This is a genomic window from Streptomyces caatingaensis (genome assembly GCF_001187435.1).
GTDB lineage: Bacteria > Actinomycetota > Actinomycetes > Streptomycetales > Streptomycetaceae > Streptomyces > Streptomyces caatingaensis.
The window spans coordinates 1,253,792-1,310,906 of record NZ_LFXA01000002.1 but is presented as its reverse complement, the minus strand read 5'-3'; the positions used below and the strand labels follow the sequence as shown (position 1 = coordinate 1,310,906).

The window sequence follows — 57,115 nt, the reverse complement described above, 5'->3', positions numbered from 1 at the left end:
ACAGCCGTCGGCTCCCCTCCGGATCTGCGCTCGGCGCGGAACGCACCGCGTCCCAGCCACGGTCCGCCGGGGGACTCGACACTACGTCCGTACCCGCCGAGAGCAACTCCCAGAACTCCTCGGGGGAACGGACACCACCCGGGAAGCGGCACGCCATGCCCACGAGGGCGATCGGCTCATCGGTTCCCACCCCGGAACGGACGACGGGCAGGAGGGCGGAAGACGCGCGGTCGTCGCTGCCGGACATCCGCTCGGACAGGTAGGCCGCGAGCACCGCGGGGCTGGGGTAGTCGAAGACGAGTGTCGTCGGCAGGCGCAGGCCGGTCAGGGCGTTCAGCCGGTTGCGCAGCTCGACCGCGGTCAGCGAGGTGAACCCTAGGTCGCGAAAGGCCCGGTCGGGGCGTACGCGGTCGGCGGAGTCGTGCCCCAGCGCGGCGGCGGCGTGGGAGCGCACCAGTGCCAGGAGCTCCGCGGACCGTGCGGACGGATCGAGGGCGGCGAGCCGGTCACGCATTCCGGACTGCGGTGATCTGCGTGCCGTGTCGAGGCGTGCGCGTACTTCGGGGATGCGTGTGAAGACGGGGTGGGTGCCGAAGTCAGCCGTGCTCTCGGTGAATTGCTGCCAGTCGATGTCCGCAATCGTCACGCACGTGTCGCCGTGCGCGAGGGCCTGGCCCAACGCCTCCAACGCCAACTCCGGATCCATCGCCCGCATCCCCCGACGACGCAACCGCCCCTCCACCTCCGCATCACCCGCCATACCACCGCCGGCCCAGGCACCCCACGCCACCGACAACCCCGGCAGCCCCACACTCCGCCGCCACGCCACCAACGCATCCACTTCGGCATTGGCCGCCGCATAACTCCCCTGCCCCGGCGACCCCCACGAACCCGCCGCCGACGAAAACACCACAAACGCCGAAAGACCCTCCACCCCCTTCACCACCTCATGCACATTCCACGCCCCCACCGCCTTCGCCCCCCGCACCACCCCCAACCGCTCACCCGACAACGCCCCCACCACCCCGTCATCCAACACACCCGCCGCATGCACCACCACACGCAACGGCAACCCCACCGGAACCAACCCCAACAACCCACCCACAGCCCCCCGATCAACCACATCACACCCAACAACCGACACCCCCACACCAGACTCCGCCAACTCGGCCCGCAGCGCGGCGGCTTCCTCCCCTTCCACACCTCGACGGCTTACGAGCATGAGGTGACGAGCCCCTCGACCGGCAAGCCACCTGGCGACCTGGAGGCCGAGACGACCCGTACCACCGGTGATCAGTGCGGTGCCGTCGCACCTCCACTCCCCCTCGCCGTCGGCTGTCCCGCCGAGGGGATCAGGCACCACACGCCGTACGAACACCCCCGAACCACGCACCGCACACTCCCGCTCACCACCCCCAACACCCCCACCAAACCCTCCACCACCCGCCCATCCCACCCCCCCGACACATCCACCAACCCACCCCACACCTCCGGCACCTCCAAACCCACCACACGACCCAAACCCCACACCTGACCCAACCCCGCACACACCACCCCATCCCCCACACCCACCGACACCGCACCACCCGTCACACACCACAACCCCACACCCACACCACCACCCCACCCCAACAACCCCTGCACCACACCCAACAACAACACCCCCGGCCAACCACCCACATCCCCCACACCCACCTCAACACCCCCACCCCCAACCAACAACACCACCCCACCCAACTCACCAACACCCTCAACAGCCGCACCAATCCGCCCAGTCAAATCACCCCCCTCAACCCCCTCCACATCAACCTCCATACACACCACCTCCGCACCCGCACCCCCCAACCCCTCCACCACCACACCCACATCCACCCCCACACACCCCACACCACACGGAACCACCACCAACCACACCCCCGACAACACACCCCCACCCAACCCCCGACCCACACCACCACCCGAAACCCGCTCCCACACCTCCCCATAACGCCACCCATCCACCACACCCCACACACGACACCGACGCCACCACACCCCCAACGCCGACACCACCGAACCCAACGACTCCCCCACCCCCACCCCCAACAACTCACCCACACCCACCGCATCCCCCCGCTCCACCGCATCCCACAGGACACGCTCCCAGGCACTCGCCCCGCTGCCGACGGGCCCGTCCTGCGACAGCGGACGTTGTCCGGCGTCGAGCCAGAACCGCTCCCGCTCGAAGGCGTACGTCGGGAGCTCGATCGCTCCGCGCACGGCGGTACCTCGGCCCAGAAGTCCCTCCCAGTCCACCTCGACACCCCAGGTGAACAGCCCTGCCATGGCACTCACGAAGGCTTCGGCGTCACCCCGGTCCCCCCGCAGGACCGGAAGGAGGGCGGCTTCCTCGCCCGCCTCTTCCACCTCCGTTTTCATCTCTTCCGCTTCCGCCCGTGCCAGCACGCCCTGCCCCAGGCCGCAGAGGGTGCCGTCAGGGCCGAGCTCGACGAAGGTCCGTACGCCCTGCTCGTAGAGCCAGGCGAGTCCGTCGCCGAAGCGCACGGCTTCGCGGACGTGCCGCACCCAGTAGGCGGGGGACGTGATCTCCGGGCCCGTCACCGGCCGCCCGGTGAGGTTCGACACCACGGGAATGCGGGGCTCGGCGTACCGCACGGCTTCGGCGACCCGGCGGAATCCGTCGAGCATATCGTCCATCAGCGGCGAGTGGAACGCGTGGCTCACCCGCAGGCGGCGGACCCGGCGGCCATGATCGTCCTTCCACCGCCGAGCGAGGTCCAGGACGACGGTCTCGTCCCCGGAGAGGACGACCGAGGCGGGACCGTTCACGGCAGCGATGCCGACCCGCTCGCCGACGGTGGAGGAGGCCAGGAGGAGGCGTGCTTCCTCCTCCGATGCCTCCAGGGCCACCATGGCCCCAGGGGAGGGGAGTTGTTGCATGAGCCGCCCGCGGGCGGAGACGAGCCGTACGGCGTCGGTGAGCGTGAGGACTCCCGCCACGTGGGCGGCCACCAGTTCGCCGACCGAGTGCCCGAGCAGGAAGTCAGGGGTCACGCCGCAGCTTTCCACCAGGCGGTAGAGGGCGACTTCGAGTGCGAAGAGCGCCGGTTGTGCGTACTCGGTCCGCTCCAGCACTTCGTCCGCACCGGGCCCCGGCGCGAGGAGCAGGGCGCGCAGGTCGTGTGATCCGGCGGGGTGTTGCGCGCTGTGTTCCGCGCAGACCTCGTCGAAGGCCGCGGCGTATACGGGGTAGGAGGCGTGCAATTGCCGTCCCATTCCCGCCCGTTGGGATCCCTGTCCGGTGAGGAGTACGGCGAGGCCCTTGCGCGGCGGGGTCGTGACCAGTCCTTCGACGAGTGTCGGTGCCGGGGCGCCCGCGGCCAAGGCGTCGAGGCCCTTGAGGAGCCTTTCGCGTTCCGGAGCCCTCTCGCGATCCTCCTGCCCTTCGCCGCATCCCTCCTCACCTGGGGACCTTTCGGCCAGGACGACTGCCCGGTGCTCGAAGACGGAGCGCTCGCGTGCCAGCGCTCGTGCCGCTTCCACCACGTCCAGCTCGTCGCCCGCGTCCGCCAGGAAGCGCCGTAGCCGGCGTGCCTGCCGGCGCAGTGCGCCCTCGGAGCGCGCGGACAGCACCCATGGCACGACCGGCGGGTCGGCCGGCCCGGCGGTCGCCGGGAGCGGTTCCGGTGCCGGTGCGGTGGGGGCCGCCGTGTCGTCCTCGGGCGCCTCCTCCAGGACGACGTGCGCGTTCGTCCCGCTCACGCCGAAGGAGGACACACCGGCGCGGCGGGGGCGGCCTTCGGTCCGTGGCCAGGGCGTTGCGTGGGTCAGCAGGCGTACGGCGCCGGCCGCCCAGTCCACGTGCGGCGACGGCTCGTCCACATGCAACGTCCGCGGCAACACCCCGTGCCGCATCGCCAGCACCATCTTGATCACACCCGCCACCCCGGCCGCAGCCTGCGTATGACCGATGTTCGACTTCACCGACCCCAACCACAACGGCCGCCCCTCCGCCCGCCCTTGCCCATACGTCGCCAACAACGCCTGCGCCTCGATCGGATCGCCCAGCACCGTCCCGGTGCCGTGGCCCTCGACGGCGTCGATGTCGCCGGGGGCCAGGGCGGCGCAGGCCAACGCCTGTCGGATCACGCGCTGTTGGGACGGACCGTTCGGCGCGGTCAGTCCGTTGCTCGCGCCGTCCTGGTTGACCGCGCTGCCCCGCACCACCGCCAGCACCCGGTGACCGTTGCGGCGCGCGTCCGACAGCCGCTCCAGCAGGAGGAGTCCCACGCCTTCGGACATGCCGGTGCCGTCGGCCGCGGCCGCGTACGCCTTGCACCGCCCGTCCGCGGCCAGCCCCCGCTGCCGGGAGAACTCCACGAACACGCCCGGTGTCGACATCACCGTCACCCCGCCGGCCAGCGCCAGCGAGCACTCCCCCGCCCGCAACGACTGACACGCCAGATGCAACGCCACCAACGACGACGAACACGCCGTGTCCACCGTCACCGCCGGCCCCTCGAAACCGAACGTGTACGACACCCGCCCCGAAAGGACGCTTCCGGCATTCCCGTTGCCGAGGTGTCCTTCCAGTTCCTCCGGGACATCGAGGAGACGTGCGGCGTAGTCCTGGTACATCACCCCGGCGAACACCCCGGTGTCGCTGCCGCGCAGGGACCGGGGTTCGATACCGGACCGTTCCAGCGCTTCCCAGGACACTTCCAGCATCAACCGCTGCTGCGGGTCCATCGCCAGCGCCTCACGCGGACCGATCCCGAAGAATTCCGCGTCGAATTCGCTCGCGTCGTAGAGGAATCCGCCTTCTCGGGTGGCCGAGGTCCCGGCGGTGTCGCCGAGGTCGCCGAAGAGCCTGTCGGTGTCCCAGCCCCGGTCCAGGGGGAAGCCCGACACCGCGTCCGCACCCGCGGCGAGGAGGTCCCAGTAGTCCTCGGGCGAGCCGACGCCGCCCGGGAGGCGGCAGGCCATTCCCACGACGGCGACGGGTTCTTGTTCTCCGGATTCCGCTTCCTCGAGCCGGCGGCGCACCTGAAGGAGATCGGCGGTGACCCGCTTGAGGTAGTCGCGCAGCTTTTCCTCGTTGGTCATCGGGGTGTCTCCTTGGCGCTCCGGGAGGAGCAAGGGTTGGGGCGGCCGCAGGTCAGCGAGGAGCCTACAAACGGGAATTCCGTGTGGGAACCCCTGGACACCCCATTGGAACGGCGATTCCGCGGCGCCGGAGAACAAGGGTTATCACGGCGCGTCCGGACCGTGATCGTGCCTTTCAACGGCCGGCGGCGTGCTTGCCGCACAAAGAGGAATCAGGAGGTGGTTCGTGATGAACGGACCTGACGTCGTGGGGAATTCACCGGGGAGAGGACGGCATTCCCGGGTGCGTACGAAGGGGGGCCGTGAGCGCCGAACGCACGAGGAGCGGTTTCGCGGACGGCTCGTTCTGGTCACAGGTGCCGGCCACGGCATCGGGCGCGCGACGGCCCATGCCTTCGCCATGGCGGGCGCGGAGGTGATCTGTGTGGACCGGGACGCGGACGCGGCGGCGAGCACCGCGCGCCGGGCCCTGGCGCTGGGGGCGCGCGCGGCGTGGGCCGAGGCCGTCGACGTCTCCGACGCGAGCGCCATGGAGCGGCTCGGTGACCGGGTCGCCGGTTCCCACGGGGCGGTGGACGTGCTGGTGAACAACGCCGGGGTCGGCATGTCGGGGCGGTTCCTCGACACGTCCCTGGACGACTGGCGGCGCACGCTGGACGTCAACGTGTGGGGTGTCGTGCATGGTTGCCGGGTCTTCGGGCGGCAGATGGCGGACCGCGGCCTCGGCGGGCACATCGTCACCGTCGCGTCGGCCGCGGCGTTCCAGCCGTCCCGCACCCTTCCGGTCTACGCGACGAGCAAGGCGGCCGTGCTCATGCTGACCGAGTGCCTGCGCGCGGAGTTCGGGGAGTACGGGGTCGGGGTGAGTGCGGTGTGCCCGGGGTTCGTGAGCACGTCGTTCACCACGTCGATGCACTTCGCTGGAGTGCCGGAGGAGGAACAGAGGCTGCTCCGGGAGCGGTTCAGCCGTGCTCCGGGCGGGGGTGTCCGTCCGCCCGAAAAGGTGGCACGTGCCATTCTGCGGGCGGTAGTCCGGGACAGGCCGGTGGTGGTGGTGACGCCGGAGGCGCACGTCGTGCGGCTGCTGAGCCGTTTCGCACCGGAGTTGAGCAGGAGGGTGGCCCGCCTGGGGCGTCGGCAACCCTCCGGCAGGGGTGATGCCGCTACATTCCCATGGCGGGCGCCAGGCACAGGCCGCCGCTAGCCTCGATGAGTTGGCCGGTTACCCAACGTGCGTCGTCCGAGGCGAGGTAGGACACCACGGCGGAGATGTCGTCCGGGCGGCCGAGCCGCCGGAGGGCCGTCATTCCGGAGAGGGCTTCCACGGCACCGGGCATCTCGTGCACCCAGCTGTTCATCTCGGTGTCGGTGACGCCGGGCGCGACGGTGTTCACCGTGATGCCTCGGGCGCCGAGCTGCTGGGCGAGGCGTGCCGCCATCATCTCCAGGGCGCCCTTGCTCATGGCGTAGGGGAGCAGCGGCCAGGCGATGCGCGTGGTGGCGGACGAGATGTTGATGATGCGTCCTCCGTCGGCCAGGAGGGGCAGGGCGCGCTGGGTGACGAAGAACGGTGCTCGGACGTTGATGGCGAAGAGTTCGTCGAACGTCTCCGGGGTGACGTGGGAGATACCGGCCACGAAGTCGTCCCTCGCCGCTACGGCAGGGTCGTCGCGGTCGGCCGTGATACCGGCGTTGTTCACCAGGACGTCGAGCGGTTCACCGTCGAGTGTGGCTTCCAGGGTAGTGAAGAGCGCGTCGACGGCGCGGTCCACCGTGAGGTCGGCGCCGAGGGCGAAGGCCCGGCCGCCGGCGGCCTTGATGGCGGTGACCGTCTCCTGTGCCGCGTCCCTGCGCTGCCGGTAGTGCACGACCACGCGGAAGCCGTCCGCGGCCAGACGCCGGGCGATGTCCTTGCCGATGCCGGCCGAGGCTCCGGTGACGAGCGCCGTTCGGCACCGTTGTTGCGTGTTGTCCGTCATGGGCTGGGCTCTCTTCTCCGACGGGTGGTTGGCCGGTGACCGCCCGGCCCCGCTCGCTTAGCGGCGGGCGGTGGGACGTCCGGATCTGGGAGCACCGTTTCAGACTGGATCGGGCGTGTGGAACCCCCGTCGGCCCGGGAAGGGCCGGGGGCCTTCCCCTGTCGGTGCGGTCGTCCGGCGTCGGCGCCATCCGGGCGGGGAACGATAGCCCGGGCGGCGAGCCGGTGGAACCGGCCGTCCGGGACCGGCCGTTGCGCGGGGCCGTAATTCTTCCCCGCTCGCCGTGTTTCCTGCCCGCCCGGAGCGCGCCCCCCGACGACTGTGTGGCCGGTCTTTTTCAGCAGCCCGACATCAGCCCAAGTCAGTCCGAATCAGTCCGAGATCAGCAGGCCGAGATCAGCCCGACATCGGTTCGAGAAAGCGAGTGCTCGATGACTCCTTGCGATTGTGGTGGCCACGGTCATGTACCGTCCGCGTCCGTGCCGCCGTCCGTGCCGCCCGCTGCCGCGGACGAACCGGCCGGCGCCGGTGGCGGAAGCGGGATGCCGGACGCGCCCGACGACGACAGAGCTCGGCCCGCCGGGGAGGGCGCGGCCGGCGTGCCGCGGACGCCTGCCGAGCGTGCCTTCAGCGCGGCGCGGCGGGCGAGGGCCGTGGCGGCGGCGACCCGCGCGGCCGCCGACGAGGTGGGTGCCGACCCGGCCGCGGCCGGGTCGGAGATCGCTTCCATCCTGGGGAGCGCGGCCGACGCCGCCAAAGCGGCGGCATCCCGCGCGTGGGCGGCCGCCGAGGCGGCACGGGCCGCGGTGTCGGAGTCCGCGGCCCGGGAGTGCGCGGTGCGGGCCGCGGAGGAGTCCGCCGCAGCGGCCCGGGCGGGTGCCCAGGCGGGGCCGGTCGCCACGGCTGCCGCGACCGCGCGGGCCGAGGTGGCCGAGCGGGAAGCCGAGCAGGCACGAATGATCGCCCTGCGCAGCCGGCAGGCGGCGGACGAGGCCCAGGCCCTCGCGGACACGGCCGCGGAGGCGGCGGGCCGCGCCCGTGACGCGGCGGCGGCCCCGGCCGGTACGGCGGGCGACGCGGTGGAGTCGCGGGCGGGTGAGGCGGAAGCCGGGGCCATGGGGCTCGCCGCCGGCACGCCGTGGCTTGCCCGCCATCTCGCCGCAGCGGGACGTACCGGTGAGCACGCCGGGAGCACGGACGGGCCGGGGAACGGTTCCGGGGATCCCGGTCCCTCCCGGCGGCCTCCTCGCCCAAGTCCCGCGCTCCTGGCCGGGCTTCGCGCCGCCGGGCGCGTGTCCGGTCCGTGAGGCCGGGGGAGGTCTTCCATGGCTGACGCGGAAGCCCTGTCCGTGGGGGAGCTGGGGCGTATCATCGATGCGTTGCGCCGGGAGTTCCATGAGGGCATGGCGGGGATCAACGCCCGGCTGGACCGGTTGGTCTCCTCCGATGTGCACACCTTGCAGATGGCCCACGCCGAGCAGTGCATCGCCTCCCTCGACCGGGATCTGCAGAAGGAGTGCGAGGCGCGCTCCACGCTTGAGCGCCAGTTCGAGAGCTATCGGCTCGCCGAGGCGGAGCGCCGGGAAAAGGAGCGGCAGACGCGGCTCTACCAGGCCGTTGTTCCTCTGCTCGTGGGGCTGGTGGCCGCCGCCGTGGCCGTCTGGGGAGTGGTCGTCAAGTAGCAACTGTCCACGGCCGCGTGGGCGGGTTGAGGAGGGGGATCCGGCCGCCCACCAGAGGTGGGGGGGGCGGCCGGACGCGGGCGGCGGGACGAGGGGTGGGGCCCCGCGCGCCCGCGGTCGGGGGGCGGTAACCGCCGCGGGTCCTTCCTGTTTCCCACGCTATCCGCCTTTCGCGGCACCGGGCACCCCTGTCCTCTTTCGCCGGCCGGCCGTCCCGACGGGAGGTGTCTGGGGATTCCCGGGCGGCCCGTTGCGGATGCCGTCCTTTCGGTCTTCTTCGACGCCTCCATCGACGCTTCCTTGGATGCCTCCTTCGAGGGTGTCGCCACCGTGACGGTCTTCCGTCCAACTGCCGTCCGTGGCATCGGCGTTCCACCGGAATGCTCCACGCCGCGCGACCGGTCGGCGCTGGGGCCCGCAGGGGTGGTGGCGTGGCGTGCGGTCGTTGGATTCTTCCGGCATTCCGCTCCTTTCCCTTTCCCCTTTCGCCGCCGAACGAAGAGGTTGTTTGCGTGAACACATATGGCCCACCGGATGCCGGCCGTACGGACAGTGGCCCCCGGTACGGTTTCCGCCGTTTCACCGCACCCGTGGCGGTGTGGTCCGCCCTCGGCGCGATCCTGCTCGCGTTCGAGGGGTACGTTCTGACGTCCTGGGTGGTGGACGGCGGATACCGCCTAGCGAACAGCGGAACAGCCGGAGGAGGCGGAGTCGAACGCGGCATCGACGTGGTGCTGCCTCTGGTGTCGGCCACCGGAACGCTCCTGCTGGGGGTGTTCTTCTTCCAGAAGTGCCGCGCGAGAGGGCGGCTGGACTTCGACGCCCTGCTCTTCGTCGCCCTGCTCCTGGCCTCCTGGCAGAGCCCCTTCCTCAATTGGGTGCACCCTGTTCTCACATCCAACACGAACGTCCTCGGGGCGGTCGGCTCATGGGGCCCCTACATGCCCGGCTGGCAGGGGAAGGGACCGCACCAGGAGGCGGAGCTGCCGCTCGTGACACTGAGCGTCTCGTTGACCGCCCTGCTGGCCACCATGGGCTGTTCGACGGTCATGCGGCTGATCGCGGCCCGCAGGCCGGCGATCGGCCGGTTCCCTCTCCTCCTGGCCGGCTTCCTGGTGGCCGTGCTCTTCGACGCGACGGAGCCGCTGATCACCTTCATCGGTGTCACAGTGTGGACCCGGGCCGTCCCGGAGGTGACGCTGTGGAGCGGCCACTGGTACCAGTTCCCGCTCTACCAGATGCTGGCTTCGGGGCTGTTCGTCGGTGCGCTCAGCACCCTGCGCCTGATGCGGAACGCCGATGAGGAGACGCGGGTCGAGCGCGGCGCGGGCGCGTTCCCCCCGGCCGTCCGGCCCGCGATGCGGCTGCTGGCGGTCCTCGGCGCCACGAACGCGGCCCTCTTCCTCTACACGGGAATTCACATTCTGGTCTCCCTCGCCGACGGGAGTCCGCCCACCGGCCTGCCCGCCTACTTCCGCCCGGCCTCCTTCTGAGGGCTCGCGCACGGCCCCGGCATAACCGCACCGCGCGGGAACGCTCAGCAGATTGCTCCGTCGAGCGGGCCCCGGTCAATAACCCGTGAATTCCTCCGGCACGCACGCCCTCCGTCCTGGGCCAGAATTCGGCGTCCTCTCCGCATAACCGCGCGACGCAGCACGGAGTTCATTGCCGGGAACCGGCCCGATAACGGTGTTTGGATGTGCCGCGGACGGCCGGCCCTCGGGTCCGCCGTCACCGGAATTCCCAGAAAAGCAACCAGGAGCACATCAGTGAATGTCATCTTCGAGTCCGCCGACAGCCTTCCCCGGAGCAGCGGGCCAACGGAGTACCGGCGGCTGGCGAAAAGCGGACTGCACGTGTCCGCGATCGGCGTGAACCTCGAGGAGGGGATGGTCTACAAAAAGGGCATCCGTGGAATGTCGGAGATCCTGGAGACCGCCGTGCACTGCGGGGTCAACCACTTCGATCTGGCGCCGCACTACGGCGCGTTCCGGGGCATGGTGGAGGAGAACTTCGGGCGGGCCCTGCACCGCCTCGGGAGTCTCCGCGAGGACCTGGTCGTCTCCACCCGCGCGGGAATGGGCACGCAACCGCGCATCATGCCGGGATTCGGTTCGCGCAAGTGCCTGATCACCTCCTTGGACGGCACACTGCGCCGCACCGGCCTCGACTGCGTCGACATCTTCTACGCGCATCGTCATGACACGTCCACCCCGATCGAGGAGACGGCCGGTGCGCTGGACGCCGTGGTGCGGCAGGGCAAGGCGCTGTACGTGGGCGTCTCCGGCTACGCGCCCGCCATGGTGCAGCGGATGGCGGCGCTCCTCGACGATCTGGGGACGCCCCTCACCGCCTGCCGTGTCACGTATTCGATGCTGCACCGCGGCCCGGAGTCCTATCTCCTGGACGTCCTGCGGTCGTCGAACATCGGATGCGTCGCCGAGGGCGCCCTGGACTACCACGTCGACCCCTGCTCGGACTATCCGCAGGAGGAGGTGGAGAAGTGGCAACGGCGCCTGAGCAACGCCTCGTTGAAGCGCGGCCAGTCGTCGCGGCAGTGCGCCGTCAGCTGGGTCCTGCGCCAGCCGGTGGTGGCGTCCGCCCTCGTCTCGCTCGCCGCCACCGAGGAACTCTCCGAGTTCTGCGCAGCCGTCCACCGGGCCTCCTTCACCGCGGAGGAACTCGCCTCCGTCGACGCCTGCTTCCCGGAGCTCTACGACTGCTGAACCGCACGCCCCGCCGGCGCCCCGTCCCTCCCGGCCCCCTCCCCCACCTCCTCGCTTCGCCACGAAGGATCGCTCATGTTTCGTCTCGTCGGACGGGTCGCCGTGCACCGTCCCTGGCTCGTGATCGCGGTCTGGCTCATCGCCGCCGCGGGGCTCACCCTGTGGGCACCGGACCACACGCCCAGTGCGTCCGCGTTCGCCTTCGTCCCCTCCCACTCAGAGTCGGCGCGGGCCGACCGGCTGCACCAGCGGGTCTTCCCCGCGCAACGCCGGCCCATGGCCATCGTCGTGTTCCGGCGCGCCGACGGCGGCAGGCTCACGAGGACCGATCTGCGTGACGTCGCCACGGTGACCGGCCACTTGCGCGACCGGAAGCGCCCCGGGGTCGCCACCGTGGAGGGCGGGCCGCATTCCGTCTCCCCCAATGGCAAGGTGGCCCTCGCCCACGTCTTCCCGGTGGCCGGCGACCCGCCGGGCGGTCAACTCCGCGCATCCGTAAGGGCCATGCGCGAGGACACGGCGGAACTCCTCCGCGGCAGCGAGGTCCGTGCGGGCATGACCGGTTCGGTGCCCGGCGACCTCGACAGCCGTGACTCCTCCTCCGAGCGGGACGCCCTCGTGATGAAGGCGACGCTGGTGCTCGTCGTCGTGTCCTTGCTGGTGGTCTTCCGCAGTCCGCTCATCGCCCTCCTGCCGGTGGCCGTCATCGCCGTCGCCTATGCGGTGGCCGTCGGGCTCATCGCCGTCATGTCGGCCGTCACCGGCATGGAGGCCGATGTCTTCGTATCGGCCATCCTCATCATCGTGCTCTTCGGAATCGGCACCGACTACGTCCTTTTCCTCCTCTTCCGGTACCGCGAGGAACTGCGGTCGGGAAAGCCCTCCCGAACGGCCCTGGTCGACGCCGTCGCCCGTGTCGGCGAGACCATCGCGTCGGCGGCGAGCGTCGTCATCGTCGCCTTCCTCGCCCTCCTGCTGGCCACCGTGGGGACGCTGCGCTCCATGGGTCCGCCGCTGGCCCTCGCCGTCGCCGTCACGCTCGTCGCCGCGCTCACCCTTGTCCCCGCCGTCTTCTCCGTGCTGGGCACCACGGTGTTCTGGCCGTCCAGGACGTGGTCCCACCGGCGCCCCGACCGGTCCGCCCAGCGCGTCGGGCGCCTGGTCTCCTTCCGTCCCGCCCTCCTCACGGGCGTGTGCACGGCCCTCCTCACCGTGATGGCCCTCAACGCTTCGGGATTCACAGCCAACTTCGCCACCACAGCCCTTCCGGACACCATCGAGTACATGCGGGCCCTCAAGGACATGGAGCGCGGATTCTCCGCAGGCCAGTCCGACCCGGTTCAGGTGTATCTGACCGCCGAGGGCCGTTCCCGGCCGTCCGCCGCCATACTCGCCGCGTACCGGAACCGCCTGGCCGGCATCCGGGGAGTCGGCGCCGTTTCCACTCCACTCCCCAGCCCGGACGGACGCATCGCGCTCTACGAGGTCTCGCTCGTCCACCGCCCGCTGGAAAGAGCAGCGGTGGAGTTGGCCGGCGGACCGCTGCGGGCCGGCGCCCACCGGTACGCACCCCGCGGCACCACGGTCCTCGTCGGCGGCAGGTCGGCCGAACTCGCCGACATGCGCACCGCCGTCGCCCATGACTACAAAGTCGTCTTCCCCGTCGCTGCCCTGGCGATCACGGTGATTCTGGCCCTCCTCCTGCGCAGCCTCGTCACCCCGCTCTACCTGATGCTCTCCGTCGCCCTGGGGTTCGTGGCCGCGCTCGGCACCGTTGTGTGGTTCTACCAAGATGTGCAAGGGCAGCCCGGCCTGTCCCTAGTCCTGCCCGCAGTGCTGTATCTGTTCGTCGTCACGCTCGGGACCGACTACAACATTCTGATGGTGACCCGCCTGCGGGAGGAGATGGCCAACGGCGTGCCACCGCGTCAGGCCGTCCGGGCCGCCGTCACCCGCTCCGTGCCCACCATCGCCGCCGCCGCGCTCATCCTCGCCGGCACCTTCGGCGTCCTGATGCTGACCGGCAGCCTCCTGCTGGAGCAGATGGGGATGGCGCTGGCCACCGGCATTCTCATCACCGCCTTCGCTCTGGCCACCCTGCTCGTGCCCGCGACCATGATCCTGCTGGGCCGCTGGGCCTGGTGGCCGGCCGGCACCCGCCCGGCCGTCCAGGACTCCGGGGACGGCTCGCAACCCGCGTGACCGGGTGCACGTGACCGTCCGGCTCCCGCAGAGAGGCGTGCGGGACTTGAACCCACGGCCGGAGGATTACAAGTCCCCTGCTCTACCAGCTGAGCTAACGCCTCATCAGTGCTCTGCGCCTGTACGGGAATCCCAGCACAGTCATCGCCGGGCGGGCAACGGGGAAACGCGCACCTTCCCCCCTTCCCAGTCCGCGCGCCGGGCGTAAGGGACCTGACCGGGGCGTCTCCAAAGTGGCTCCGCCGGCCGACGGGGGAGGGACATAGACCGTTCAGGTAGCCGCAACGGCCGGGATCCAGAAAGTGGTTATGGGCGACGGTGGGCGAGGAGCAGCGGAGCCGGCAGCCGGCTCAGGCTGTCACCGTCCAGGTCTCGACACCGGCGAGCAGGGACATCAGGTCGCCCCGCCCTCTCTGTTCGGCCGCCCGCACCAGTTGACCGGCCATCTCGGCATCGTAGACGGGACGTTCGATGGCGCGGAAGACCCCGATCGGTGAATGGCGCAGGGTGTGGGGGTCGGCGAGGCGGGAGAGGGCGAAGGCCGTCGTCGGGGAGGCGGCGTGGGCGTCGTGGACCAGGATGCGCGACTCGGTCTCCGGGGTGACGTCGACGACTTCCAGGTCGCCGGTGGCCGCGTTGCGGACGACGCCCTTGGAGAGGTCGGTGCCGAAGCGGATGGGCTGTCCGTGCTCCAGCCGGATCACCGCCTCCTGCGCCTGGTCGCGGTCCTTGAGTGCCTCGAAGGCGTTGTCGTTGTAGATGTTGCAGTTCTGGTAGATCTCCACGAGTGCCGTGCCGGGGTGGTCGGCGGCGGCCCGCAGGACCTGGGTGAGGTGCTTGCGGTCGGAGTCGATGGTGCGGGCCACGAAGGACGCCTCCGCGCCCAGCGCGAGCGAGACCGGGTTGAAGGGCGCGTCCAGCGATCCCATCGGCGTCGACTTCGTGATCTTGCCCAGCTCGCTGGTCGGACTGTACTGACCCTTCGTCAGCCCGTAGATCCGGTTGTTGAACAGCAGGATCTTCAGGTTGACGTTGCGGCGCAGGGCGTGGATGAGGTGGTTGCCGCCGATGGACAGGGCGTCGCCGTCGCCGGTGACCACCCAGACCGACAGGTCGCGGCGGGAGGTGGCCAGGCCGGTGGCGATGGCCGGGGCGCGGCCGTGGATGGAGTGCATCCCGTAGGTGTTCATGTAGTACGGGAAGCGGGAGGAGCAGCCGATGCCGGAGACGAAGACGATGTTCTCGCGGGCGACGCCGAGGTCGGGCATGAAGCCCTGGACGGCGGCGAGGATGGCGTAGTCGCCGCAGCCGGGGCACCAGCGCACTTCCTGGTCGGACTTGAAGTCCTTCATGGACTGGCGGGTGTCGGCCTTGGGCACCAGTTTGAGCGCCTCAGACATCGATGGCCTCCTCGATCACGGTGGCGAGCTGCTCGGCTTTGAACGGCATGCCGCTGACCTGGGTGTGGGAGTGGATGTCCACGAGGTACCGGGCGCGCAGCAGGGTGGCGAGCTGGCCGAGGTTCATTTCGGGTACGACGACGGTGTCGTAGCGCCGGAGTACCTCGCCCAGGTTGCGGGGGAAGGGGTTGAGGTGGCGCAGGTGGGCCTGGGCGACGTGGTGGCCTTGGTTGCGGACGCGCCGGACGGCGGCGGTGATGGGCCCGTAGGTGGAGCCCCAGCCGAGGATGAGGGTGCGGGCCTGGCCGGACGGGTCGTCGACCTCGGTGTCGGGGACGGTGATGTTGTCGATCTTGGCCTGGCGGGTGCGGACCATGTGGTCGTGGTTGGCCGGGTCGTAGGAGATGTTGCCGGTGCCGTCCTGTTTTTCGATGCCGCCGATGCGGTGTTCCAGGCCGGGGGTGCCGGGCACCGCCCACGGGCGGGCGAGGGTGTGGGGGTCGCGCTTGTAGGGCCAGAAGACCTCGGTGCCGTCGGCCAGCGTGTGGTTGGGGGTGGTGGCGAACTGGACGCGCAGGTCGGGCAGTTCGTCGGGCTCGGGGATGCGCCAGGGTTCGGAGCCGTTGGCGAGGTAGCCGTCGGAGAGCAGGAAGACCGGGGTGCGGTAGGCCAGCGCGATGCGCGCGGCGTCGAGGGCCGCCGCGAAACAGTCCGCGGGCGTCTTCGGCGCCACGACCGGCACCGGGGCCTCGCCGTTGCGACCGTACATCGCCTGGAGCAGGTCGGCCTGCTCGGTCTTGGTCGGCAGCCCGGTGGACGGGCCGCCGCGCTGGATGTCCACCACCAGCAACGGCAGCTCCAGCGACACCGCCAGCCCGATCGTCTCCGACTTCAGCGCCACGCCGGGCCCCGACGTCGTCGTCACCGCCAGCGCCCCGCCGAACGCCGCGCCCAGCGCCGCGCCGATCCCGGCGATCTCGTCCTCGGCCTGGAAGGTCCGCACGCCGAAGTTCTTGTGCTTCGACAGCTCGTGCAGGATGTCGGAGGCCGGAGTGATCGGGTACGAGCCGAGGTAGAGCGGCAGATCCGCCTGCTGCCCGGCGGCGATCAGCCCGTAGGCCAGGGCGAGGTTGCCGGAGATGTTGCGATAACTCCCCGGCGGGAAAGCGGCGGTGGCGGGGGCGACCTCGTAGGAGACCGCGAAGTCCTCAGTGGTCTCGCCGAAGTTCCACCCCGCCCGGAACGCCGCCACGTTCGCCTCGGCGATCTGCGGCTTGCCCGCGAACTTCCGCCGCAAGAACGCCTCGGTGTTCTCCGTCGGCCGGTGATACATCCACGACAGCAGCCCCAGCGCGAACATGTTCTTGCTGCGCTCGGCCTCCTTGCGCGGCAGCCCGAACTCCTTGAGCGCCTCCAGCGTCAGCGTCGTCAGCGGCACCGGGTGGACGCTGTAGGCGTCCAGCGAGCCGTCCTCCAGCGGGCTGGTGTCGTACCCGACCTTGGCCATCGGGCGCTTGGTGAACTCGTCGGTGTTCACGATGATCTCCGCGCCCCGCGGCAGATCGCCCAGGTTGGCCTTCAGCGCGGCCGGGTTCATCGCGACCAGCACGTTCGGCGCGTCACCCGGGGTGAGGATGTCGTGATCGGCGAAGTGCAGCTGGAACGACGAGACACCGGGCAGAGTGCCGGCGGGAGCCCGGATCTCCGCCGGGAAGTTCGGCAGCGTCGACAGGTCGTTGCCGAACGAGGCCGTCTCCGACGTGAAGCGGTCACCGGTGAGCTGCATCCCGTCCCCGGAGTCACCCGCGAAACGGATCACCACCCGGTCCAGCCGGCGCACCTCGTCATTCGGCAACGTAGGTGCGCCCGGCCCAACGGAACACGTGGAGTTCCACGTCGTCCTGGACGGTGGTCTCGTCCGTGGGGCGGAAGTGCTCGTAGCGGTTGCCCCGGAAGACCTTGATCGTGGAGCTCAGATCCTCGGTGTACCGGATCCTCTCGTCCTCCTCGAGTCCGCTGTGGGGACCACCGACGAGCACGGCGTTCGGAATGTGGTCAGGCATCGAAACACACTTCTCCGTTGTCGGGCACGGGAATGGGCAGGGCACGGCGGCCGGACGGGACACCGTGACGATGATGCGTTCCGTTTCATCTGAGCACGCGCGACGCCTGTGCGGACACCCCTGCCTTGCGGGGGCCCGACGTATGGATCTCAGGGGAATCCTGGGGGGGTGAACGTGGTGCCTGCCGTGTGGATATCGGCTGCCGATGCGGCCGGGCCGGCGGGACGGACCGGTGCGGGGGATCATCTCCGGGTGGGTCGTCCCCGTGCGCCCACCGTCCGCGGCCGGGCCGGGAGTTGGCACCACCGCGGGGGATCGTTCAGCGGCCCCGGCCGCGGCGGCCCCGTCGGACACGAGGCCATCCCCACAACCTGATCACCACTCCCCTGGCGTCCGTCCGATCGGGACGGCTCAGGGTCTTCGGGTGCCGTATATCCCTCCCGCTACGCCCTCGTCCGGCGTTTGTCGTTCGTCCATGAGGGCTGGGCAGACCAAAGGGTAATTTCCCGCGGCCTTGCTCTCGTTCCACGGCGGTCGATCGACCAGGGTTCGCGTCCGACTCGACGCCGTGGAGGCACCGGAGTTGTCCAGCGTGGGCTGCACCGCCGCCGGGGGTCTAGGGTCGCTTGGAGAAGTGCATGCGGTTGAAGTTCCTTGGCGGTTGCCGGGGCGGTGACTCCTGTCCGGAGGCGACGAACAACTCCTCGGTGAAGACCCCGAGCGCCGACGCGATCCGCCATGCCGTCTCTGGCCGGACTCCTCGTCTCCCATGTGCCACCAGCGAGATGAACGCCTGGGTGACGTGCGCCCGCTGGGCCAGTGTTCGCTGGGACAACCCCTTGAGCCGTACCAGTTCGTCGAAGCGTCCCTTATCCCTCAAGTGCATGACGTCCCTTGGTCAGGGCCCACGCTTCCACGTTCGGTGAGCCGTCGGCTTAGCGGAGCATAGTTATCGCCGTCTCCGCAATAGTTCTCGGCTATGCACGCGTGTCAGTTATGGGCCGTTCGCAGCGACGGGAGCCCGGGTGCGGGAGAGGCCAGCGGGCTGCCGCGTCGACGCTCGTGAACTCGGGTTATGGGACACGTCCTGACGTCCCGGGCAGGGCCGTTATGGCGTGCGCCCGGCCTTCGGTCGCGGGACCAGGGAAGTCGGCCCGACAGGAGCCCGGCAGGTCCCACCTTCGGGGCTGTGCGCAGCCGCGCCTTGGGGGCGGGGCATACGGCGTGCGGCCCATCGCTTTACCCGCCCACCCTTCTCCGTACCCGGAAAATGGAAGCGCCACTGAAATAAATCGTCAAGTGACGTTGACCGAGGATCAACCCATCGGGCTAATCGGTCATTCCGTGACGACCTCAACTACTGGGAACCATGGGCCTGCTGAGGATTCCGCGACGGAATTACTTTCTCCGCCGACAAAGAATTTTGCCCTGCCGTATCGTTTACTCTGATGCGCCCTGCATGGTGCGCCCTCGTGCCGCAACGGCAGTTGGGTGGCGTGTGTGATTCCAGATTGTTGATGGTGGGTGGGAAGGAGGCGCGCGTCCCGGTGAGTGAAATCCGCGGCGGGACGTGGGATTGCAGCGCCGACGAGGCGCCCGCCGGACAGGGAGGCCGGGGACCCGGCATGCGTGCGTGGGGGCCTTCCGTCCGCGCGGGTGAGCGGCACACCTTCCGCGGGCGGGACGCCGTCCCGCGTCGACGGCCCGACCCGACGGACGGCCCTGCGCACCGGCGGGGCACCGGCTCCCCCTCCCCGACTCACGCCAACTCGCCCGCTGCCCGCGGCAGTCGTCCGGCGGTCGGGCGTACCGGGCGCGATACCAGGCGGAAATGCCCCTGCGCGGCGCGAAAGCCCTAGCCGACCCCAGACCGGGCCTCCCGCCCCGGGAATGCGAACAGGGGTTATGCGAACCGCAAAGCGAAACTAGATTAAGGGCCATGAGCTTCTGGCCGACAGCGGCAGAAATTCCGCCCCCTCGCGCGACCGGTGGCATGCGAAATTTACATCGGGCGACCTCCTCTCCTGAGCGGCGTCCGGTGTACCGGCCGGCTTCCCTTCTCCCGATGCCCGCTCTTTTCCGGGCGTCCGGGGTTCCGAGCCGGGAAAAGGTGGTGCCGTACGGCTGACGCCACTCTGCCGCACGGCTGTGACGAGGGTACTCACACCCACCGTTTCCCTTCCGCGGGCGGCGGTTCCACTCCCCCTGCCCGCCCGCACCCGGCCGCCCGCAACGACCCCCACCGGCGGGCGGCCGGGCCCCACCCTCCCCCAACGCCCCTCGGGGCCGCAGAACTTGCACCACGCCCGCTCCCCGCCGCCGTGCCGATAACCCGCTCGGCGCCACGGCACGTCCGGGTCCCCCGAGGGGAGTAACCGCGACCGACAACCGTCGGCCTCGTCACGCCGCGGGAATTCCGGTCCGATTACGGCGCCGGGTGAATATCCGGTGACAACCGCGACACGGAACAGCGTGAACGCGTTTGCTGCACCGAGCGACAACCGTATAGACCTGGCCCCCACGAATTCGTGACCGGTGAATTCCGGTACGGCTGACGAGGAGACTTCCCATGTACGTCCGGGACGTGAGGCGGTTCCATCGCCTCCTGCGGCTGAGGGGCCTGTCACCGCGGGAACTCGCCCGGCGCATCGGCGTGCCGGAAGCCGTCGTGATCCTGATGTCCGTCGGACGGCGCGACGTGACGCTGACGACGGCCCGTCTCGTCGCGGACGCCCTCACCGTCCCCACCCGGCTGCTCTTCCGTGAAACGGCCCCCGGTGAAGCGGGCCGGCGCCTTGCCGGTGTCCAGTCGCACCGGCCGGATGACGGGAAGACGCCCGAGCAGGCGACAACGCCCCTCCTGCCGCGGCAGCGCACGCCGGGGCCTTGCCGGAACTGACCGGCCCGGCGGGAGCCCGCGCCGCCCGCCCTTTTCTGTCCCTGTCCGCCGCGAGAGTACGGAGCCACCATGACCAGTCCAGCGGAGAACGCCTTGCCAGACCTCGTCCTGCCGGCCAGCGGTGAGGGTCCACGGTGCCCGGTCCACGGGGAGCGCACCGCGGGAACCCCGGATGCAGTGGAAGCGGCCGTGAAGGAGTCCGCCGGCGCTATCCGGCGCTTGCTGGCCGAACTGAGCGAGGTCCTGGACAGGTGGTACGACGACACCCCTCGCCCCGTGCACCGGCACCGGGTGGCCGACCCCTGGACGCCCGGCGGCCCGGTGCCCCGGGAGGCGGGGGGACCAGGCTCCGCCGTCCACCCCTGCCCGGCTTCCCGTACCGACGGCGACGAGCGGGAAGCTGATCGTCCGGACGCCGGCAGAACCGAACGCCCTTGAGACTGGGTACCGTTCATGAGCAATGTCGAAGCGCCGGTCCCCCGTCTGTCCGAAACCGCCGTCCCGGGCCCGGAGTTCGCCTGCCAGGCCGACCCCGCTGTATTCATCGAACGCGAGGAGCACCTGACCGGTCTCCGTTCCACCACCGTCGGACAGTGGGCCGGAGCGGCGGGCGCGGTCCTGATCGAAGGAGGAGCTGGCTGCGGGAAGAGCGCCTTCCTCAACGCGGCCGTCCAGCAACTCACCGCTGCGGGCTCCCTCGTCCTCTGCGCGGGCGGTGCCGGTCCGGGCAGCGGCCCTCCGGACCTCCTGGGCCAACTGGTCCGCAATCGCTCCTTCCCCGACGACCTCCGCGCCGGCCTGGAGCGGACGCCCGACGGCCACCTTCCCGTCGTCCCGGCGGCAGGCCGCCCGGACGAGCGGCCCGACAGAACCGGCAGGCCGGCGCAGGCCCAGCACCTCTGCGCGGCGTTCCAGGCCATCGCACGCACCTCCCGCCTGGTGATCGCCATCGACGACCTGCATAGTGTGGACGACGCCACCCGGCAGTACCTGCTGCACGCAGTCCGCGACTCGGCGAGCGGCAACGTGCTGCTGATCTGCACCACCAACCCCTGCATCCGCAAGGACGCCCCGCTGCTGGACGCCGACTTCCTGAGCCTGCCGCGCTTCCACCGGATCGTCCTGAACCCCCTCACCCGGAACGGCCTCGCGGAGTACCTGGCCGCCTCCCTCGGGCATCCCGCCGACGACGACCTCGTCGATCACTGTCACACGATCACCGGCGGTAATCCCCTGCTGCTCCGCTCGCTCCTCGACGAGGTGCGTGAAGCGGCCGGTCAACGCACCGGCGCAGCACCGGCCCACCGCGCAGTGGGTCTTGTACAACCGGTTGTCGGAGGGCCTTTCCACCGGGCCGCACTGGCCTGCCTGGCCCGTGTGGGAGCCGTGTCCCGGGAGTCCGCCGCCGCCCTCGCTGTGCTAGGCGAGGCCGGTTCCCCCGGCCGGCTGGCCCACGTCGTGCGGCAGGACGTGGCGGCCGCGGCGTGGGACCTCCGGCTGCTCGGCCTGACCGGGCTCACGAACGACGCGGGCCGGCTGCGGCACCCGGTGATCGCGGCCGCGGCACTGGACACGCTGCCCCACGACCACCGCATGGCGCTGCACCTGCGTACGGCCAGGCTGCTGTACGACGAGGGGGCGCCGGCCCTGGAGATCGCCGGTCACCTCCTGGCGGTCGGGCACGGCGAGGACCGGTGGGCGGTCTCCGTCCTGTGCGACGCCGCCGAGGAGGCCCTCGCCGGGGACGACGCGAAGCGGGCGACCGCCTGCCTCGAACTCGCGGAACGCATGTCCGCCGGTGCCCGGCAGCGCCATCCGATCGGCATCCGGCTCGCCCAGGTCACCTGGCGCATCAACCACGCGGCCGCGTCGCAGCGCCTCGCCGAACTCGTCACGGACAGGGAGGAGGGACGGTTCGCCGCACCGCACACCGCGATGCTGGCCCGGCTCCTCATCGCCCGCGGCCGCCTCGGCGAGGCGGCGTCGGCGCTCGCGAGCCTGGCGGGGGGTGAGGAACCGGCGGACCGGGCCCCGGAAGACCCCTGCGACTTCTCAGCCCTCTGGGCGTCCGCCGAGTACCCCGTTCCCCTCGCCCGCGCCGCCCGTTTCGTACCGCAGGGGCAGGGCGACGTGGTGCAGGCCGCGGCAGGGGCGGTGCCGGAGCTGAAGGCCGCGGCGGCCGTGTGGGCCTGGCCGGGCGACGGGACGGGCGACTCGGCTGCCGAGGCGGCGGAACACGCCCTGCGGCACTCCCCGCTCACCGACACCACCCTGGTGCTGCTCACCAACGCCGTCCGGACGCTCGCCCGCGCGGGCCGCTGCGACACCGCCGTGTTCTGGTGCAACAAGCTCCTCGGTGAGACCGAGCGGCGGGACGCACCGGGCTGGCACGCCGAACTCACCGCGGTGCAGGCCGAGATCTCGCTGCTGCTCGGCATGCTGCACGACGCCGCGCACCAGGCGGAAGCCGCCCTGGCGTCCGTGCCGCAGGGAACCGAGAGCGTCTTCGTGGGCAGCCCCCTGGCCACGCTCATCATGGCCCATACCGCCATGGGCCGGTACGACGACGCCCTGGAGAAGGTCAACCACCCTGTGCCGGAAGCCCTGTTCCACAGTGTCTACGGACTCGGCTTCATGCGCGCCCGCGGCCACTTCCACCTGGCCACCAACCGGCTCCTGGCCGCCGTCAACGACTTCACCACCGTGGGCCGCCTCGCCGAGCGCTGGGGGCTGGACCGCCCCGAGATCCTCCCGTGGCGCAACGACGCGGCCCAGGCGTTCCTCCGGCTCGGCGACGGGGCGAAAGCGCGGCAACTGGTGAGGGAGCAGTTGGCGCAGTGCCGCTCCGGCAGCGCGCAGGTCCGCGGGGCCATGCTCCGGACGTGCGCCAGGACGGTCGGCGGCGCCGACCGGATCCGGCTGCTGGACGAAGCGGCCGAGGCCCTCCGCACGAGCGGTGACCGGCTCGAACTGGCCCGCGCCCTCGCCGATCTCGGCAGGACCCACGAGGCCGAGGGGGACACGGTGCGCGCCGGCACCCTCATCCGGAGGGCGTGGCGGCTGGCGGAGGAGTGCGGGGCGAAGGCCCTGTGCGACCAGATCATTCCGGGTGGTGGCGAGGGCGAGTTCGCGGGCAAGGCCCGGGGCAGGCTCAGCGAGTCCGAGATGCGTGTCGCCGTCCTCGCGGCACACGGCAACACCAACAGGGAGATAGCGGCCAAGCTCTACGTGACCGTCAGCACGGTCGAGCAGCATCTGACGAAGGTGTTCCGCAAGTTGGACATCACGCGGCGTCAGCAGCTCCGTGCGCGGCTCCAGGAGGAACTGCGGGGGCCCGTGGCGTGAAGCGCCGCTCTCGTCGGGCCGGCTCGGGTAGGGGCGAGCGGGCGGCCGGCCGGATCGTTCGCCGGCCGGTCGCCCCGGGGGTGTTCATGCGGTCGGCGAGGGGCGAGGCGGTGTGCCGGACGGCTCGGCCGTCCGGCACACCGCCTCGCCGGGGGGTCATTGGGGGGTGAAACGGCACGGCAGGCGCCGGATCCCGTCGATGGAGGAATTGGACTTGTACTCCGGCTCTCCCGCCTCGATGTCGGGCAGCCGGCGGAGCAGCGTGCCGAAGAGCGCCCGCAACTGTCCACGGGCGAGCTGGGCGGCGAGGCAGAAGTGGGCTCCACCGCCGCCGAACGTCAGATGGGGGTTGGGGTCACGGCTCAGGTCGAAGCGCCCCGGGTCCGGGAAGACCGAGCCGTCACGGTTGCCGGAGGCGTAGAACATCACCACTTTCTCGCCGGCTTTGACGGTCTGTCCGCCCAGTTCCGTGTCGATGGCCGCGGTGCGGCGGAACGTCATGACAGGCGTGGCGTAGCGGAGGATCTCCTCGACGGCGGATCCCATGCGGCCTTCCAGGTCCTCCATCAGCCAGTCTCTTTGTTCCGGTAGGTCCGTGAGGAGTTTGAGCCCGTGGTTGATGGTCTGCCGTGTGCTGTCGTAGCCCGCGATGCACAGCAGGACGAACAGGTCGACGATCTCGGTGTCGGTCAGCCGCTCTCCTTCGGATTCCGCCTGGACCAGTACCGTCATGATGTCGTCGGTCGGGTGGGCCCGTCGCCGGGCGGCCAGGTCCAGTGCCATGTCGCGCAGGAAGCGATTGCCTTCCACGGCTGCTTTCATGAGGGCGAACCCGTCCTCGGTCGTCGTGTCGGGTGTGGCCGCGACCAGGGCGATCGCCGCCGCGACGACGTCGTCCCGTCGGTCGCCGGAGATTCCGACGGTTTCGGAGATCACCCGCATCGGGAAGAGCGAGGAACACTTCTCGACGAAGTCCGCCCTCCCCTCGGAGCATGCGGCCAGTTCGTCGACGACCTCGCCGGCGAGCGCCTCCATGATCCCTTTCAGCCGGGCGACGCTCTTGAGGGTGAAGGCGCTGCTGATCAGCCGTCTCAGCTTGGTGTGCCGGGGGTGGTCCATGGCGAGGATCGACAGCGATCCGTCGAAGCCTCCTTCGGGGATGTCCTCGAACAGGACGCCTGCCCCGGCGATGAACACCTTGTTCTGACGGCTGACGGTGACGATGTCCTCGTGCCGGACAACGGCCCAGAATCCGTCCCCTTCGCGCGGCACGGAGACTCCTTCGACGGGCGGGTGCCAGGACACCGGTCGTTCTTCGCGGAGTACGGCGTAGGACTGCTCCCGCTGGGCTGCAGTCCGGGACCAGAAGGCTCGCGACGACAGGTCGACGGGATCGTATGGCCTCTCGCCCTCGGCGGTCGGGCAGCGGTCGCCAAGCATCAACCCTCCAGAACGTACCAGTGAGTGTGTGTGCAGCGGTGGGAGTGCGGCCGGACGTGAGCGGAGTCCGTCACCGGTCGTTCTGTCCGTCCGTTCTCGCCAGCCAGTGTGGGCGGTCGGTGATTTCGACGACTGCGGCGGCGATGCCCAGTCCCGGGCCGTATCCCATGAGCAGGACCCGGTCGCCCGGGCCGATCTCGTGGGTATGGAGAAGGTGGTCCAGGGAGAGCAACTGATCGCTTGCCATGACGTGTCCCACTCGGCAGCCGTATTCCCAAGTGGTCTGCTCCATGCGGAACCCCAGGGCAGTGGCCCCGGCGCGGACGTTCTTCACGCTGCCGTGCGGAAAAGCCACTCGCTTGATGTCCCCGATATCAATTCGGGCTTCGTCGAGGGCAGCGGCGAGCAGTTCGTTCTGCGCCTGCCTCGACTTCGACACCAACTCGGAATAGTCTCCTCCGCCGAGGCGGAACTCCTCCATCCTGGCGCCCAGGTCGAGTTTTTGCCCGGTGGGCAGCGTGGACGGATTCAGCGACTGGGTTCCTCTGTGCACCGCTTCTATCCCGGGCACCGTCATGGATGTGACGGACAGCAGCCGGGCGAATCCCGGACTGCTGGTGAGGATCGCGGCCGACGCTCCGTCCCCCAGGATGTATCCCGGGCTCGACCGCCAGCGGTCCACCAGGGGTGAACTCATGTTGTCGGTCGCGGTGATGAGAACCGCCTCGGCAGGGGTTCCTTCGAGATACGCCGCCGCCAGTTCGAGGGCGCCGAACACACCGTTGCAGCCCTGGCGCACCCCGACGGCGAGCAGGTCGCCTCCGACGACTTCTCTCATGAGGTAGGACTGCGGCAGCCAGCCGGCGGGCCCCGAGGGGAAGGAATCGACGTAGAACAGCGCCCCCAGTTCCGATGGATCTCCGGTCCAGCGTTCCAGTGCCTGGCGTGTGGCGCGGACGGCCATTTCCGGAGCCGGGGTGTCCTGGGCGACGGCCACCCCGATGAACCCCGATTCCTCCGCCACCGCGGCGTCCAGCAGCCCGTCCTCGATTGCCTGTTGCACGTCGGCGCAGTCGGGAAGGTCCACCCCGACCGCAGAGATATAGACGCCGGACGTTCGCATACGCGCTCCTCCACTCGAGTACGGCGGACATTTCTCGGCCGGCTTCGCCCGCACCAACTCGTAGCTTTTCCGGGGTATTTCCCTCGGCATGCGCACGATCCGTTGCTTTTCACGCTACCGGCCGGGAAGAGCGCTGTATAACCCCTGTTCGCCCCAGTTCCCGAAGGCCGCCGGTCGGTGTGCGAGAACATTCTTCTGGATGACCGGAGTTGAGAGAAGGTAAAGTGGTTCCGCAAACCACTCCGCGTGGTGCGGCAACCTTCCGGGAGCCTTTATGCCCCTGCTCAGTATTTCTTTCGACTCCACCGTTCTCGCGCGACTGGCCGACGCCGACGGCGACGAAACCGTCCACATCACGCTGACGCCGGGCACCGGGGCCGTGGTGGCGCCACCGCCCGTCGTTCCCCACGGCGCCCTCGCCGGTCTGATGCGGGCCGGGCTCCTGCACCCTGGTGCCGTGCTCACCTTCGACCGGTGCCGGGCCGACCGCTTCAGCCGCGCCGTCGTCACTCCCGACGGCCGGCTCGCCGAGGCCGCCACCGGCCGTCCCGTCGACGGCTGGACGCTGTGGCGCCTCTCCGACGGCCGGACGCTGGACGACCTCCGCCGCGGGAGGCGGGCCGTGTGAGGTGGTGGCGGGCCGGGGGTCCGCCTCGGCCCTCGGGGCGCAGCACGGCCCGCCCGGGCCATCAGCTCCGCGGAGTCGTCCGGGGGCCCGTGCCCTGCCCGCCCGGCAGGGTGCGCCCGAGGAGCGGGAGCAGACGGTCCCAATGACGCCGCAACCCAGCGGCGTTGAAGGCGTCGGTGTCGGTCATGGTGAAGCCGTGGACGGTGCCGGGGTAGATCTCGGAGGTGTGGTCGACGCCCGCGGTGTCCAGGACGCGGTTGAGGTCGTCGAGCGCCTCGGGCGTCAGGTCGGATTCCGCGTGGCCGAAGTGGGCCGCGGCGGTGAGGCGGCGCAGGCTGTCGGGGCCGTCGGCGCCGACGGGGGCGTGGAACGCGGCGACGGCGGCCACCCGGCCGGGGTGGGCGACGGCGGTGCGCGTCGCCAGGAGGCCGCCGAAGCAGTAGCCGGTCACCGCGACCGGTCCGGCGTCCACCTCGGGGCGGGAGGTGAGGAAGCCGAGGTACGCCTCGGCGTCGCGCAGGGTCCGTTCGGCGGTGTGCGCCTCGATCAGGGGCATCAACTGTGCGATGAGCGCGGGCCGGGCGTCTTCTCCGATGTGCGCGGGGAGTTCGACCACCGGCGTGGGGCCGTGCCGGTGGAAGACGTTGGGGACGAGGACGTAGTACCCGTGCCCGGCCAGTTCGCGGGCCATCTCCCGCAGCACGGGCCGGATGCCGAAGGCGTCCGGGTACATCAGCACCCCCGGGTGCCGCGCGCCGTCGTCGGGGAAGGCGGCGAACGCGTCGGCGCGGCCGTCAGCGGTGGGGATCAGCAGGGTCGTGTCGGGCATGAAGTCTCCTGTCGTGGTTGACGTTTCGGTTCTGTGGTCTGCGGTCAACACGACGGGGGGCGGGGCCCGTGCGGGAGCGCCGGGTTTCCGGCGTACGGCGCTCAGGGGAGCACCGGATCGCCGATCCGTGGGTGGCGCGAGGCCGTTCCGGTCGTCATCGGCGCACAGCGTAGTCCGCGGGTGGGGAGGTGCGCGTGAACGGTTCCGCGAGTCCGTCACCTCGCCCGGGCGCCGGACTGCCCCGGCGTACGTCCCTTCGCCCACGGCTCGTCCGGCGCCGTCGTTTTCGGACGTACCGCTGGTAGCCCTTGCGGTCGAGGGGAGCGCGCGTGGTGGGATATGGCGATGCGAACCCCCACACGCATGCATTCCCGTCCCCGCAACCCCTATGAGGAACTCGCGTCCCTGGCCGACCCCGACCCCCACGCGGCCGCCGACGCTCCGCCCGACACCGGATCCGGCACCGTGCCCGGATCCGGCACCGCGCCCGGCACTGCCGACGAGACCGGCGCCGCCGTCACCCAGGAGATACCGGCGCCCCCGATACCGGAGACACCGGAGGACATACCCGAGGATCTGCTCGCCCCCGGGACCACCGTTCTCCCCCTCGGCCCCGGACGCCCCGCGCCCGACGACGACACCCCGTGGTCCCCGCCCGACCACCGCCGTCCCCGGAACCGCCGCCGCGCCGGACGCGGCCGCCGCCGTCGCCGCAACCCGTTCGCGGGCCTCCCCCGCGCGGCGAAGCTGCTGTGCGCCCTCTCCGTGTGCGCCGGGTTCCTCGTCCTGGCCGACCGGTGCGCGGCGATGTACGCGGAGAAGAAGGCACGGCAGGCTTTGCAGGAGCAGCTCCATCTGGCGGCCGCTCCCCAAGTGGACATCCACGGTTTCCCGTTCCTCACACAGGTCCTGGACAAGCGCCTGGAGCGGGTGGACGTCACCGTCCCGCACGTGGCCGCCGACCGCGTGTCGCTCGCCAAGGTCCACGCCAGCGCGCGGGACATACGGTTGAAGGGCGACCTGCCGAGTGCCGTGAGCGGCGCGGTCGTCGGCGGCCTGGACGGCGAGATCACGCTCTCCTTCGCGGACATGAAGCGTGAACTCGCCGCGTCGGAGGTCACGTTCAGCCGCCGGGACGGCACCACGGTCGGCGCGGACGGCACGGTGACCGTCGCCGGGCAGCAGCTGCGCGTCCGGGCGCGGGCCCGGCTGCGGCTCGTCGGCGACCGCGGTCTGGCCACGGACGTGGAGGGCATCAGCCTCGACGTGCCCCGCGTCGCCGCCTACCGCTCCGGCAAGGGGCGGGGTCTGACGCTCCACCGGGAGACCGCCGAGCGCATCGCGCGGGACGCGGCGCGGGTGAAGGCGCTGTTGTCGGTGCCGGCCGTGGTGAAACGGCTCGGCGTGCCGGAGAGCGTGGTCGAGACGGCCCTGCGGGACGAGGAGAAGCTGCACGAGCTGGTGGGCACGCCCCGGTTCGTCGAACGGCTGACGCGGGTCAACCTCGTCGACGCGGTGGTGGAGCACCCCGCGCTGCTGTCGAGGATCGGTGTCGACCCGAAGCTGATCACCGGTCTGATGCACGTCCGCCCGCCGGAGCTCGCCGAGCCGCTGTCCTTCTCGTTCACGCTCCCCGATGAGGCGCGCGAACTGCACCTGCGGGACGTCCGGGTCGAGGAGGACGGCATCGTGGCCACGGTGTCGGGGACGGAACTGGCGGTGGGGAAGAAGGGGTAGCGCGCGCCCTCGGGCCGCCGGCGGAGGGGCGCTCGTCACGCGGCCGGGCGAGCCGGTGTGCGGGGCCGTGGGGCCGGCCGCCGCCTAGGCTCGGGTCATGCGCACCGCCGTCGCCCTGTTCACGTCCGATCTGCGTCTGTACGACAACCCGGTGCTCCGGGCCGCGGCCGGGGGTGCGGACCGTGTGGTGCCCCTCTTCGTGCTGGACGAGGGTGTCGGGAGGGCCGGTTTCGCCGTGCCGCGCCGGGCCGCGTTCCTGGCCGGCTGCCTCGCCGATCTGGACGAGGGGCTGCGGGCGCGGGGAGGACGGCTGGTGGTGCGCGAGGGGGAGGTGGTGGAGGAGGTGTGCCGGGTCGCCGGGCAGAGCGGCGCGGACGAGGTGCACGTGGCCGCGGGGGTCAGTGCGTACGCGCAGCGCCGTGAGGAGCGGCTGCGGGCCGCGCTCGGGCGGGAGCGGAGGCGGCTGACCGTGCACGAGGCGGTGACGACCGTCGTCCCTCCGGGCGGGCCGGTGCCCACGGGCAGGGATCACTTCGCGGTCTTCACGCCGTATTTCCGCCGCTGGTCGGCGTGGCCGGTGCGCCATGTGCTGGCGGCGCCCCGGCGGGTGGAGGTGCCCGACGAGGTGGCGGGCGCGCCCCTGCCCGTCGCAGACGCCGCGTACGCCGTGCCGAAGGGCGGTGAGGGCGAGGGCCGGCGGCGGCTCACCGCCTGGCTGCGCGGCGGGCTCGCGCGCTACGCCGAGCTGCGCGACGATCTCGCGGCCGACGCGACGTCACGGCTCTCGCCGTACCTTCACTTCGGGTGTCTGTCGCCGGTCGAGGTGGTCACCCGGGTCCGGGGGGCCGGCGGCCCGGGTGCGGAGGCGTTCGTGCGCCAGCTGGCCTGGCGGGACTTCCACCACCAGGTGCTGGCCGCGGTCCCCGGGGCGGCGGTGCGCGACTACCGTGCGCGGGAGGTGCGGTGGCGGTGCGACGCGGACGAGGCCGGCGCCTGGCGGGAGGGGCGCACCGGTTTCCCCGTGATCGACGCGGCCATGCGCCAGCTCGCCGGGGAGGGCTGGATGCACAACCGGGCGCGGCTGCTGACGGCGTCGTTCCTCACCAAGACGCTCCTCCACGACTGGCGGGAGGGCGCCCGGCACTTCCTCGGCCTGCTGGTGGACGGGGACGTGGCGGACAACCAGCTCAACTGGCAGTGGGCCGCCGGTACGGGGACGGACACGCGCCCCGGCCGCGTCCTCAACCCCCTTGTCCAGGCGCGTCGTTTCGATCCGGACGGCGCGTACGTGCGCCGCTGGGTGCCCGAACTCGCGGACGTTCCCGGCCGGTTGGTGCACGAGCCGTGGCGGCTGGGCGGGGCGGAGCGGGCGCGCCTGCGCTACCCGGAGCCGGTCGTGGACCTCGCGGCCGCGGCGGCCCGCTTCCGCGCGGCGCGCGGCCGGGGACAGTAGCGCGGAGCCGGACCCCGGGCGGCCCGCGACTGCGGTCGGGGCGTTCCGGGGTCCGGCATGTCCCGCTCGGGGACGGGCGGTCATCCCTTCCGTGCGGGCTCCTTCGCCGGTGCCGCCGGCTCGCCCGCGGCTGGGTGCGCGGCCGGGCGGGGGCGTGCCGGGCGTACGAGGGCGAGGACGAGCACGGCTCCGGCCACGGCGGCGCCGGCGGACCACAGGAAGACGTCCTGGAGGCCGGCCGCGAAGGCCCGGTGGACCAGGTCCTCGGCGGTCGCGCGGTGGGCCTGCGGGGCGGCCGCGACGAGGCGTTGGGCCTGGCCGCCGGCGAGGGCGGAGGCGGCGGCGTGCGCGTCGGGGACGGCGCCGGCCAGCTCGGTCCGGGCCGTGTGGGTGAAGACCGCGCCGAGGACGGCGATGAACAGGGTCATGCCGAGCTGGCGGAAGGTGTTGACGGCGCCGGCCGCCATCCCCATCCGCTGCGGCGGCACGCTGCCGGTGGCCGCCGACACCAGGACCGGGGTGGACAGTCCGACACCCGCTCCGGCCACGGCCAGGCCCGCGGCGAGGGACCAGCGGCCGGCGTCCGCGGACATGCCGTCGTACAGCAGGTACATGCCGGCGGCGACGAGGAGCAGTCCGGCGCCGATGGGCAGGCGCGGGGCGACGCGCTGGACGTGCCGGCCCGCGACGGCGGCGACGAGGAAGGAGAGGACGGCCATGGGCATCAGGGCGACGCCGCCGGCGACCGGGCCGAGGCCGAGGACGGACTGCAGCCAGAGGGAGACCAGGACCAGGCAGCCGAAGGCGCCGCCCTGGAAGAGCAGTGCGCCGCCCATGAGCCCGGCGAAGGCCGGCCGGCGCAGCAGGCCGAGGTCGAGCAGGGGCGGTCCGCCACGGCGCGCGAGACGCGTCTCGGCGAGGACGAAGGCCACGAGTGCGGCCGCCGCCACGGCGAAGGCCGTCAGGACGGTGGCCGAGGTCCAGCCGTCCTCGGTGCTGCGGATCAGCGCGTAGGTGACGGACGCGGCGGCGAGGGTGAAGGTGACCGCGCCGGCCGCGTCCATCCGGCCGCGCTTCCCGGCGGTCTCCCCGGCGGCGTCCGTGCGGTCGGCGCGTATCACCCGCAGGGTCAGCCAGATCGCCACGGCGGCGACCGGCAGGTTGACCAGGAAGATCGCCTGCCAGCCGATGTGTTCGGTCAGCAGGCCGCCGAGGACGGGTCCGGCGGCCGCGGCCGCGCCGTTGACGGCTCCCCAGACGCCGAACGCGGTGCCCCGGTCGCGGCCGTGGTAGGTGGCGCCGAGGAGCGCGGCGGAGGTCGCGAACATGGCCGCGCCGCCGGCCCCCTGGACGGCCCGCGCGGCCACCAGCACCCAGGCGTCGGGCGCCAGCCCGCAGCCGAGGGAGGCCAGGGCGAAGGCCGCGAGGCCCAGGACGTAGAGCCTGCGGTGGCCGAAGAGGTCGGCCGCCGAGCCCGCCGCCAGCAGCAGGGCGGCCAGCGACAGCGCGTAGGCGTCGACGACCCACTGGAGGGACGAGAACGAGGCGTCGAGGTCGTCGGCCATGCTCGGGAGGGCGACGTTCACGATCGTGACGTCCACGAGCAGGATGAAGGCGCCCAGGCTCACTGCCACCAAGGGCCACCATTTACGCATTGCGGTTGTCTCCCATCGGGTCTCCCCCGTCGGTCCGGGGCGCGCTTCGTCTCGCCGCGCCCTCTCCCCGGAAGCCTCCGGGTGGACGGACCCCGTCCCCAGCCGGCGGCCGTCCGGCGGCGGAATTCGACATCTCGTACCGTGGAGCGGTGAATCTCGACAACCGGCGGGTCGTCCTGCCCCCGCTCGACACCGAGCAGGACCAGCTCCTGGCGCACGCGCTGCAGATCGACGGGCGGGCGCCGTTCCGCCGGATCGCCGAGGTGCTGGGCGTGTCCGACCAGACCGTCGCGCGCCGCTACAGCCGGCTGCGGTCCGCGGGGACGCTGCGGGTGGTGGGCCTGACGGATCCGCTGCGGCTGGGCGAGGTGCCGTGGTTCGTGCGGGTGCGCTGCGCGCCCAGTGCGGCGGGGGCGATCGGGGAGGCGCTGGCCCGCCGGCCGGACACCGCGTGGGTCAGCCTCACCTCCGGCGGGACGGAGATCGCCTGTCTGGTCCGCCCGCGGACCACCGGCGGCGGGGACACGCTCCTGCTGGAGAAGCTGCCGAGGACGCCGCAGGTGGCGGAGGTGAGCGGGCACTGTGTCCTGCACGTCTTCTTCGGCCAGGACCTCAGCCTGCTCACCAAGTCGGGCCCGCTGACGGCCGCGCAGGTCGCCGCGCTGCGGCCCGCGAACGCGCCGGACAACCTGCTCAGCGACCCGGCGCCGGCGTATCCGCTCGACGAGGCGGACCACCGGCTGCTGGACGTGCTGGCGCGCGACGGCCGGGCGGCCGTCGGGGAGCTGGCGGCGGCCACGGGCCGGCCGCCGACGACGGTCCGGCGCCGGATGGCGGAGCTGCGGGAGGCGGGGGTCCTCTACTTCGACGTGGACTTCGCCCCGCGCGTTCTCCAGCGGAATTTCCGTGCCGCCCTGTGGCTGAATGTCGTGCCCTCGGACATCGAGGCGGTCGGGGGCACGCTCGCCTCCCACCCCGAGGTGTCCTTCGCGGCCGCCACGACCGGGGACTTCAACGTCTACGCCAGCGTCACCACGCCCGACGCCGGCGCCTTCTACCGCTACCTCACCGGGCCGGTCGCCGCCCTCCCGGGCATCCTCGGCACCAGCACCGCGCCGATCCACCGCGCGTTCAAGTGCGCGGGGCCGCTGGAGCGGCGGGACCGCTGAACGAAACGTCGCTTTCCGGCCGTTGGCAACCTGCATTGGTCTGTACAAGTGCCGAGGGAAATTGCCGAAACCCTCCCACCCCAGCACTCTTTTCGATTACCTTCCGTCGCAACGGACACGCCATTGGTAATCACCCTCGGCCGGAGAGGACTGTGTGACCGTGCCGTGCACCCGCCCGAATCCGCCGATCCCATGATGAGACGCGCCTTGAGGCAGTTCGCCGTGAGGAGACAGTCGATGACCTCAGCACCGCCCGAAGTCCTCGCAGAGTTACAGGAATTACGGATCAGGGTGCCCTACCTGACCGGCGCCATGGTCGCGAGCACGGACGGGCTGGTGATCGCCCACCTGCTCGCGAAGAACGCGGAGCCCGACGGCGTGGCCGCGCTGACCGCCGCGGCCCTGGGCGTGGGCGCGCGCCTGACGGAGGCCGTGGGCCACGGGGGCTTCCGCGAGCTGCTGGTCAACGGCGAGTTCGGGTACGTCGCCACCTACGCGGCCGGGGTCTCCAGCGTCCTGACCCTCCTGGCCACCGCCGACGCGAACGTCGGCCGCCTGAACCTGGAGGCCCGCCGGGCCTGTCCACGCCTCGCCGCGCTGATCGACGGCGCGCTGCAGCAGCGGCCCCGGGTCTAGTGGCGGCGTTTCCCGCCGCCGCGCCCCGCCGCCCGTTCACCTTCCACCCACAGACCGGAAGCAGGCATTCCCATGTCCAACACCGAGACCGCACTCAAGGAAGCGATGAGCTCGATCGAAGGGGCCATAGGCGTGGCGCTCGTCGACTACGGCAGCGGCATGGCCCTCGGCACGCTCGGCGGCTCCCAGACCATGGACCTGAACGTCGCCGCGGCCGCCAACACCGATGTGGTGCGGGCGAAGCTGCGCGCCATGGAGATGCTCGGCCTCCAGGACCGCATCGAGGACATCCTCATCACCCTCAACACGCAGTACCACTTGATCCGGCTGCTGACCGGACGGGGCGGCAACGGGCTCTTCCTGTACCTCGTGCTGGACACGCAGCGGGCCAATCTGGCAATGGCTCGCCACCAGTTGAGGCGCATCGAGTCCGAACTAGAGGTCTGAGACGGCCGCCCGGGCCGCCGCCACCGGCCGGCCCTCCTCGTCCGCCCGCTCCTCCAGGAACGCCGCGAGTTTCGCCGCGAACCCCTCCGGGTCCTCCCCGGGCGCCCCGTGCCCGGCGTCGATCTCCGCGTACCGCGCGCCCTCGATCCCGGCCAGGAGGGCCTGTTGCTGCGCCCCGTCGATCAACCGGTCCTGCGTGCTGGCCAGGACGAGGGTGGGGGCGGTGATGCGGCCCAGGAGCGGGCGCAGGTCCACGCCGAGATCGGTCTCCGTCTGCCGGGCGGCCGTCTCCGGCACGATCATCCCGGTGACGGCACGGACCAGCGCCTCGTGGGCGTCCTCGTCGGTGCGCTCCCAGTAGCGCGGTCCGAACGCCATGAGGGGCACCATGCGGGCGAACAGGTTCGTGCCGTGCGCGGCGTCGTGCTCCAGCAGCGCCAGCCAGTGGCGGAACTCGGCCGCCATGCGGGTGTCCGTGTGGGCCCATGCCGCGTGCAGCGCGAGCGATGCGACGCGGCCGGGCCGTGTGCCGGCTATGTGCGCGGCCACCACGGCGCCGAGGGAGTGCCCGGCCACGTGGAACCTCTCCAGACCCGCCTCGTCGGCCGCGGCGACCACGTGGTCGGCGAGGTCGGCCACGGTGCCGGCGGGGAGGGCCGGGAGGGCGGGGGCGAGGACGGTGAAGCGGTCGGTGAGCCGCTCGGTGAGCGGGGTCCATTGGGCGGGGTCGGCGCCGGTGCCGTGGATGAGGACGAGGGCGGGCATGGCTTCTTCCTTGGCGTCGTGTGGTTGCTGTCGCGAAGTGGTCCGGGGGCTCCGTCTCACCGCGGGAGGAGTTCCCGCAGCACCGCGTTGAACTCCGCCGGGCGTTCCTGGTGCGGCATGTGCCCGGCCCCGGGCAGCACTCTCAGCTCCGCGCCGGGGGCGTGCTCCGCGCACGCCCGCGAGATCTCCACGGGGATGTGGCTGAGCTCGCCGTGGACGTAGTGCACGGGCACCCGCAGCCCCGGCAGCTCCCCGCGCGGGTCGTACGTCGCCGCCTCCCGGTGGTGGGCGTCGATGTGGACGCCGGAGTCCAGGATCTGGCGGACCGTCCAGCGGGCGAGCTCGTCCGACGCGCCGGGCGCGAACCAGCCCGGCACCCACTCGGCCACCGTGCCGGCCCGGTCCGCCGCCAGGCGGCCGAGGAACTCCTCGGCGTCGAAGCCGAGCGTCAGCGAGTGCGCCGGCCCGTCCACGGACACGGCGCCTCCCACCAGCTCCGGGTGGCGCAGCGCCAGTTCGACGGCGAAGGTGGCGCCGACCGACGAGCCGACGACGACGGGCCGTTCGAGGCCGAGGAGTTCGACGAGCCCGGCGAGGTCGGCGACCACGGTCGCGGTGTCGTTGCCGCGCGCGGGCCGGTCCGACCGGCCGCAGCCGCGCCAGTCGACGGTGACGACCCGGTGGTCGTGGACGAAGCCGGCCGCCTGCGCGCCCCAGACCTGCCCGCTCGTCCCCCAGCCGTGGAGGAAGAGCAGCGGCCACCCCGCGCCCTCGTCCTCGTAGTACAGCCTGACGCCGTTGACGTCTGCGTATGCCATGACTTCCGTCCTCTCGGGGGGTGGCCGGTGATCTCCGGCGACGTGCCCAGTCCACCGCCTCGCCCGCCGTCGGCCAATGGCCGGATCGCGCCTACACTCATCACGGGAACTGATCAATGGGGTGGGTGTGGAGATCCGGCAGCTCGAGTACTTCCTGACCGTGGCGGAGGAACTGCACTTCGGGCGGGCCGCCGGGCGGCTGCACATCGTGCAGTCGGCGGTGAGCCAGCAGGTGCGCAGGCTGGAGCGGGAGCTGGGGGTGCCGCTGTTCGCGCGGACGACGCGCGCGGTGGCGCTGACGGAGGCCGGCCGGCGGCTGCTGCCGCACGCCCGGGAGGTGCTGGCGGCGCGGAACCGGGCGCGGGAGGCGGTCGAGGAGCTGCGTGCGGAGCGGGCGGTCACGCTGCGGCTGGGCACGAGCGACGGGCTCGGCGCCCGGCTGGACGGGATCCTGGCGGGTTTCGCCGGCCTGGCCCCGCACGCGCAGCTGGAGCTGGTCACCGCGGCCACCGAGGAGCGGCTGCGCCGGGTGCGCGGCGGCGAGCTGGACGCGGCGCTGCTGCGTGGCGAACGTCCTTTCCCGGGGGTGGAGTTGCTGCCGCTGTGGGAGGACGCGCTGATGGTGGCGCTGCCGGCCCGGCACGATCTGGCGGTGCGCGGCACGGTCGCGATGGCGGATCTGGCGGGCCTGCCCCTGCGCCTGGCGTCCCGTGCGCGCAACCCGGCCCTGTACGACCTGGTGATGCGCTCGTGCGAGGAGGCCGGTTTCGCGCCCGCCCTCGGGCCCGAGTTCACCACCGCGCAGGACACGCTGGCGTCCGTCGGCCACGGACGGCCGTCCTGGACGGTCTTCTACGCGCCCCACGCCGACCAACTGCCCGTGCCCGGCGTGGTCTTCCGTCCCCTGCGCGACCCGGCGCCGGTCATGCGGGCCTTCCTGGCGGTACGGCCGGACCCGCCGCGTGCCGAGCTGCGGGCGCTGATCGAGGCGTGTCACGCCGCGGGGGCGGAGCCGCCCGGGAATCCCGGATGATCTTGTTGGTGTTGTCCCCTGCCGGAACGTGTGACCGAGGGAAAGGCGCGACATGGCCGAGCAGTGGGTGGCGGGGTTCCGCAGCGCGGTGATCAGCCCGTACGAGGAGATCCTGTTCGTCGAGCCGCGGGGCTTCCGGGACCAGACGGTGCGTCAGGTGCTGCGGATGGCGGGCGGCGGCGAGGGGATCCGGGTGCGGCTGTCCAACCGCTACGGCCGTCTGCCGCTGACGGTGGCCGAGGCCCGGGTGGCCGTGCGCGGCCGCACGGACGGGACGGTGCTGCGGTTCGCGGGCGCACCCGGGGTGACGGTCCCGGCGGGCGCCGAGGTGGTGAGCGACGCGGCCGGGCTGTCCGTGGCGGCGGGGGACGCTCTCGTGCTGAGCCTCCACCTGCCGGCCGAGACGGGCCCGGCCACGTTCTCCCACATGCCCGCCGCGACGTCGTACGTGGCGGACGGCAATGTGACGGGGGAGGCGGAGCTCGCGGGGGCGCAGGAGGTGGAGGCGCGGTTCTACGTGACCGGGGTCGACGTGCTCGCCCCGGCCGGGACGGCGGTGGGCGTGGCCTTCGGCGACTCGTGGTTCGAGGGCGTCGGCACGACGCCCGATGCCGACCGGCGCTCCGTCGACGCGCTCAACCGGCGGCTGGAGCGCGGCTGGGTCGTCAACCAGGGCATCGCCGGCAACCGGCTGCTGACGGACGGGATCGGCGAGCACGCCCTGGCGCGCTTCGAGCGGGACGTGCTGTCCGTCCCCGGGGCCACCGCCGTCCTGGTGCACTTCGGGATCAACGACCTGGGTCTGCCGGGCATGACCGGCCTGCCGCCCGCCCCGGCCGACGACCTGATCATGGGGTTCACGGAGCTGGCGCGCCGTGCCCACTGGGCGGGACTGGCGGTCCACGCCGCGACGATCGGCCCGTTCGCGGGCGCCGTGTACCCGGGACACAGCACGCCCGAGGCGCTCGCGGCGCGCCGCCGGGTCAACGAGTGGATCCGTACGAGCGGTGTCTTCGAGTCGGTCTTCGACGTCGCGCGCGCCCTGGAGGATCCCGGGCGGCCCGGCCACCTCCGCGCGGACTTCGACTGCGGGGACGGCATGCACCCCAACGACGAGGGGGCCCGGGCCATGGCCGCCACGGTCGACCTGGCCGCGCTGGGGCTGTGACGGGGGCCGGGCGCCGGTGCGGTGGGCCCGCTCCCCCGCCCGTCGGGCGGCCGGGGCGAGGCCCGGCGCGCCGTGGCCCAGGGGTGGCGGGGCCCCTCGGGGGTTGGGGCCCCGCCGTGTGGCGCGCCTGGCAGCCGCGCCTGCGGCGTGCCGTTCGCCAGGGCACCGACGACGCCCGCCACCGCTTCCGACCCTACGGCCGGGCCGTCGCGGCCCGCTTCGGCCCGGGGACCGGGGCCTTCTCCGGCGGAGGTCCTGGTCCGCGCGGCCGAGGTGGGGCCGCCTCCGCTTCCGTGCCCGCCCCGGGCGCGCGGGCGCGACGGTGCGGCGGTGGCGGGGGCGGAGGCGGAGGCGGGGGCGGGGGCGGCAAATCCGGTGGGGGGCGCGGCCGTTCTCGCCTAGGCTGCGTCGCATGATCTCAAGGTCCCCGTCCGTGACGGACGTTCTCGCCTCCCACCGGCCCGCCGACGGGCGCGAGCGCGCCGACGTCGCCCGGCTGCGGGCGCTGCTCGCGTCGGCCGCCGATCCCTGGGACCGCTCGCTGCCGCTGCACCTCACCGCGTCCGCGGTGATCGTGGATCCGGTGGGCGGGCGGGTGCTGCTGCGGTGGCACCGGCGGCACGGGTCGTGGCTGCTGGTGGGCGGGCACGGGGATCCGGGGGAGAGTGATCCGCTGGGGGTGGCGCTGCGCGAGGGCCGGGAGGAGACGGGGCTGGAGGACCTGGCGCCGTGGCCGGCCGCGCGGCCGGCGCACGTGGTGGTCGTGCCGGTGCCGGCGGCGGGCGACGAGCCGGCGCACGAGCACGCCGACCTGCGGTTCGTCCTGGCGACGGGGGCGCCGGACACCGTGCGGCCGGAGCGCCCGGGGGCGGAACTGCGCTGGCTGGCGCCGGAGGAGGCCGTCCGGCTGGCCGCCGAGGAGAACGTGCGCGAGACGCTGTCCCGGCTGGACGGGGGCCCGTTCAGCCGGACTTGACGGTCTCCCGCCGCGGCGCGGCCGGTGCCGGGGAGGAGCCGGCGACGCGGCGCGGCGGGGTGCGGCGCATGGCGGCGACGGCGACGCCGAGGAGGACGACGAGTCCGCCGAGGCCGGCCATCGGGGCGGGGAGGACGCCGAAGAGCAGTGCGTCCAGGGCGAGGGCGGCGACCGGCACGGCGTACAGGACGAGCGAACTGGTCGACGCGGTCGCGGCCTTGAGGACGCGCGACCAGGTGCAGAAGGCCAGGACGGTGCAGCCGAGGCCGAGCCAGCCGACGGCGGCGAGCTGCTGCCAGCCGGCGCCGGCGGTCTGCCGGACCGCCCCGGGGACGGAGAACAGCAGCGGGAGCAGGCCGAAGAGGCTGCCGTAGAAGATGCAGTCCATGCCCGAGTAGCGCTGGAGCAGCGGCTTCTGGAGGACGAAGGAGGTCGCCTGGGCGGCGGCCGCGAGGACGATCATCGCCATGCCGGAGCGCGTTCCGCCGCCTCCGCCGCCGGCGGTGGCGACGACGAGGGCGCCGCCGAGGGCCACGAGGAGTCCCACGACGCCCCGGGCGCCGGGCCGTTCGCGCAGGACGAGCATGCCGAGCAGGGTGGCGAAGACGGGTGAGGTGGCGACGAGCATGGCGGCGGTGCCGCCCTCGACGTGGCGTTCGCCCGCGTAGAGCAGGAGTTGATAGGCCGTCATGCCGGTGAGGCCGAAGCCGGCCATGCGCGCCAGGTCGGCGCGGCGCAGCCGGGCGATGCGGCCGGTGACCAGGCAGGGCGAGAGGATCGCCATCGCGCACACGAGCCGCAGGACCGCGATGGACGTGGGCGCATACCCGTCCAGGGCGACGCGGATCGCCGGGAAGGCCGAGCCCCACAGGACGGCCGTCGCGGCCATGAAGGTCCAGGGGGACGCGGTTCGGCGTTCGGCCGCCATGGAAGACACCGCCCATCGGTAGGAGACGTGCTGGTGCGCGCGGGGGCCGGCTGGTGCGGGCCCTCGGCACGCCGCCGAAGCTACCGAGGTTCCCTCCATAAGTCGAATAAAACTTTCCATGACCATCCCAAAGCGATCCTTTGAGCACTGCCCAACGGGCAGGCGGGGCCGGGGATTTCGCGGGCGCCCTCCCCTCCTGGGGGCACCCGCGGTCCCCGGCCCCCTCAACTCCCATGATTCCAGAGTGCATTCGTTCCGTCACTACAGGTAACCGCAACTCCCGGGGCACGGTGGTGCGCGTCACGCCCCGGCGTGCGCCGCTCTGCCCCATCTGGTCAGCTGGAAGGGCGGGTGGAAACCGCCCGGGAGGAGGAGCCCACATGACCACTGCCACCCGGACCGACACGGGTACGCTGCGCGCCCTCCTGGAGGCGCCCGGCCCTTACGCGTCCGTCTACTTCGACCGCGAGATACGTCCGCAGCGGGCCGAGGAGGCCGAGGCCCGCTGGCGCGAGCTGGCCGCCCGGCTCGCCCGGGAGGGGGCCGACGCGGCCACGGTGGACGCGCTGGCCTCCCGCGTCCTGGACTCGCTGCCCGGCACCGGCGTCCTCGCGGCCTTCGCCTCCGGCGGCGAGGTGCGCTACGCCGCCGAGCTGCCCGGCGAACCCCACGGGGACGTGGCCGAGTTCGCGTCCGTCCCGCACCTGCTGCCGCTGCTGGAGTGGCGGCAGGACCACCCCGCGCACGTGGTCGCGGTCGTCGACCGCACCGGTGCGGACCTCCTGCTCTTCCCCGAGGGCTCCACCGAGCCCGTGCGGCGCACGGTCACCGGCCCCGACGACGAGATCGTCCGCAGCCCCGGCCTGCCCCAGATGCGGTACCAGCACCGGGCCGAGGACTCCTGGGAGCACAACGCGACGGCCGTCGCCCAGGCCCTGGACACGGCCCTGGCCGAGGTGTCGGCCAACCTGCTGCTGCTCGCCGGCGACGTGCGGGCGCGGCAGTACGTCACCAAGCACCTGCCCGCCCGGGTGCGCCGGGAGGTGACCGTCGGGCACGTCAGCGGCAGCCGCGGCGCCGACGGTTCGCCCGACGCGGCCACCCGCGCGCCGGCCGAGGCGGCCCGCGCCGGGCACGCCCGCACCGCCGATCTCCTGCGGCAGCTCGAGCATGAGCTGGGCCCGGGCGGGCACGCGGTCGAAGGGGTCCACACCACCCTCGACGCGCTGGCCGTCGGCCGCGTCGGCGTCCTCACGGTCACCGACGACCCCAACGACCAGCGCACCGCCTGGTTCGGCGACTCGCCGACGCAACTCGCCGAGCGGCGCGAGGAGTTGCCGCCCGACGGCGAGCCGCACGAGGGCCGGCTGGCCGACGTCGCGGTGCGGGCCGCCCTGCTGACCGGCGCCGACGTCAGGGTGCTGGAGCCGGGCACCCCGCGGACCCCCGCCCAGGGAACCGGCGGCATCTGCCGCTACACCTAGCAGGCCCCAGCGGCCGGGGAGGACACGGAGCATGAAAGCGGCATTCCTCATGGCGCCCGAGGGCGTCGAACAGGTGGAGCTCACCGAACCGTGGAAGGCGGTGGCGGACTCGGGCGGGAACCCGCGCCTGGTCTCCACCTCCCCCGGCCGGATCCAGGCGTTCCACCACCTCGACAAGGCCGACACCTTCGCCGTCGACGACGTCGTGGGCGAGGTGTCCGCGGCGGACTACGACGGGCTGGTGCTGCCCGGCGGGGTGGCCAACCCGGACGCCCTGCGCCAGGATCCGGCCGCCGTCTCCCTCGTCGCCGACTTCTTCGCCGCGGGCAAGCCGGTCGCGGCGATCTGCCACGCACCCTGGACGCTGGTGGAGGCGGACGTGGTCCGGGGCCGCACGCTCACGTCCTGGCCGAGCCTGCGCACGGACATCCGCAACGCGGGCGGCACCTGGGTCGACGAGGAGGTGCGCGTCTGCACGGCGGGCCCCAACACCCTGGTCACCAGCCGGAAGCCGGGCGACCTGCCGGCGTTCTGCGCGGCACTGCTCAAGGAGTTCGGGACGGTCTGAGCCCCCCGGACGCCCGGGCCTCCGCCGGCACTCCGGGCCGCGCGGCCACCCGTGCGGCCCGCCCGGGATGCCCCGGGGGCGCGCGCCTTGTAGGTGTCGTCCATGCACCTCGGACGCACCAGAAGGTACGGCCCCCTCGCCACGGCGCTGCTGCTCGCCGCCACCCTGACGGGCCCGGCGGGCCCGGCCCGCGCGGCGGGGGCCGCGGCGTGCACGGCCGGCACCGGCCCGTACCAGTGGCAGCTGGAGGCGTACCTCCGTCTGCCGCAGGACGGGCGGCAGTCCCCCGCCGACTGCGCGGCCATCGCCGCCTTCCAGCGCAGGGCGGGCGTCCGCCCCGCCGACGGCTTCGCGAACCTCGCCACCTACCGCGCCGTGGTCCTGGCCCGGGCCCGCCCGAATCCCAACGCGGCCGGCGCCTGCCCCGTCCCCACGCCGGCGCGCAAGGTGGCCTGCGTGGACCTCGGCCGGCAGCTGATGTGGGTGCAGTACGGGCGCGCCGTGCGGTTCGGCCCGGTCGCGGTGCGGACGGGCCGGCTCGGGGAGGAGACGCGCACCGGGTGGCACACGGTGTACCGGAAGCACATCGACCACCTGTCCACGCTGTACGCCAACGCCCCCATGCCGTACGCCCAGTTCTTCTCGGGCGGGCAGGCGTTCCACGGGCGGCCGGGGGAGCTGTACGACGGTGCGGGGTCGGCGGGGTGCGTGACCATGGGCGTGCCGGACGCCAAGGCGCTGTGGGGGGTTCTGCGGGTGGGGGACGCGGTGTACGTGTGGGGGCACAAGCCGGGGACGTAGGTCCGGGGCCGGCGGTTCGGGTGGGCGACGGGCGGCGCAGCCCTCGGCGGCGTCCGCTCCGCCGCCCACCCCGGCCTTGCCGGCCCGTCACGTGGCCCCGCCGGCCGCCCGGCGGCTCAGGGGCCGCCGGGCGGTCGCGCCCGGGGAGCTACGGACGGCTTCCCTCCCACACCATCCGGCTCCGCGGGCGGCGTGCGCCCACGCGAGGCACCCGTCCTAGAGGACGGAGATCGGGGAGCAGGTGAGGGCGACACCGACGAGGTTGTGGGCCTGGTTGGTGATGCAGGACTCCCCGCCGCCACCGCCCTTCCCCCAGTCCTCGGCTCCGGCCGGGGTGGCCAGGGCTCCGAGTAGCGCGGCCACGGCCAGGACGCCGATGGCGAAACGACGACGCATGACAATTCCCCTTCCTGTCACGGGAGTTGATCGACAACTCGGCGTTTTGTGCGAGTCGCCCCGTGGTTGCCCCCTCCCGTCCACAGATACGCACATCCTCACCCGTTCGTGTGAGAAAAATCGATCCTGCGGCTAAATGTTCGGATATTTACCCTTCTCGGCTGAATGGGCCATTCCTCCGGCGCGGCGAGCCGGGCAATTCATCGACATATGGTCACGATCGATACGAAAAACACACCGCTCGACCCCGATGGTGAGGACACCGTGCTCAGACCCTCATGGCGCGCGGCGGCCGTCGCCGCGCTGACCGCCTTCGCCGTCGCGGGACCGCTGGCCCCGCCCGCCGTTCCCGCTCCCCTCCCCGGCGGGCTCGGCCCGTGCGTGCCGGGGCAGTGCCCCGCCGCCTACCCGCCCGTCGGCAACGGCCCGATCGCCGGCCGCGACAACGGGATCAACATCTTCGTCGGCGGCGACTTCCTCGTCCGCGGTGCCGCCGCCGAGGCCGAGGGACGCGTCGTCACCCTCGGCTCGTTCGACCAGAACAAGACGGCCGGCGGCGCTCTCTACAACATCGGCCTGGCCGGCGTCGGTTCACGCGTCCCGCCGCCGGACGGCGCGGACTGGCTGACGACCGGCGGCTCCGTCACCGTCGCCCCGGGCCAGCGGCTCGACGCGGAGCGCGGCGTGGTCCGGCACGCCGGCCCGGCCTCCGGTACGGTCATCGGGCGCAGCATCGGGGACCCCGCCGCCGTACAGCCCTACGCGGGCCTGCGGGACCAGCTCTCCGCCGCCTCCCGCTGCTACGCGCACGGCGCCGACGGCCGGGGGCGGCCCGCTACGGGGACGGCGGTCAACACCGGTTCGGAGACCGTGTTCACCGGCGACGGCACGTCACGACTCCAGGTGTTCGACGTCGACTTCGACATCACGGGACGCGACGGCGGCCAGGAGGGCGTCCGGTTCACGGCCGTTCCCGACGGTGCCACGGTGCTCGTCAACCTCCTCGGCGGGGCCCGCGTCATCAACACCTACAGCGGCACGCTCACCGACGACAACGCCTTCAACCGGCTGCGCGAGCGGCTGCTGTGGAACATCCCGGACGCGACGCGGGTGGAGCTGAAGGGCACGGGCCAGTTCCAGGGCAGCTTCCTCGTCGGCACGCCCTCCAGCGGGACGACGGTGTCGCTCCCGGGCATCAACGGCCATTTCCTGACGGCCGGTTCGCTGACGCACACCTCCGCGGCGACGGGCGGCGGCGGCCAGGAGTTCCACGCCTACCCGTTCGACGGCGACCTGCCGGACTGCGGCTCCGCTCCCCCGCCCCCGGTGACCGGCCGGGTGTCCGTCGTCAAGCAGGACGCCGTGACGCACGCCGTCCTGCCGGGGGCCCGCTTCCAGCTGTGGCGGGAGACCAACGGCGTCCCGGGGGCGCAGACGACGGGGGCGGGCGCCGACACGGCCGTCGGCGCTCCCTGCACCACCGAAGCGACCGGCGTGTGCGGCGCCACGGTCGAACTCGGCACGTACTACTGGCAGGAGGTCCAGGCGCCGCCCGGCTACCTCGTCCCCGCCCCGGGCGTCTTCGGCCCGCTGTCCCTCACGGCGCAGAACGCCGGGACGGGCGTCACCGCCCTCGCCACGGACGTCAAACCGGAGGAGCCGCACGGCTCGATCGTCCTGGAGAAGCAGGACGCGCGCACCCGACGGCCGCTCCAGGGCGCGGTGTTCGAGCTGTGGCAGGAGACGAACGGCCGGGCCGGGCTCCAGTTCAACGGCCCCGGCGCCGACCGGCGCGTCGAGACCGGCTGCGCCACGGACGCCCAGGGGCGGTGCACCTTCACCAACCTGCCGACAGGCTCGTACTACCTGCTGGAGACCGCCGTCCCCGAGGGCTACCGCAACCCGGCCAACCCGGCCCTCGGCCCGTTCACGCTCACCGCGGCCAACGCGGCGCAGGGCATCACGGTCAAGGCCGCCAACGTCCCCGGCGAGCAGGGCAAGGGCGGCAAGGGCGGGAAGGACCACAAGCCCGCCCCGCACGCCCGGGCGCCCCGCACCGCGCCGTCTCACACCGTGTCGGGCCGCCGCAGGTAGACCGCCCAGGTGACCGCCAGGCACAGCACGTACCAGGCGAGGAAGGCCAGATAGGCCGGTTCGCCGGTGCCGCCGGCCAGGAACGCCTGGCGGAAGGCGACGTTGATCAGCACGCCGCCGAGCGCCCCGACCGCCCCCGCGATGCCCATCAGCGCGTTCGCGTGCCGGTGGGCACGCGCGTCGGCGGCCGCGGCGTCCTCGCCGCGCTCGGTCCGCCGCCGGGCCTCGGCCCGGTAGACGGCCGGGATCATCTTGTAGGCGGACCCGTTGCCGAGGCCGCTGAGGACGAAGAGCAGGACGAAGCCGGCGAGGAACAGCGGCAGGGAGCCCTCCCGCGAGGCCACCAGGACGAGCCCGGCGCCCGCGGCCATCGCGGCGAACGTCCAGAAGGTGACGCGGGCGCCGCCCCGCCGGTCCGCGAGGTGCCCGCCCAGCGGCCGCGCCAGTGAGCCCAGCAGCGGCCCCAGGAAGGTGAGGGAGGCGGCCCGGACGGGCGTCGGGAAGGCGTCCGGGAACTGCACCAGCAGCACCTGCCCGAAGGCGAACCCGAAGCCGATGAACGAGCCGAACGTGCCGATGTAGAGCAGCGAGAGGGCCCACGCGTGCCCGTGCCGGGCCACCTCGCGCAGCGGCCGCCCGGCCGGCCGCACCCCCGACAGGTTGTCCATCCGCAGCGCCGCGCCCAGCGCCACCAGGACGATCAGCGGCACGTAGACCAGCACGACCGGCCGCGGGTGCCCGGCCCCGGCCGCCGCCAGGACCAGCAGGCCGAGCAACTGCACGGCGGGGACGCCGAGATTGCCGCCGCCGGCGTTGATGCCGAGCGCGCGGCCCTTGAGGCGCTGGGGGTAGAAGGCGTTGATGTTCGCCATCGAGGACGCGAAGTTCCCGCCGCCGACGCCCGCGGCGGCCGCCGTGACGAGCAACGTGCCGTAGGAGACGCCGGGTTGGAGCAGGACGCCGAGGAGCGCCGTGGGCAGCAGCAGGAGCAGTGCGCTGAGGACGGTCCAGGTGCGGCCGCCGAAGGCGGTCACGGCGACGGTGTACGGCAGCCGCAGGGCGGCGCCCACCAGCGTCGGCACGGCCGTCAGCAGGAACTTGCCGGCCGGGTCGACGCCGTACTCGGGGCCGAGGAAGAGCACGAGCACCGACCACAGGGACCAGACGGAGAAGCCGATGTGCTCGCAGACGACGGACCACAGCAGGTTGCGGCGGGCGACGCGCGCGCCCGTGGCCGCCCAGAACGCGGGGTCCTCGGGACGCCATTCGTCGATGCGGCGGCGCGCGGCGGGTGCGGGGGCGGGAGCGGAGGCGGTGGGGGCGGGGACGGGGTTCATGGGGGGCTCTCCCTGCTCAGGGGGCGGACGGGGCGGGGGTGAGGCGGACGGGCCACACGGGCAGCCGGGCCGGGGTGCCGTCGGGGCCCTCGGGTTCGTCCGGGCAGTGGCCCGACCGCAGGTCGAACGCCTGCTTGTGCATGGGCGAGACGACGACGGGCACGCCCTCGCGGGTGCCGAGCAGACCGCGCGAGATCACGTGGGCCCCGCTGAACGGGTCCAGGTTGCCCACCGCGTACACCGTTCCGGCGCGGTCGCGGAAGAGCGCCACCTGCCGGCCGTCCACGAGGGCGGCCGCGCCCCGGCCCGGGACCAGGTCGTCGTAGCGGCACACCGGCGTCCACCCGGAGCCCAGGTCGACCTCGACCGTGAGCGGGGCGGTCACCGGGCCACCGCCGGCTCGGGCACGGGCAGCAGGACGGGGGCCGGGCGGATCTGCCCCCGCTCGGTGACGAAGCGCACGGTGGGGTCGGGGGTGCCCGGGGCGTTGACGAACGAGGCGAAGCGGCGCAGCCGTTCGGGGTCCTCCAGGGTGGCGCGCCACTCGTCCTCGTAGGTGTCGACGTGCCGGGCCATGAGGGCGTCGAGGTCGGCGCAGATGCCCAGCGCGTCGTCCACGATCACCGAGCGCAGGTGGTCGAGGCCGCCCTCCATGCGCTCGATCCAGGGGGCCGTGCGCTCCAGGCGGTCGGCGGTGCCGATGTAGAACATCAGGAAGCGGTCGATGGTGCGGACGAGGGTGTCGTGGTCGGCGTCGGCGATGAGCAGGTCGGCGTGGCGGGGGGTCATGCCGCCGTTGCCGCCGACGTAGAGGTTCCAGCCGGCGGAGGTGGCGATGACGCCGAAGTCCTTGCCGCGCGCCTCGGCGCATTCGCGGGCGCAACCGCTGACGGCGGCCTTGATCTTGTGGGGGGAGCGCAGGCCCCGGTAGCGCAGTTCGAGTTCGATGGCGAGGGCGACGGAGTCCTGGACGCCGAAGCGGCACCAGTCCGTGCCCACGCAGGACTTCACGGTGCGCAGGGCCTTGCCGTAGGCGTGGCCGGACTCGAAGCCGGCGTCGACGAGGCGGCGCCAGATGTGCGGGAGCTGGTCGACGGTGGCGCCGAACATGTCGATCCGCTGCCCGCCGGTGATCTTGGTGTAGAGGCCGAAGTCGCGGGCGATCTCGCCGATGGTGATCAGTCCCTCGGGGGTGATCTCACCGGCGGGGATGCGGGGGACGACGGAGTAGGAGCCGTTGCGCTGGAGGTTGGCGAGGAAGTGGTCGTTGGTGTCCTGGAGGGCGGCCTGTTCGCCGTCGAGGATGTGGACGGAGTTGCCCAGGCGGGGGTTGAGGGAGGCGAGGATGGAGGCGACGGTGGGTTTGCAGACTTCGCAGCCGTCACCGCCGTTTCCGTGTTCGTCGATGAGGCGGGAGAAGGTCGTGACGCCGTGCGTGCGGACGATCTCGTAGAGCTCCGGGCGGGTCTGCGGGAAGTGTTCGCACAGCCCGGTGGCGACGGCCACCCCGCTCCGGCTCAGCGTGCTCTCGACGAGCTTCGTCAGCAGCCCGGTGCACGAGCCGCAGCCGGTGCCGGCGTGTGTGCACCGCTTGACGGCGCGGACGTCCGTGCAGCCCTGCTCGGAGACGGCCGCGCAGATCGTGGCCTTGGTGACGTGGTGGCAGGAGCAGATCAGGGCCTCGTCCGGCAGGCCCGCCGGGCCGGACGGCGCGCCGGACGCGTCGCCCCCGGGGAACAGGAGGGCCTCGGGCGGGCTCGTGAGCGGCGCGCCCGCGGCGGCGAGCGGCCGCAGCACGTCGTAGGCGCTGGTGTCGCCGACGAGGACGCCGCCGAGGAGGCGGCCGTCGGGGGTCAGCAGCAGCTTCTTGTAGACGTCGGCGCGGCTGTCGGCGTAGGTGACCTCCAGGGCGTCGTCGCCGGTGGCGTGGGCGTCGCCGAAGCCGGCCACGTCCACGCCGAGGAGCTTGAGGCTCGCGGCGGGGTACGAGCCGGTGAACTCGCCGCTCTCCTCCGTGATCCGCCCCGCGGCCGCCTCGGCCATCGAGTAGCCGGGGGCGACCAGGCCGTGCACCTTGCCGTCGCTGGTGAGGGCGCACTCGCCGATGGCGTAGACGGCGGGGTCGGCGGTGCGGCAGCCCTTGTCGACGACGACGCCGCCGCGCTCGCCGACCGGCAGGCCGCAGGCGCGGGCGAGGTCGTCGCGGGGGCGGACGCCGGCGGAGAAGACGACGAGCCCGCAGTCGATCACGGTGCCGTCGGTGAGGGTCACGCGGTGGACGGTGCCGTCCTCACCCGCCTCGACGCCGCGGGCGGCGACGCCGGTGTGCACGACGACGCCCAGCTGCTCGACCCTGCGGCGCAGGGCGCTGCCGCCGCCGTCGTCCACCTGCGCCGCCATCAGCCGCGGCGCGAACTCCACGACGTGCGTGGCCAGTCCCATCGCGTGCAGCGCCCCCGCCGCCTCCAGACCGAGCAGTCCGCCGCCGACGACGACCCCCGCCGTGGCGTGCCGGGCGCGGGCGCGGACGGCCATGACGTCCTCGACGGTGCGGTAGACGAAGCAGCCGGGGGTGTCGCGGCCCTCCACGGGCGGCACGAACGGGCGGGAACCGGTGGCCAGGACGAGGGTGTCGTAGCCGGCCACCGCCCCCGAGCGGGTGGTGACCGTCCGGGCCTCCCGGTCGATCGCCGTGGCGGGGTCGCCGAGGCGGAGGTCGATGCCGTGCTGCCGGCCGAACTCCTCCTCCCAGAGGGAGAGTTCCCGCTCGGTGGTCCCGGAGAAGAGGGAGGTGAGGTGGACGCGGTCGTAGGCGGGACGGGGTTCCTCGGCGAGGACGGTGATGCGGTGGGCGCCGCCGCGGCGGGTGAGGGTCTGGAGGAAGTGCTGGCCCACCATGCCGTGGCCGACGAGGAGGAGGTGGGGTGTGCGGGCCATCGGTCTGCCTTTCCCTTGCGTGGAGTTGAGGAGTCGATCTGCCGGGCCGGATCCGTCGAGTCGGGTCCGTCGAGTCGGGTCCGTCGAGTCGTATCTGTCGAGTCGTATCTGTCGGGGCCGGTGCGCGTGGGCGGCGCGTGCCGGGCGCACGCGGGAGAGGGGATTCGCCCCGGCCCCGCCCTGTCACCGTTTCCCACGCGCTGCCGCGCGGGGCGACGCGGCTCCGCCGCGAGGACGGCGGGGCGGGGACGGCTCACCCTCCCCAGAGCAGCCGCACCGCGTCCCCCTCCACCCCCTCCCCCCACTCCACGACCCGCCCCACATCCCCGACCGCTCCCACGTCCCCCACCAGCACCGCGCCCACCACGGCCTCCCCCCGCAGCACCAGCCTCCGGTACGTCCCGCCCCGGGCGTCCGAGAGCATGACCGCCCCCGTCCCCTCCCCCGCCGACTCCCCGAAGGCCGCCACCTCCAACTCGCCGACGCTGAGCCGGAGATACGGCGCGGAGGCCGCGCAGAGCGCGTCCGGGTCCGCGCCCGAGAGCCGGGCGGCCAGGACGTCCGCCTGGTCCCAGGCGGCCTCGGCCCGCCCGTGGACGACGCCGCGGTGCTCGGCGCAGTCGCCGATCGCGTGGACGCCGGGCGCGGACGCGGCGAGCCCGTCGTCCACGACCACCCCGGAGGCCACCGACAGCCCGGCCTGCCGCGCCAGCGCGACGCGGGGGCGGACCCCGCAGGCGAGGACGGCGAGCCGGACGTCCAGCCGCCCGCCGTCGGCGAGTTCGGCCCCGGCGACGCGCGCGTCGCCGAGCAGCCGCACGACGGGCCCCGCGTGCACGGTCACGCCCGCCCCTTCCAGCGCCCGCCGCACCGCCGCCGCTCCCCCGGCGTCCAGGTGACGTCCCATCAGACCGGAGGCGCCGAGCGCCAGATGCACCTCGACCCCCGGCCGCGCGAGCGCCCGCGCGACCCCGACGCCGAGCGCCCCGCCGCCCACCACCAGGACCGTCCGCGCGTCCCGCGCCGCGTCGGCGAGGCGCCCGCGGTCCGCGAGGGTGCGCAGCAGGTGGACGCCGGCGCGCGGGAGGGGCCCGCGCAGCGCGGGCACCACGGGCTCGGCGCCCGTGGCGAGGACGAGCGCGTCGTACGCGGCGGTCAGCCCGCGAGCCGTGCGCAGCGTACGGGCGGCGACGTCGACGGCGACGACCTCCGTCCCCGTGCGCACCGTCGCCCCGCCGGCCGGCAGCCCGAGTTCCCCGGGCGCGGGCCGCCCCCGCAACGCCCCGACGAGCAGCGCCCGGTTGTACGGCCCGCACGGCTCGGCCCCGTACAGCGTGACCTCCGCGCCGCCGGGCGGTGTCAGCGCGAGGAGCCGTGCGGCGAAGCGGGCGGCGGCCATGCCGGCGCCCACGACGGCGATCCGGCGCGGTGTGTCCCTCACGGCGTCCCCTCCCCCGCCGGCCCGCCCGCCCGTTCCACCCGCACCGCGCACACCTTGAACTCCGGCATCCGGGAGACCGGGTCGAGCGCGGGGTTGGTGAGGGTGTTGGCCCGCCCGGGCCCGGGCCAGTGGAAGGGCATGAAGACGGTGTCGGGCCGTATGGCGCCGGTCACCACGGCGGGCGCGGTGACGCGGCCGCGGCGGCTGGTGACGGTCAGCGGGTCGCCGTCGGCGACGCCCAGCCGCGCGGCCAGGCGCGGGTGGAGCTCGACGAACGGCCCGGGCGCGGCCCGTTCGAGCTCGGGCGTGCGCCGGGTCTGGGCGCCGCTCTGGTACTGGGCGAGCACCCGGCCGGTGGTGAGCCGCAGCGGATAGCGCGCGTCCGGCTCCTCGGCGGCGGGCCGGTAGGAGACGTCGGCGAAGCGGGCGCGCCCGTCGGGCGTGGCGAAGCGGTCGAGGAACAGCCGCGGCGTGCCGGGGTGCCCGGCGTCCGGGCAGGGCCAGAAGACGCCGTCCCCGGCCCGGATCCGGTCGTAGCTGATGCCCGCGTAGTCGGCCTGCCCGCCCGCGGACGCGGCGCGCAGCTCCTCGAAGACCTCCCCGGCGGCGTCCGGGAAGCCGGTGGTGTGGCCGAGCCGCGCGGCGAGCGCCCGCAGGACGTGGAGGTCCGTGCGTACGCCGGGCGGCGGGTCGAGGGCGGCCTGCCGCAGGATCACCCGGCCCTCCAGGTTGGTCATCGTGCCGTCCTCCTCGGCCCATTGGGCGGTGGGCAGGACGACGTCGGCGAGTTCGGCGGTCTCGGACCGTACGACGTCGCAGACGACCAGGTGGTCCAGGGCCCGCAGCCGCTCGGTGACGTGGGAGGCGTGCGGGGCGGAGACGACGGGGTTGGAGCCCATGAGCAGCAGGGCGCGGACGCCGCCGTCGGTGCCGAGCGAGTCGAGGAGTTCGTAGGCGCTGCGCCCGGGGCCGGGCAGGCTGTCGGGGTCCACACCCCACACCCGGGCGACGTGCGCCCGGGCGGCGGGGTCGGTGATCGACCGGTAGCCGGGCAACTGGTCGGCCTTCTGGCCGTGTTCGCGCCCGCCCTGCCCGTTGCCCTGCCCGGTCAGGCAGCCGTAGCCGCTGTACGGGCGGCCGGCCCGGCCGGTGGCCAGGCACAGGTTGATCCAGGCGCCGACGGTGTCGGTCCCCTTGCTGTGCTGTTCGCTGCCGCGCGCGGTGAGGACCATGCCGCTGGGGGCGTCGCAGAACATCTCCACGGCCCGCCGCATGGCGGTGACCGGTACGCCGGTGATGCGTTCGGCCCGTTCGGGCCAGTGGGCCATGGCGGCGGCGCGGGCGCGCGCGTACCCCGTCGTGCGGGCCGCGACGAACGCCTCGTCCACCCGTCCCTCGGCGATCACCAGGTGGAGCAGGGCGAGGGCGAGCGCCTGGTCCGTGCCGGGCGCGGGCCGCAGGTGCAGGTCGGCGTCCTCGGCGGTCCGGGTGCGGCGCGGGTCGACGACGATCAGCCGGCCGCCGGCCTCCCGCTGGGCGCGCAGGTGGCGCAGGGCGGGCGGCATGGTGTCGGCCGGGTTGCCGCCGGCGATCACGAGGCAGCCGGTGCGGGCGACGTCCTCCAGCGGGAACGGCAGCCCGCGGTCGAGCCCGAAGGCCGCGCGCTGCCCGGCCGCGGCGGACGCCATGCAGAACCTGCCGTTGTAGTCGATGTGCGGGGTGCGCAGCGCGACGCGTGCGAACTTGCCGAGCAGGTACGCCTTCTCGTTGGTCAGCCCGCCGCCGCCGAAGACGCCGACGGCGTCGCGGCCGTGGCGGGCGGCCGTCCCGGCCAGTCCGTCCGCGGCCCGGTCCAGGGCCTCGTCCCAGCCGGCCGGGCGCAGGAGGCCGGTGCGCCGGTCGCGCACCAGCGGCTCGGTGAGGCGCAGGTGCGGGGCGAGGACGGCGGCGGCCGAACGGCCCTTGCCGCACAGGGCGCCCCGGTTGACCGGGAAGCCGGGCCGCTCGTCCACCTCCACGGCGGGCCCGCCCGGCCCGTCGCGGCCGGTGCGGCGCAGCCGCATGCCGCACTGGAGCGCGCAGTAGGGGCAGTGGGTGTCCGTGGCGTCCGCGGAGGTCGTTCCCGTCATGCCCGGAAGCGTCTGTCGCCCCGGTTTCCGGTGTGCGACGGCCGTGTTGCCGCCTCCTCACGTCGCGCACACGCCTGGCCGGGGCCGTTGTGAGGAGGACGACACACTCCCGTACCAGGGCGTTCACGGTGCTGACGGTCCCGTGATCCCGGCGCAACAGGGGCTTAACGTCGATCGGCGAGCCTCGGCCCATGGGAAGTACGCCACCGGGGACGCCGCCGCTGACCGGGTTCACCATAGGCGTCACGGCCGACCGGCGCCGCGACGAACTCGCCGCGCTGCTGCGCCGCCGGGGCGCCGATGTCGTCATGGCGCCGGCGATGCGCATCGTGCCGCTCGTGGACGACGAACTGCTGCGCGCCGCCACCGCCGCCTGCCTGTCCGGCCCGCTCGACTACGTCGTGGCCACCACGGGCGTCGGCTGGCGCGCCTGGATCAACGCGGCCGAGGACTGGGGCACGGGCGAGGCCCTGCTCGCCGCCTGCCGCGGGGCCGTCCTGATCAGCCGCGGCCCCAAGGCGACCGGCGCGCTGCGCGCCTGCGGGCTGCGCGAGGGGTACGCGCCGGACTCCGAGGCCCTCGACGAGGTCCTCGCCTGGCTGCTCGCCCGGGACCTGCGCGGCCGGCGCGTCGCCGTGCAGCAACACGGCGCACCGCTGGCGGAGTTCACCGAGGCGCTGCGCCACCAGGGGGCCTCCGTCGTGGAGGTCCCCGTCTACCGCTGGGGCCCGCCGGAGGATCCGGCCGCCGTGCGCCGCCTGGCGGAGCGGACCCTGCGGCGCGAGGTGCACGCCCTGCCGTTCACCAGCGCCCCCGCGATCGAGGCGTTCCTGGCGAGCGGCGACCGCGGGGAACTCCTCGCCGCCCTGCGCCAGGACGTCCTGCCGGCCTGCATCGGGCCGGTGTGCGCGCGCCCGCTCCTGGCGGCCGGCGTCCCCTGCGTGTGGCCGGAACGCGGCCGGCTGGGCTCCCTCGTCCGCACCCTGACCCGCGAGGTGATCCGTCACCACCGGCGCGAACTGGTCACCCCCGCCGGCCCGTTGGCCCTCCAGGGCACGGCCGTCCTGGCCGCCGACGCCGTCCTGCGCCTCCCGCCCGTCCCCGCCGCCGTCCTCGCCGCCCTCGCCGACCGCCCCGGCACCGTCCTCAGCCGCGCCGAACTCCTCCGCCGCGCCTGGCCCGGCCCCTCCCGCCGCCGCCCCGACGAACACGCCGTCGAGGCGGCGGTCGGCCGCCTGCGCACGGCGCTGGGCCCGTACGGGCACCTGGTGGGGACGGTGACGAAGCGGGGGTACCGGCTGGTGGCGGGGGCGGGGTGAGGCGGCCTTCCGCCCGCCGTCGGACGGCCCTCGGCCTGATCGGGCCGTGCGGCCGCGTCGGTCACGCCACGCCGCGGCGCTTCCGCAGCGTCGCCACGCCCTTCACCAGCGCGCCGAGCGACAGCAACACGGCCGCCACGCACGGCAGCCACCGCGTGCCCTCGCCGCGGGACCGGCCGACGACCAGCCCCGCCCACAGGACGCCGGCGGCCAGCAGTACCGCCCCCTCGGCGTGCGGGACGGCGCCTCCCCGCCGCCCCGCAGGCGAACTCCGTCCGACGCCTCAGGCCTCCCGACCCCGCGTCACCGGGCCGCAGCACAGAAGGGGAAGCAGTCCTCGGCGCTCCCGGCGTCGACCAGGACGTAGGTTCCCGTGCCGTCGGGCTTGCCCATGCTGTACTGGCGCAGGGACTGGCCCTCGGCGTTGCGCTCGTGCCCGACCATGTATCCGGTGAACTTGTTCTGGACGCCGATCTTGTCCGAGCCGGGAACGTCCCGGTAGACGTGGAAGCGTTGAAGGTCGTCCGTCTTGCAGTCGGCCTGCTGCAACGGGGCGCCTTCGGTGGCCGCGGTGCTCTCCACGACGGTCAGGCACTTCTTGCTGGACTTGTTGATGAAGACGTGGTCCACGAAGCCCCGGCCGCTCTCCGGTCCATGGCACAGCTGCCATTCGTCCCGGTCGCCGAACTTGCTCGCCGTCGGGCGCAGTTGGACGTCGTCCCCGCTCAGGAAGTCGGGCGCCGTCCAGAACAGGGAGCGCTCCGGCGTGGCGATCTTGTAGTGGTTCGGGTCGCAGGTGAAGCCCGGCGGCACGCCGGAATCCGAGGGCGCGCGGACCCCCGGGTCCTTCTTCGCCGTCTTCACGGGCGCGGACGCCTTCTTCGCCGCCGGCCGGTGCGCCCGGGCGGCCGCGGTCCCACAGCCCAGCATCTCCTGCGCCTTCCGCATGATGCTGCCGGCCGGCACGACGTCCTCACACCGCACCGCGCCCTCCTCGAGCGTGGTGAACGTCGTGAAGCTGCCGCTCTCCGGCCCTTCGATCCACTTGGTGGCGAAGGCGCCGTTGCCCAGGTCGACGCGGTTGCAATTGAGACTGCCGTACTGGCCGGTGACCTTGCGGGTCCCCTCGTAGAGGCCGTAATACCCCGGATTGCGGAAATCCCAGGTGATGGACTTGGACTCGCTGCTGGTGTGGCTGGACGACATCTGTACGTTCAGCCCCAGGCTCCCGCCCACTTGTCCGAGCAGTCCCACCTGGAAGCTGCCCTGAATGTTGACGGAAAGCCCGACCTGGACCGTGACCACGGTCTGTGTACTGGTCTGGATCGTCTGCGACCCCGTCGACCCGTCGGTGACATACCAGCCCTTGAAGTGCGTGATCGTCGGCTGCACCTGGGCGCTCTTGATGAACGGGTAGCGCTTGCCGAGATCGGCGGAGGTACAGGCGTCGCCGGGCTTCGGCTGGTCGGCCGTCACGCCCGGCCCAGGACGGGCCGCCACAGCGGCCGGGCCGGCCACGGCACCCATGACGCCGAGCGCGGAGGTCGTGGCCACCCCGAGGGCGACAAGTCCTCTGAACCACCGGCCGAGCGGTCTCAAGTTGCTCATCATGACCTTTCCCTGACCTGGTTCCGTATTCACCCGCAGTCCGGAACCCGCCAGTTATGCGGTGAGTGAAGGGTGTCGGATCGAAGTGAACGTAGCGTCACGGATGACGCCCGACGATGCCGGAATCAGTCATTGCCGGACCAAATCCCCGGCCGCCCCCGCACAGTTCTCGGCGGCCCACCGGGCCCGGCTTCATCGGAATTTCGTGCGCGGCGCTACGATGCGCCGCCACCATCGGCGCAGACGGCCCGCCCGGCTGTGAATCCGCTGCGCCACCCCGCCGACCAGCGGCTACCGGACCGGTTCCTCTTCACCCGCCGCACGGCCGACCGCCACCGACGGGCACGGCATTCGGCCAACTCGCGCATTCCGAAAGCGAGTCGACTCGGCGGTCCATGGCTTCCATGATATTTGCGCGCCTGTCCGAACGGCTCTATGAACGACGGAGCGCATTCAGTACGAGCACGGAAACCCCACCGGCCGGATAAACAAGAAGGGGGGGACCAACGTGTCCATACCAGGATTACGTCGCCACCGCGGAGGGCGGCCCCGAAATCCGAACAGGCTGCTCCGATTCCTGTCAGGGGCGACGGTGGCCGCAACCACGGCCGCCGTCGCCCTCAGTGGTGGCGCGGCGACGGCCGCCGCCGCGCCCGGGCACCCCGCGGACCGCGGGAGCGCCGTCACCAAAGGCCCGGCAGAACATACCGTCGCCTTCGAGATGACCAGGGTGCGGGTGACGGAGCTGGTCACCAGAGCCCCGGACCACGCGGGCAACGTCACCGTGCGGCTGG

43 protein-coding genes, 1 tRNA gene and 1 pseudogene (1 of these 45 only partly in view) are annotated in these 57,115 nt (G+C 72.9%); 23 read left to right on the top strand and 22 right to left on the bottom strand.

Going from position 1 to position 57,115, the window contains the following annotated elements:
• Positions 1-1,360 (bottom strand): beta-ketoacyl reductase (locus AC230_RS30255; protein WP_198535429.1); only part of this gene is annotated, 1,360 nt, incomplete at its 3' end.
• Entirely contained in the window at positions 1,294-5,139 is a 3,846-nt protein-coding gene (locus AC230_RS06445; protein WP_277816838.1) for a type I polyketide synthase, read from the bottom strand. The genes AC230_RS30255 and AC230_RS06445, both read right to left, overlap by 67 nt.
• 283 nt (positions 5,140-5,422) lie before the next feature.
• Here AC230_RS06445 and AC230_RS06440 point away from each other — a divergent pair.
• Positions 5,423-6,235 (top strand): annotated as a pseudogene (locus AC230_RS06440) (SDR family NAD(P)-dependent oxidoreductase); the annotation flags it as partial.
• A gap of 34 nt (positions 6,236-6,269) precedes the next feature.
• Here the strand turns inward: AC230_RS06440 and AC230_RS06435 are convergent.
• Positions 6,270-7,085, bottom strand: a complete 816-nt coding sequence (locus tag AC230_RS06435; RefSeq protein WP_049714899.1) for an SDR family oxidoreductase — start codon at positions 7,083-7,085, stop codon at positions 6,270-6,272.
• Positions 7,086-7,627: 542 nt separating this feature from the next.
• On the opposite strand from AC230_RS06435, the gene AC230_RS06430 reads away from it, so the two are divergent.
• The 5 genes from AC230_RS06430 (at position 7,628) to AC230_RS06410 (ending at position 13,695) form a co-directional block, all read left to right on the top strand.
• Positions 7,628-8,392, top strand: coding sequence for a hypothetical protein (locus tag AC230_RS06430; protein WP_049714898.1), 765 nt, complete (start codon positions 7,628-7,630; stop codon positions 8,390-8,392).
• An 18-nt stretch (positions 8,393-8,410) separates the two neighbouring features.
• Positions 8,411-8,767, top strand: a complete 357-nt coding sequence (locus tag AC230_RS06425; protein WP_049714897.1) for a hypothetical protein — start codon at positions 8,411-8,413, stop codon at positions 8,765-8,767.
• Positions 8,768-9,357: 590 nt separating this feature from the next.
• The gene (locus AC230_RS06420) at positions 9,358-10,260 is read left to right on the top strand and encodes a spirocyclase AveC family protein (RefSeq protein ID WP_241833097.1); all 903 of its coding nucleotides are present in this window, start codon (positions 9,358-9,360) and stop codon (positions 10,258-10,260) included.
• 276 nt (positions 10,261-10,536) lie between these two features.
• Positions 10,537-11,493 (top strand): aldo/keto reductase, encoded by a 957-nt coding sequence (locus AC230_RS06415; protein ID WP_049714895.1) that lies wholly within the window; start codon positions 10,537-10,539, stop codon positions 11,491-11,493.
• 75 nt (positions 11,494-11,568) lie between these two features.
• A complete protein-coding gene (locus AC230_RS06410; protein WP_049714894.1) occupies positions 11,569-13,695 on the top strand; it encodes an MMPL family transporter in 2,127 nt (708 codons plus the stop codon).
• A 31-nt stretch (positions 13,696-13,726) separates the two neighbouring features.
• On the opposite strand, the gene AC230_RS06405 is transcribed toward AC230_RS06410, so the two are convergent.
• The 5 genes from AC230_RS06405 to AC230_RS30800 form a co-directional block, all read right to left on the bottom strand.
• Positions 13,727-13,799, bottom strand: a tRNA-Thr gene (locus AC230_RS06405).
• 246 nt (positions 13,800-14,045) lie between these two features.
• A complete protein-coding gene (locus tag AC230_RS06400) occupies positions 14,046-15,095 on the bottom strand; it encodes a 2-oxoacid:ferredoxin oxidoreductase subunit beta (RefSeq protein ID WP_049714893.1) in 1,050 nt (349 codons plus the stop codon).
• Entirely contained in the window at positions 15,088-16,950 is a 1,863-nt protein-coding gene (locus AC230_RS06395) for a 2-oxoacid:acceptor oxidoreductase subunit alpha (protein ID WP_049714892.1), read from the bottom strand. Before AC230_RS06395 ends, AC230_RS06400 begins: the two co-directional genes overlap by 8 nt.
• Positions 16,940-17,158, bottom strand: coding sequence for a DUF5988 family protein (locus AC230_RS06390; protein ID WP_049714891.1), 219 nt, complete (start codon positions 17,156-17,158; stop codon positions 16,940-16,942). Before AC230_RS06390 ends, AC230_RS06395 begins: the two co-directional genes overlap by 11 nt.
• 616 nt (positions 17,159-17,774) lie before the next feature.
• Positions 17,775-18,044, bottom strand: coding sequence for a helix-turn-helix domain-containing protein (locus AC230_RS30800; protein ID WP_078870987.1), 270 nt, complete (start codon positions 18,042-18,044; stop codon positions 17,775-17,777).
• 1,683 nt (positions 18,045-19,727) lie between these two features.
• Here AC230_RS30800 and AC230_RS06385 point away from each other — a divergent pair.
• Together AC230_RS06385 and AC230_RS06380 are read left to right on the top strand one after the other, a co-directional pair.
• Positions 19,728-20,057, top strand: a complete 330-nt coding sequence (locus tag AC230_RS06385) for a helix-turn-helix domain-containing protein (protein ID WP_049714890.1) — start codon at positions 19,728-19,730, stop codon at positions 20,055-20,057.
• Positions 20,058-20,510: 453 nt separating this feature from the next.
• Positions 20,511-23,402 (top strand): AAA family ATPase, encoded by a 2,892-nt coding sequence (locus tag AC230_RS06380; RefSeq protein ID WP_049714889.1) that lies wholly within the window; start codon positions 20,511-20,513, stop codon positions 23,400-23,402.
• 156 nt (positions 23,403-23,558) lie between these two features.
• On the opposite strand, the gene AC230_RS06375 is transcribed toward AC230_RS06380, so the two are convergent.
• Together AC230_RS06375 and AC230_RS06370 are read right to left on the bottom strand one after the other, a co-directional pair.
• Complete coding sequence (locus tag AC230_RS06375) at positions 23,559-24,674, bottom strand: cytochrome P450 (RefSeq protein ID WP_241833096.1); 1,116 nt, start codon at positions 24,672-24,674, stop codon at positions 23,559-23,561.
• Between the two features lie 238 nt (positions 24,675-24,912).
• A complete protein-coding gene (locus tag AC230_RS06370) occupies positions 24,913-25,965 on the bottom strand; it encodes a ketoacyl-ACP synthase III family protein (protein ID WP_049714887.1) in 1,053 nt (350 codons plus the stop codon).
• A 274-nt stretch (positions 25,966-26,239) separates the two neighbouring features.
• Here AC230_RS06370 and AC230_RS06365 point away from each other — a divergent pair, with 274 nt between their 5' ends.
• Positions 26,240-26,593, top strand: coding sequence for a DUF4357 domain-containing protein (locus tag AC230_RS06365; protein ID WP_049714886.1), 354 nt, complete (start codon positions 26,240-26,242; stop codon positions 26,591-26,593).
• Positions 26,594-26,654: 61 nt separating this feature from the next.
• On the opposite strand, the gene AC230_RS06360 is transcribed toward AC230_RS06365, so the two are convergent.
• Positions 26,655-27,422: a dienelactone hydrolase family protein gene (locus AC230_RS06360; RefSeq protein ID WP_049714885.1), complete on the bottom strand. Its 768-nt coding sequence runs from the start codon at positions 27,420-27,422 to the stop codon at positions 26,655-26,657.
• A gap of 363 nt (positions 27,423-27,785) precedes the next feature.
• Here AC230_RS06360 and AC230_RS06355 point away from each other — a divergent pair, with 363 nt between their 5' ends.
• Both AC230_RS06355 and AC230_RS06350 read left to right on the top strand, forming a co-directional pair.
• Positions 27,786-29,159, top strand: coding sequence for an LmeA family phospholipid-binding protein (locus tag AC230_RS06355; RefSeq protein WP_078870985.1), 1,374 nt, complete (start codon positions 27,786-27,788; stop codon positions 29,157-29,159).
• A gap of 97 nt (positions 29,160-29,256) precedes the next feature.
• Positions 29,257-30,612 carry a cryptochrome/photolyase family protein gene (locus AC230_RS06350; RefSeq protein WP_049714884.1) on the top strand — a complete coding sequence of 452 codons (1,356 nt, stop codon included), beginning with the start codon at positions 29,257-29,259 and terminating at the stop codon, positions 30,610-30,612.
• A gap of 80 nt (positions 30,613-30,692) precedes the next feature.
• On the opposite strand, the gene AC230_RS06345 is transcribed toward AC230_RS06350, so the two are convergent.
• Positions 30,693-32,267, bottom strand: a complete 1,575-nt coding sequence (locus AC230_RS06345; protein WP_049714883.1) for an MFS transporter — start codon at positions 32,265-32,267, stop codon at positions 30,693-30,695.
• Positions 32,268-32,416: 149 nt separating this feature from the next.
• On the opposite strand from AC230_RS06345, the gene AC230_RS06340 reads away from it, so the two are divergent.
• The 3 genes from AC230_RS06340 to AC230_RS06330 all read left to right on the top strand — a co-directional run bounded on the left by AC230_RS06340 (position 32,417) and on the right by AC230_RS06330 (position 34,519).
• Positions 32,417-33,436, top strand: a complete 1,020-nt coding sequence (locus AC230_RS06340) for an Lrp/AsnC family transcriptional regulator (protein WP_049714882.1) — start codon at positions 32,417-32,419, stop codon at positions 33,434-33,436.
• Positions 33,437-33,727: 291 nt separating this feature from the next.
• Positions 33,728-34,072, top strand: coding sequence for a roadblock/LC7 domain-containing protein (locus AC230_RS06335; protein WP_422125553.1), 345 nt, complete (start codon positions 33,728-33,730; stop codon positions 34,070-34,072).
• Positions 34,073-34,144: 72 nt separating this feature from the next.
• Positions 34,145-34,519, top strand: coding sequence for a roadblock/LC7 domain-containing protein (locus tag AC230_RS06330; RefSeq protein WP_049714880.1), 375 nt, complete (start codon positions 34,145-34,147; stop codon positions 34,517-34,519).
• Here the strand turns inward: AC230_RS06330 and AC230_RS06325 are convergent.
• Both AC230_RS06325 and AC230_RS06320 read right to left on the bottom strand, forming a co-directional pair.
• Entirely contained in the window at positions 34,508-35,284 is a 777-nt protein-coding gene (locus AC230_RS06325; RefSeq protein WP_049714879.1) for an alpha/beta fold hydrolase, read from the bottom strand. The two genes, AC230_RS06330 and AC230_RS06325, sit on opposite strands and share 12 nt — an antisense overlap.
• A gap of 56 nt (positions 35,285-35,340) precedes the next feature.
• The gene (locus tag AC230_RS06320; RefSeq protein WP_049714878.1) at positions 35,341-36,102 is read right to left on the bottom strand and encodes an alpha/beta fold hydrolase; all 762 of its coding nucleotides are present in this window, start codon (positions 36,100-36,102) and stop codon (positions 35,341-35,343) included.
• A 127-nt stretch (positions 36,103-36,229) separates the two neighbouring features.
• On the opposite strand from AC230_RS06320, the gene AC230_RS06315 reads away from it, so the two are divergent.
• From AC230_RS06315 to AC230_RS06305, 3 genes are all read left to right on the top strand, one after another.
• Positions 36,230-37,135 carry a LysR family transcriptional regulator gene (locus tag AC230_RS06315; RefSeq protein WP_049715087.1) on the top strand — a complete coding sequence of 302 codons (906 nt, stop codon included), beginning with the start codon at positions 36,230-36,232 and terminating at the stop codon, positions 37,133-37,135.
• A gap of 52 nt (positions 37,136-37,187) precedes the next feature.
• Positions 37,188-38,303 carry a GDSL-type esterase/lipase family protein gene (locus AC230_RS06310; protein ID WP_049714877.1) on the top strand — a complete coding sequence of 372 codons (1,116 nt, stop codon included), beginning with the start codon at positions 37,188-37,190 and terminating at the stop codon, positions 38,301-38,303.
• A 412-nt stretch (positions 38,304-38,715) separates the two neighbouring features.
• Positions 38,716-39,279 carry an NUDIX hydrolase gene (locus AC230_RS06305; RefSeq protein WP_049714876.1) on the top strand — a complete coding sequence of 188 codons (564 nt, stop codon included), beginning with the start codon at positions 38,716-38,718 and terminating at the stop codon, positions 39,277-39,279.
• Here AC230_RS06305 and AC230_RS06300 read toward each other — a convergent pair.
• Positions 39,266-40,207: a DMT family transporter gene (locus AC230_RS06300; RefSeq protein WP_049714875.1), complete on the bottom strand. Its 942-nt coding sequence runs from the start codon at positions 40,205-40,207 to the stop codon at positions 39,266-39,268. The genes AC230_RS06305 and AC230_RS06300 overlap by 14 nt on opposite strands.
• Before the next feature lie 380 nt (positions 40,208-40,587).
• On the opposite strand from AC230_RS06300, the gene AC230_RS06295 reads away from it, so the two are divergent.
• From AC230_RS06295 to AC230_RS06285, 3 genes are all read left to right on the top strand, one after another.
• Positions 40,588-41,691 carry a baeRF2 domain-containing protein gene (locus AC230_RS06295; RefSeq protein ID WP_049714874.1) on the top strand — a complete coding sequence of 368 codons (1,104 nt, stop codon included), beginning with the start codon at positions 40,588-40,590 and terminating at the stop codon, positions 41,689-41,691.
• Between the two features lie 31 nt (positions 41,692-41,722).
• Complete coding sequence (locus AC230_RS06290; RefSeq protein ID WP_049714873.1) at positions 41,723-42,259, top strand: type 1 glutamine amidotransferase domain-containing protein; 537 nt, start codon at positions 41,723-41,725, stop codon at positions 42,257-42,259.
• Between the two features lie 102 nt (positions 42,260-42,361).
• Entirely contained in the window at positions 42,362-43,060 is a 699-nt protein-coding gene (locus tag AC230_RS06285) for a L,D-transpeptidase (protein WP_049714872.1), read from the top strand.
• Between the two features lie 216 nt (positions 43,061-43,276).
• Here AC230_RS06285 and AC230_RS06280 read toward each other — a convergent pair whose 3' ends face one another.
• Positions 43,277-43,456 (bottom strand): hypothetical protein, encoded by a 180-nt coding sequence (locus AC230_RS06280; protein WP_049714871.1) that lies wholly within the window; start codon positions 43,454-43,456, stop codon positions 43,277-43,279.
• A gap of 264 nt (positions 43,457-43,720) precedes the next feature.
• Between AC230_RS06280 and AC230_RS30250 the strand changes: the two genes are divergently transcribed.
• The gene (locus AC230_RS30250; RefSeq protein ID WP_053161013.1) at positions 43,721-45,550 is read left to right on the top strand and encodes a choice-of-anchor A family protein; all 1,830 of its coding nucleotides are present in this window, start codon (positions 43,721-43,723) and stop codon (positions 45,548-45,550) included.
• Here the strand turns inward: AC230_RS30250 and AC230_RS06265 are convergent.
• From AC230_RS06265 to AC230_RS06245, 5 genes are all read right to left on the bottom strand, one after another.
• Positions 45,523-46,887: an MFS transporter gene (locus tag AC230_RS06265; protein WP_049714869.1), complete on the bottom strand. Its 1,365-nt coding sequence runs from the start codon at positions 46,885-46,887 to the stop codon at positions 45,523-45,525. The genes AC230_RS30250 and AC230_RS06265 overlap by 28 nt on opposite strands.
• Positions 46,888-46,903: 16 nt before the next feature.
• The gene (nirD, locus tag AC230_RS06260; protein ID WP_078870983.1) at positions 46,904-47,272 is read right to left on the bottom strand and encodes a nitrite reductase small subunit NirD; all 369 of its coding nucleotides are present in this window, start codon (positions 47,270-47,272) and stop codon (positions 46,904-46,906) included.
• Positions 47,269-49,824, bottom strand: a complete 2,556-nt coding sequence (nirB, locus tag AC230_RS06255) for a nitrite reductase large subunit NirB (RefSeq protein ID WP_049714868.1) — start codon at positions 49,822-49,824, stop codon at positions 47,269-47,271. Before nirB ends, nirD begins: the two co-directional genes overlap by 4 nt.
• A 253-nt stretch (positions 49,825-50,077) precedes the next feature.
• Positions 50,078-51,265: an NAD(P)/FAD-dependent oxidoreductase gene (locus AC230_RS32905; protein WP_198535458.1), complete on the bottom strand. Its 1,188-nt coding sequence runs from the start codon at positions 51,263-51,265 to the stop codon at positions 50,078-50,080.
• Entirely contained in the window at positions 51,262-53,394 is a 2,133-nt protein-coding gene (locus AC230_RS06245; RefSeq protein WP_049714867.1) for a molybdopterin oxidoreductase family protein, read from the bottom strand. The genes AC230_RS32905 and AC230_RS06245 overlap by 4 nt, the downstream gene beginning before the upstream one ends.
• A 191-nt stretch (positions 53,395-53,585) precedes the next feature.
• Between AC230_RS06245 and AC230_RS06240 the strand changes: the two genes are divergently transcribed.
• Positions 53,586-54,713: a uroporphyrinogen-III synthase gene (locus tag AC230_RS06240; RefSeq protein WP_049714866.1), complete on the top strand. Its 1,128-nt coding sequence runs from the start codon at positions 53,586-53,588 to the stop codon at positions 54,711-54,713.
• 303 nt (positions 54,714-55,016) lie between these two features.
• On the opposite strand, the gene AC230_RS06235 is transcribed toward AC230_RS06240, so the two are convergent.
• Positions 55,017-56,321 (bottom strand): RICIN domain-containing protein, encoded by a 1,305-nt coding sequence (locus AC230_RS06235; RefSeq protein WP_049715084.1) that lies wholly within the window; start codon positions 56,319-56,321, stop codon positions 55,017-55,019.
• 592 nt (positions 56,322-56,913) lie between these two features.
• On the opposite strand from AC230_RS06235, the gene AC230_RS30245 reads away from it, so the two are divergent.
• A protein-coding gene (locus tag AC230_RS30245) for a DNA/RNA non-specific endonuclease (protein ID WP_053161011.1) crosses the window boundary here: on the top strand, positions 56,914-57,115 show its beginning. 1,022 nt of this gene lie beyond the right edge of the window; only the first 202 of its 1,224 coding nucleotides appear in the window; the start codon lies at positions 56,914-56,916; the stop codon falls past the right edge of the window.

What these genes read in the sequence shown, in the direction of transcription:
- AC230_RS06300 (WP_049714875.1), bottom strand. Translation starts at nt 40,207, where the DNA reads ATGGCGGCCGAACGCCGAACCGCGTCCCCCTGGACCTTCATGGCCGCG.
- AC230_RS06295 (WP_049714874.1), top strand. Translation starts at nt 40,588, where the DNA reads ATGACCACTGCCACCCGGACCGACACGGGTACGCTGCGCGCCCTCCTG.
- AC230_RS06285 (WP_049714872.1), top strand. Translation starts at nt 42,362, where the DNA reads ATGCACCTCGGACGCACCAGAAGGTACGGCCCCCTCGCCACGGCGCTG.
- AC230_RS06245 (WP_049714867.1), bottom strand. Translation starts at nt 53,394, where the DNA reads ATGACGGGAACGACCTCCGCGGACGCCACGGACACCCACTGCCCCTAC.
- nirB (WP_049714868.1), bottom strand. Translation starts at nt 49,824, where the DNA reads ATGGCCCGCACACCCCACCTCCTCCTCGTCGGCCACGGCATGGTGGGC.
- AC230_RS06370 (WP_049714887.1), bottom strand. Translation starts at nt 25,965, where the DNA reads ATGCGAACGTCCGGCGTCTATATCTCTGCGGTCGGGGTGGACCTTCCC.
- AC230_RS06305 (WP_049714876.1), top strand. Translation starts at nt 38,716, where the DNA reads ATGATCTCAAGGTCCCCGTCCGTGACGGACGTTCTCGCCTCCCACCGG.
- AC230_RS06430 (WP_049714898.1), top strand. Translation starts at nt 7,628, where the DNA reads ATGCCGGACGCGCCCGACGACGACAGAGCTCGGCCCGCCGGGGAGGGC.
- AC230_RS06350 (WP_049714884.1), top strand. Translation starts at nt 29,257, where the DNA reads ATGCGCACCGCCGTCGCCCTGTTCACGTCCGATCTGCGTCTGTACGAC.
- AC230_RS06310 (WP_049714877.1), top strand. Translation starts at nt 37,188, where the DNA reads ATGGCCGAGCAGTGGGTGGCGGGGTTCCGCAGCGCGGTGATCAGCCCG.
- AC230_RS06330 (WP_049714880.1), top strand. Translation starts at nt 34,145, where the DNA reads ATGTCCAACACCGAGACCGCACTCAAGGAAGCGATGAGCTCGATCGAA.
- AC230_RS06345 (WP_049714883.1), bottom strand. Translation starts at nt 32,267, where the DNA reads ATGCGTAAATGGTGGCCCTTGGTGGCAGTGAGCCTGGGCGCCTTCATC.
- AC230_RS06355 (WP_078870985.1), top strand. Translation starts at nt 27,786, where the DNA reads ATGCATTCCCGTCCCCGCAACCCCTATGAGGAACTCGCGTCCCTGGCC.
- AC230_RS06325 (WP_049714879.1), bottom strand. Translation starts at nt 35,284, where the DNA reads ATGCCCGCCCTCGTCCTCATCCACGGCACCGGCGCCGACCCCGCCCAA.
- AC230_RS06280 (WP_049714871.1), bottom strand. Translation starts at nt 43,456, where the DNA reads ATGCGTCGTCGTTTCGCCATCGGCGTCCTGGCCGTGGCCGCGCTACTC.
- AC230_RS06290 (WP_049714873.1), top strand. Translation starts at nt 41,723, where the DNA reads ATGAAAGCGGCATTCCTCATGGCGCCCGAGGGCGTCGAACAGGTGGAG.
- AC230_RS06365 (WP_049714886.1), top strand. Translation starts at nt 26,240, where the DNA reads ATGCCCCTGCTCAGTATTTCTTTCGACTCCACCGTTCTCGCGCGACTG.
- AC230_RS06360 (WP_049714885.1), bottom strand. Translation starts at nt 27,422, where the DNA reads ATGCCCGACACGACCCTGCTGATCCCCACCGCTGACGGCCGCGCCGAC.
- AC230_RS06240 (WP_049714866.1), top strand. Translation starts at nt 53,586, where the DNA reads ATGGGAAGTACGCCACCGGGGACGCCGCCGCTGACCGGGTTCACCATA.
- AC230_RS06380 (WP_049714889.1), top strand. Translation starts at nt 20,511, where the DNA reads ATGAGCAATGTCGAAGCGCCGGTCCCCCGTCTGTCCGAAACCGCCGTC.
- AC230_RS06320 (WP_049714878.1), bottom strand. Translation starts at nt 36,102, where the DNA reads ATGGCATACGCAGACGTCAACGGCGTCAGGCTGTACTACGAGGACGAG.
- AC230_RS06265 (WP_049714869.1), bottom strand. Translation starts at nt 46,887, where the DNA reads ATGAACCCCGTCCCCGCCCCCACCGCCTCCGCTCCCGCCCCCGCACCC.
- AC230_RS06385 (WP_049714890.1), top strand. Translation starts at nt 19,728, where the DNA reads ATGTACGTCCGGGACGTGAGGCGGTTCCATCGCCTCCTGCGGCTGAGG.
- AC230_RS06390 (WP_049714891.1), bottom strand. Translation starts at nt 17,158, where the DNA reads ATGCCTGACCACATTCCGAACGCCGTGCTCGTCGGTGGTCCCCACAGC.
- AC230_RS06410 (WP_049714894.1), top strand. Translation starts at nt 11,569, where the DNA reads ATGTTTCGTCTCGTCGGACGGGTCGCCGTGCACCGTCCCTGGCTCGTG.
- AC230_RS06425 (WP_049714897.1), top strand. Translation starts at nt 8,411, where the DNA reads ATGGCTGACGCGGAAGCCCTGTCCGTGGGGGAGCTGGGGCGTATCATC.
- AC230_RS30800 (WP_078870987.1), bottom strand. Translation starts at nt 18,044, where the DNA reads ATGCACTTGAGGGATAAGGGACGCTTCGACGAACTGGTACGGCTCAAG.
- AC230_RS06400 (WP_049714893.1), bottom strand. Translation starts at nt 15,095, where the DNA reads ATGTCTGAGGCGCTCAAACTGGTGCCCAAGGCCGACACCCGCCAGTCC.
- AC230_RS06235 (WP_049715084.1), bottom strand. Translation starts at nt 56,321, where the DNA reads ATGAGCAACTTGAGACCGCTCGGCCGGTGGTTCAGAGGACTTGTCGCC.
- AC230_RS06435 (WP_049714899.1), bottom strand. Translation starts at nt 7,085, where the DNA reads ATGACGGACAACACGCAACAACGGTGCCGAACGGCGCTCGTCACCGGA.